At 46.2% G+C, this 57,671-nt stretch carries 48 protein-coding genes and 1 pseudogene (2 of these 49 cut by a window edge); 26 read left to right on the top strand and 23 right to left on the bottom strand.

The window, feature by feature from the left end; translation table 11 throughout:
* The 14 genes from IX31_RS03570 to IX31_RS03500 all read left to right on the top strand — a co-directional run.
* Nucleotides 1–1,550: the 3' portion of a hypothetical protein gene (locus IX31_RS03570; protein WP_034455780.1), read on the top strand. It extends 130 nt beyond the left edge of the window; the window shows 1,550 of its 1,680 coding nt (coding positions 131–1,680); the start codon falls outside the window, past its left edge; it ends in the stop codon at nucleotides 1,548–1,550.
* Nucleotides 1,551–1,599: 49 nt separating this feature from the next.
* Nucleotides 1,600–4,659: a tail fiber domain-containing protein gene (locus tag IX31_RS03565; protein WP_034455779.1), complete on the top strand. Its 3,060-nt coding sequence runs from the start codon at nucleotides 1,600–1,602 to the stop codon at nucleotides 4,657–4,659.
* A complete protein-coding gene (locus IX31_RS22170; protein WP_034455778.1) occupies nucleotides 4,659–5,504 on the top strand; it encodes a hypothetical protein in 846 nt (281 codons plus the stop codon). Before IX31_RS03565 ends, IX31_RS22170 begins: the two co-directional genes overlap by 1 nt.
* A gap of 69 nt (nucleotides 5,505–5,573) precedes the next feature.
* A complete protein-coding gene (locus IX31_RS03555) occupies nucleotides 5,574–6,056 on the top strand; it encodes a phage tail tube protein (RefSeq protein ID WP_034455777.1) in 483 nt (160 codons plus the stop codon).
* Nucleotides 6,057–6,105: 49 nt separating this feature from the next.
* Entirely contained in the window at nucleotides 6,106–6,426 is a 321-nt protein-coding gene (locus IX31_RS03550; RefSeq protein WP_034455776.1) for a hypothetical protein, read from the top strand.
* A 32-nt stretch (nucleotides 6,427–6,458) separates the two neighbouring features.
* Nucleotides 6,459–6,809, top strand: coding sequence for a hypothetical protein (locus IX31_RS03545; protein WP_034455775.1), 351 nt, complete (start codon nucleotides 6,459–6,461; stop codon nucleotides 6,807–6,809).
* Complete coding sequence (locus IX31_RS03540) at nucleotides 6,802–8,958, top strand: SHOCT domain-containing protein (protein WP_034455774.1); 2,157 nt, start codon at nucleotides 6,802–6,804, stop codon at nucleotides 8,956–8,958. The genes IX31_RS03545 and IX31_RS03540 overlap by 8 nt, the downstream gene beginning before the upstream one ends.
* Before the next feature lie 39 nt (nucleotides 8,959–8,997).
* Nucleotides 8,998–9,567, top strand: a complete 570-nt coding sequence (locus IX31_RS03535; protein WP_034455772.1) for a hypothetical protein — start codon at nucleotides 8,998–9,000, stop codon at nucleotides 9,565–9,567.
* Complete coding sequence (locus IX31_RS03530) at nucleotides 9,567–10,220, top strand: baseplate hub domain-containing protein (RefSeq protein ID WP_034455771.1); 654 nt, start codon at nucleotides 9,567–9,569, stop codon at nucleotides 10,218–10,220. Before IX31_RS03535 ends, IX31_RS03530 begins: the two co-directional genes overlap by 1 nt.
* Before the next feature lie 23 nt (nucleotides 10,221–10,243).
* Nucleotides 10,244–10,660 (top strand): DUF6950 family protein, encoded by a 417-nt coding sequence (locus tag IX31_RS03525; protein WP_034455770.1) that lies wholly within the window; start codon nucleotides 10,244–10,246, stop codon nucleotides 10,658–10,660.
* A gap of 4 nt (nucleotides 10,661–10,664) precedes the next feature.
* Nucleotides 10,665–14,420, top strand: coding sequence for a phage tail tip fiber protein (locus tag IX31_RS03520; protein ID WP_051880517.1), 3,756 nt, complete (start codon nucleotides 10,665–10,667; stop codon nucleotides 14,418–14,420).
* Nucleotides 14,421–14,471: 51 nt separating this feature from the next.
* A complete protein-coding gene (locus IX31_RS03515) occupies nucleotides 14,472–14,780 on the top strand; it encodes a hypothetical protein (RefSeq protein WP_034455769.1) in 309 nt (102 codons plus the stop codon).
* A 140-nt stretch (nucleotides 14,781–14,920) separates the two neighbouring features.
* Complete coding sequence (locus tag IX31_RS03510; protein WP_034455768.1) at nucleotides 14,921–15,490, top strand: hypothetical protein; 570 nt, start codon at nucleotides 14,921–14,923, stop codon at nucleotides 15,488–15,490.
* A gap of 359 nt (nucleotides 15,491–15,849) precedes the next feature.
* Nucleotides 15,850–16,233 carry a M15 family metallopeptidase gene (locus IX31_RS03500; protein ID WP_034455766.1) on the top strand — a complete coding sequence of 128 codons (384 nt, stop codon included), beginning with the start codon at nucleotides 15,850–15,852 and terminating at the stop codon, nucleotides 16,231–16,233.
* A 70-nt stretch (nucleotides 16,234–16,303) separates the two neighbouring features.
* On the opposite strand, the gene IX31_RS03495 is transcribed toward IX31_RS03500, so the two are convergent.
* The 7 genes and pseudogenes from IX31_RS03495 to malX all read right to left on the bottom strand — a co-directional run.
* On the bottom strand, nucleotides 16,304–17,041 hold the full coding sequence (locus tag IX31_RS03495; protein WP_051880514.1) for a hypothetical protein: 738 nt from the start codon (nucleotides 17,039–17,041) through the stop codon (nucleotides 16,304–16,306).
* A gap of 60 nt (nucleotides 17,042–17,101) precedes the next feature.
* Entirely contained in the window at nucleotides 17,102–18,982 is a 1,881-nt protein-coding gene (locus tag IX31_RS03490) for a recombinase family protein (RefSeq protein ID WP_051880512.1), read from the bottom strand.
* 407 nt (nucleotides 18,983–19,389) lie between these two features.
* A complete protein-coding gene (locus IX31_RS03480; RefSeq protein WP_034455765.1) occupies nucleotides 19,390–19,902 on the bottom strand; it encodes a hypothetical protein in 513 nt (170 codons plus the stop codon).
* Nucleotides 19,903–19,965: 63 nt separating this feature from the next.
* Entirely contained in the window at nucleotides 19,966–21,867 is a 1,902-nt protein-coding gene (locus IX31_RS22015) for a YadA-like family protein (protein ID WP_051880508.1), read from the bottom strand.
* A 191-nt stretch (nucleotides 21,868–22,058) separates the two neighbouring features.
* On the bottom strand, nucleotides 22,059–22,457 hold the full coding sequence (locus IX31_RS03470; protein WP_034455764.1) for a hypothetical protein: 399 nt from the start codon (nucleotides 22,455–22,457) through the stop codon (nucleotides 22,059–22,061).
* A 315-nt stretch (nucleotides 22,458–22,772) separates the two neighbouring features.
* A complete protein-coding gene (locus tag IX31_RS22010) occupies nucleotides 22,773–23,393 on the bottom strand; it encodes an LPD25 domain-containing protein (RefSeq protein ID WP_051880506.1) in 621 nt (206 codons plus the stop codon).
* Nucleotides 23,394–23,459: 66 nt separating this feature from the next.
* Nucleotides 23,460–24,599, bottom strand: a pseudogene (gene malX, locus IX31_RS03460) (PTS maltose transporter subunit IICB); the annotation flags it as partial.
* Between the two features lie 185 nt (nucleotides 24,600–24,784).
* On the opposite strand from malX, the gene IX31_RS03455 reads away from it, so the two are divergent.
* On the top strand, nucleotides 24,785–25,819 hold the full coding sequence (locus IX31_RS03455) for a Mal regulon transcriptional regulator MalI (RefSeq protein WP_034455763.1): 1,035 nt from the start codon (nucleotides 24,785–24,787) through the stop codon (nucleotides 25,817–25,819).
* A 54-nt stretch (nucleotides 25,820–25,873) separates the two neighbouring features.
* Here the strand turns inward: IX31_RS03455 and IX31_RS03450 are convergent, their stop codons facing one another.
* Both IX31_RS03450 and manA read right to left on the bottom strand, forming a co-directional pair.
* The gene (locus IX31_RS03450) at nucleotides 25,874–27,424 is read right to left on the bottom strand and encodes a YdgA family protein (RefSeq protein WP_034455762.1); all 1,551 of its coding nucleotides are present in this window, start codon (nucleotides 27,422–27,424) and stop codon (nucleotides 25,874–25,876) included.
* A 134-nt stretch (nucleotides 27,425–27,558) separates the two neighbouring features.
* Nucleotides 27,559–28,731: a mannose-6-phosphate isomerase gene (gene manA, locus IX31_RS03445; protein WP_034455761.1), complete on the bottom strand. Its 1,173-nt coding sequence runs from the start codon at nucleotides 28,729–28,731 to the stop codon at nucleotides 27,559–27,561.
* Between the two features lie 205 nt (nucleotides 28,732–28,936).
* Here manA and fumA point away from each other — a divergent pair, with 205 nt between their 5' ends.
* Nucleotides 28,937–30,583 carry a class I fumarate hydratase FumA gene (gene fumA, locus IX31_RS03440; RefSeq protein ID WP_034455760.1) on the top strand — a complete coding sequence of 549 codons (1,647 nt, stop codon included), beginning with the start codon at nucleotides 28,937–28,939 and terminating at the stop codon, nucleotides 30,581–30,583.
* A gap of 51 nt (nucleotides 30,584–30,634) precedes the next feature.
* Nucleotides 30,635–32,032: a class II fumarate hydratase gene (fumC, locus tag IX31_RS03435; RefSeq protein ID WP_034455759.1), complete on the top strand. Its 1,398-nt coding sequence runs from the start codon at nucleotides 30,635–30,637 to the stop codon at nucleotides 32,030–32,032.
* Nucleotides 32,033–32,049: 17 nt separating this feature from the next.
* Here fumC and tus read toward each other — a convergent pair whose 3' ends face one another.
* From tus to ydgH, 7 genes are all read right to left on the bottom strand, one after another.
* Nucleotides 32,050–32,979, bottom strand: coding sequence for a DNA replication terminus site-binding protein (gene tus / locus IX31_RS03430; RefSeq protein WP_034455758.1), 930 nt, complete (start codon nucleotides 32,977–32,979; stop codon nucleotides 32,050–32,052).
* A 103-nt stretch (nucleotides 32,980–33,082) separates the two neighbouring features.
* Nucleotides 33,083–34,399 (bottom strand): two-component system sensor histidine kinase RstB, encoded by a 1,317-nt coding sequence (gene rstB / locus IX31_RS03425; protein WP_034455757.1) that lies wholly within the window; start codon nucleotides 34,397–34,399, stop codon nucleotides 33,083–33,085.
* 181 nt (nucleotides 34,400–34,580) lie between these two features.
* Complete coding sequence (locus IX31_RS03420) at nucleotides 34,581–36,590, bottom strand: EAL domain-containing protein (protein ID WP_338390763.1); 2,010 nt, start codon at nucleotides 36,588–36,590, stop codon at nucleotides 34,581–34,583.
* 531 nt (nucleotides 36,591–37,121) lie between these two features.
* Nucleotides 37,122–37,850: a two-component system response regulator RstA gene (gene rstA, locus IX31_RS03415; RefSeq protein ID WP_034455755.1), complete on the bottom strand. Its 729-nt coding sequence runs from the start codon at nucleotides 37,848–37,850 to the stop codon at nucleotides 37,122–37,124.
* 75 nt (nucleotides 37,851–37,925) lie between these two features.
* On the bottom strand, nucleotides 37,926–38,636 hold the full coding sequence (gene folM / locus IX31_RS03410; protein ID WP_034455754.1) for a dihydromonapterin reductase: 711 nt from the start codon (nucleotides 38,634–38,636) through the stop codon (nucleotides 37,926–37,928).
* Between the two features lie 31 nt (nucleotides 38,637–38,667).
* Nucleotides 38,668–40,050 (bottom strand): amino acid permease, encoded by a 1,383-nt coding sequence (locus IX31_RS03405; protein WP_034455753.1) that lies wholly within the window; start codon nucleotides 40,048–40,050, stop codon nucleotides 38,668–38,670.
* Nucleotides 40,051–40,236: 186 nt separating this feature from the next.
* Entirely contained in the window at nucleotides 40,237–41,181 is a 945-nt protein-coding gene (ydgH, locus tag IX31_RS03400; RefSeq protein WP_034455752.1) for a DUF1471 family protein YdgH, read from the bottom strand.
* 520 nt (nucleotides 41,182–41,701) lie between these two features.
* Here ydgH and pntA point away from each other — a divergent pair.
* The 3 genes from pntA to IX31_RS03385 all read left to right on the top strand — a co-directional run bounded on the left by pntA (nucleotide 41,702) and on the right by IX31_RS03385 (nucleotide 45,108).
* The gene (gene pntA, locus IX31_RS03395; protein WP_034457117.1) at nucleotides 41,702–43,231 is read left to right on the top strand and encodes a Re/Si-specific NAD(P)(+) transhydrogenase subunit alpha; all 1,530 of its coding nucleotides are present in this window, start codon (nucleotides 41,702–41,704) and stop codon (nucleotides 43,229–43,231) included.
* 10 nt (nucleotides 43,232–43,241) lie between these two features.
* Complete coding sequence (gene pntB / locus IX31_RS03390) at nucleotides 43,242–44,630, top strand: Re/Si-specific NAD(P)(+) transhydrogenase subunit beta (RefSeq protein WP_034455751.1); 1,389 nt, start codon at nucleotides 43,242–43,244, stop codon at nucleotides 44,628–44,630.
* A gap of 175 nt (nucleotides 44,631–44,805) precedes the next feature.
* The gene (locus IX31_RS03385; protein WP_034455750.1) at nucleotides 44,806–45,108 is read left to right on the top strand and encodes a hypothetical protein; all 303 of its coding nucleotides are present in this window, start codon (nucleotides 44,806–44,808) and stop codon (nucleotides 45,106–45,108) included.
* A gap of 143 nt (nucleotides 45,109–45,251) precedes the next feature.
* Here the strand turns inward: IX31_RS03385 and uspE are convergent, their stop codons facing one another.
* The 6 genes from uspE to IX31_RS03355 form a co-directional block, all read right to left on the bottom strand.
* Nucleotides 45,252–46,202 (bottom strand): universal stress protein UspE, encoded by a 951-nt coding sequence (gene uspE, locus IX31_RS03380; RefSeq protein ID WP_034455749.1) that lies wholly within the window; start codon nucleotides 46,200–46,202, stop codon nucleotides 45,252–45,254.
* 136 nt (nucleotides 46,203–46,338) lie between these two features.
* Complete coding sequence (gene fnr / locus IX31_RS03375; protein ID WP_122974000.1) at nucleotides 46,339–47,091, bottom strand: fumarate/nitrate reduction transcriptional regulator Fnr; 753 nt, start codon at nucleotides 47,089–47,091, stop codon at nucleotides 46,339–46,341.
* 198 nt (nucleotides 47,092–47,289) lie between these two features.
* Complete coding sequence (ogt, locus tag IX31_RS03370; RefSeq protein ID WP_034455747.1) at nucleotides 47,290–47,805, bottom strand: methylated-DNA--[protein]-cysteine S-methyltransferase; 516 nt, start codon at nucleotides 47,803–47,805, stop codon at nucleotides 47,290–47,292.
* A 12-nt stretch (nucleotides 47,806–47,817) separates the two neighbouring features.
* Nucleotides 47,818–49,344, bottom strand: coding sequence for a p-aminobenzoyl-glutamate transporter (gene abgT, locus IX31_RS03365; RefSeq protein ID WP_034457115.1), 1,527 nt, complete (start codon nucleotides 49,342–49,344; stop codon nucleotides 47,818–47,820).
* A 149-nt stretch (nucleotides 49,345–49,493) separates the two neighbouring features.
* Complete coding sequence (locus tag IX31_RS03360) at nucleotides 49,494–50,939, bottom strand: M20 family metallopeptidase (RefSeq protein ID WP_034455746.1); 1,446 nt, start codon at nucleotides 50,937–50,939, stop codon at nucleotides 49,494–49,496.
* On the bottom strand, nucleotides 50,939–52,264 hold the full coding sequence (locus IX31_RS03355) for a M20 family metallo-hydrolase (protein ID WP_422110221.1): 1,326 nt from the start codon (nucleotides 52,262–52,264) through the stop codon (nucleotides 50,939–50,941). The genes IX31_RS03360 and IX31_RS03355 overlap by 1 nt, the downstream gene beginning before the upstream one ends.
* A 161-nt stretch (nucleotides 52,265–52,425) precedes the next feature.
* Here IX31_RS03355 and IX31_RS03350 point away from each other — a divergent pair, with 161 nt between their 5' ends.
* Entirely contained in the window at nucleotides 52,426–53,322 is an 897-nt protein-coding gene (locus IX31_RS03350; RefSeq protein ID WP_034455745.1) for a LysR family transcriptional regulator, read from the top strand.
* 67 nt (nucleotides 53,323–53,389) lie between these two features.
* Nucleotides 53,390–53,953 carry a DNA endonuclease SmrA gene (gene smrA / locus IX31_RS03345; RefSeq protein ID WP_034455744.1) on the top strand — a complete coding sequence of 188 codons (564 nt, stop codon included), beginning with the start codon at nucleotides 53,390–53,392 and terminating at the stop codon, nucleotides 53,951–53,953.
* 59 nt (nucleotides 53,954–54,012) lie between these two features.
* On the opposite strand, the gene IX31_RS03340 is transcribed toward smrA, so the two are convergent.
* Complete coding sequence (locus IX31_RS03340; RefSeq protein WP_034455743.1) at nucleotides 54,013–54,819, bottom strand: IclR family transcriptional regulator domain-containing protein; 807 nt, start codon at nucleotides 54,817–54,819, stop codon at nucleotides 54,013–54,015.
* Between the two features lie 170 nt (nucleotides 54,820–54,989).
* Between IX31_RS03340 and IX31_RS03335 the strand changes: the two genes are divergently transcribed.
* The 4 genes in view from IX31_RS03335 to IX31_RS03320 are tightly spaced (at most 10 nt apart) and all read left to right on the top strand, a layout consistent with a single transcriptional unit that may run on beyond the window.
* Nucleotides 54,990–55,673 carry a 3-oxoacid CoA-transferase subunit A gene (locus IX31_RS03335; protein ID WP_034455742.1) on the top strand — a complete coding sequence of 228 codons (684 nt, stop codon included), beginning with the start codon at nucleotides 54,990–54,992 and terminating at the stop codon, nucleotides 55,671–55,673.
* 10 nt (nucleotides 55,674–55,683) lie between these two features.
* A complete protein-coding gene (locus tag IX31_RS03330; RefSeq protein WP_034455741.1) occupies nucleotides 55,684–56,340 on the top strand; it encodes a 3-oxoacid CoA-transferase subunit B in 657 nt (218 codons plus the stop codon).
* Nucleotides 56,341–56,349: 9 nt separating this feature from the next.
* Nucleotides 56,350–57,552: a 3-oxoadipyl-CoA thiolase gene (gene pcaF, locus IX31_RS03325; RefSeq protein WP_034455740.1), complete on the top strand. Its 1,203-nt coding sequence runs from the start codon at nucleotides 56,350–56,352 to the stop codon at nucleotides 57,550–57,552.
* A 9-nt stretch (nucleotides 57,553–57,561) separates the two neighbouring features.
* Nucleotides 57,562–57,671 carry the 5' portion of a 3-carboxy-cis,cis-muconate cycloisomerase gene (locus tag IX31_RS03320; protein WP_034455739.1) on the top strand. Its footprint extends 1,246 nt past the window's final position, so the window shows 110 of its 1,356 coding nt (coding positions 1–110); its start codon is at nucleotides 57,562–57,564; its stop codon lies beyond the right edge, outside the window.

Raw genomic sequence — 57,671 nt, 5'->3', positions numbered from 1 at the left:
TAAACAACGTTGTTGCACCTCCAACTTTGGGCGTTTCTCGCTCGGTCACTGAGGTAGAAACTTATGATTCTGATGAGACTGACAAACTGATCGGTGAAATCTCGGTAGATGATATCGAATTGCTTGTTTATAAGGTGATTGGCGATGCTCAACAGCAAATTTTAGCTGATGCTATCGAGCACAAACAAACCTTACGTTTCCGTAACATGTATCACCTTGACCATGTTCAGGGTAATACAAGTTCAGTCGCGTACTATCAGGTTTTTGAAGGTATTCCCGTTGAGGAAATGCAAACAGGTGGTGACGATGCGCCTACCTTAATGACCTATCGAATCGCAGTAACTGATCGTGGGCTTGCTGGTGTGATGCGTGTTGGTAGCCCGGTGCTTACTGGTGATTTTGGTATTGGTGCTGGTACGGTTGATTTTCCAGGGGTACACGACACAACCCGGTTAACAGGAAACCGATTCTTGCAGTTTCCAGCGTCTGACAGTTCAAACCCCTTTGGCGGTGCTGATACTGCGGGTATTGCCCTTCAAGGCTCCGAAAACTCAGGATATCAACTGGTCGTTAACTCTAGCGGGTTGCTTTACATCCGTGTTCGTACTGTTCGTGGTGATGGTACGTTGGGTGATTGGGTAACGGTATATACATCGGCAGAGAAACCAACGGCAAAAGCGTTAGGCGTTGTTGCTCTCGATGGTTCTCTACCTATGACCGGAAAGCTCACAGCGCCTACGGTACAAGTTCAGGACGTTTTAACGAAGCGTGTACAAGCTGATGAGAAAATCGAAATTGGTGTTCCTGGTGCGCGTGATCAGTCTGCATCTTTATTGCTTCACGGATCTGATGATGCGATTAATACGAACAATTGGCAGGTAATCGCAGGTAACACCAAAGAAACCCACGTTAAGCGGGATGAACTTGGGTTCATCGGTAACAACGGGCTAACGCCAACGCTGAAATTATGCACCAACGGTAACGCCTACATTCTGCATGATGCCTTTATCGGTAATGATCTGCGGGTTACGGGTGCAACGTTCAATTTGGGTTCTGCTCATGCCGCACGTATCGACAGTGAAACGGTTGTTTACTCTGACTCTATACATGATGTTCAGATCAGAACGACCAGTTTTAGCGGCTGGAATGGATTAACCGTGTCAAATGATGAGGGGATGAGTACCGCTTTTATTCTGAATACTCGTAACTATCAGGAATATTTGAACAGTACATACCTTAGATTGTCGGGGGGAATCCTAACGGGGGAATTGTCGTTACCTCATCTGAATATTACCGCTGATAGTCTACCTGGTATTACGTTAAGGCGAACGGGTACAAGTACGCTTGCTAACACCAATGTTGCTGTTATCGAGCAAGATAACAACGGGCGCGTTTCATTTACATATCGAAATGCCTCGGGAAAAACTGACGGCGTGGTAACAATCGATTCTGGGAAATCTGGCGAGGTATATCACACAGGTAATAAACCTAGTGCGGCAGATATTGGCGCGATAGATATTCATGATGTAATCGATTTGGGCTACCTGTGACAGCTTCATAAATAACCGTATAGCCTTTTAACGTATACGGATAAAGCAAATGGCAAAATTACAGGTACGAAGAACTAAAACAGCGGGGGTGAAACCAACCCCCGCGCAAATCCTCGAAGGTGAATTAATTGTTAACCTAGCGGATAAGAAACTATACACAAAGAATGACTCGGGCGCGGTAATTCAAATCGCTAACCCTGAACAAGCTGATAAATTAGAAATTTCAACTGCTTTAACCGTTGGTGGTGTATCCACGCTGAATAATGGTGCTGTAGTAGCTAAAGCGGTTGACGTTACCGGAACTGATGCGGTTATCAATATTGGCTCTGGCACCGTTGCAACCCCTGGCGTGAACTTTAAAGTTAGCCCAACGAAAACACACACTATCAAGGCAACAGATCAAAACCTTGAAATAACGGCTGATCGCGTCGATATCAAAAGCGGGAAACTCTCACTTAATCCGCTTGGTGCTGGTGAAATCCAGGGGAAAGCCTCGAACAAAATTTTGTCTGATGATGGTCAGGGTAATGTAACGCTGTCAGGCTCGCGAGATGGTACTACACCGGGTTTTCTTATCTTAGGCGGGAAAACACAAGGGCATAACACACAGGCCGTTAAACTTAGTTCTGATCTTGTTAACAGCGCGGGTGATGTTCTTATCAACAGCACAACGGGTAAAATACGTACTGCAATGCTCGATACTGTTTTCTCAACTCCTAATGATGTAGCGGGAAACTATTACAACAAGGGTGAAACAGACGCAAAATATCAGACGATTGCTAACACCACGGCGAATTTTTATAACCGAACTCAGATCGCAACGGTACTAAACGACTATTACACCAAAACAGGCGCAAACGGTCTTTTTCAGACGATTGCAGGAATGGCAGATTATTACACTGCAACTGCTGCTGATGCCAAATTTCAGACTATCGCGGCAGATGCTACCCGTAATTACTCAAAGACTGAAACAGATACTAAGCTGGCATTGCTGGCTACCAAAACAGAGTTAACCACGCTCACGAATAACGTTTATTCGAAATCTGCTCTGGATACCATTTTGCTTGATGGGTACTTGAGTAAAACGCAGATTGCGGCGACATATCAGACCATCGCGGCAGATGCTGCCCGTAACTATTCAAAGACTGAATCAGATGCAAGGTACTACGACAAAACAACCGCTGATGGTCGTTACTTTGGCAAGCAAGCGGGTAACATCGAAATGGATAGCTACCTGTTGACTAAAGCGGTAGACGGTACACAAACAACAAATAATACTTCAATGGCTTATTCCGGTTTCTATCGAATGAATCAGGATCAAAACCAGTTGGGTGGAATGAATATTCATGTTGCACATCCTCTTTATGGTGCTGCACATGCTCGCGGTATTTCGTTTACATATGGCTCTAATAGTTATGCTCTGAATACATATCGCTATGATGCTAATGGTCAGTTTATAGGCTCGATGAAAATATATACCGCTGCTGATAAACCCACTGCGGGTGAATTGGGGGTGTTGCCTAGCTCTGGGGCTGCGAGTTTAAACGGTACATTGACCACAACGGGTAATATCACATCTAGTACAGGTGAATTTATTTCGGGTAATGGTAACGGTTTCCGCATAACACAGGGTGGTTATGGCTCATTTATGCGTAACGATGGTGTTAGCACGTATTTTATGAGTACCGCTTTAAATGATCCTAATGGTGGGTGGAGTGGTATTCGTCCGTTGCGTTGGAATAATTCAACTGGTTTGGTAAATGTTGGTAATGGTCTTGAAGTTAACGGTAGTTTTTATGTTAACGGTGGAACAATTACAACCGGGGATATTTCTACTTCTGGTAGTTTAACAATTGGTGGCGCTAATAATGTTTCGGCTATGGTCTTTTCCCCCGCTGGTGGTTCTGCAAGTAGATTCAGAATATATAATTGGGGGAGTGGAACCCGTGCGCAAGTTTTGGAATTAACTGATAACAGCGGATGGTTGTTTTATGCTCAACGATTAACTGCGGGAAATGTTGAGTTTTCTGTAAATGGTGCTCTGCAATCCACCAGTTTGCAATCTAACAGTGCGAGTATCTCAGGTCATGCTTCGGTATCTACTTTAAGCACAACCGGGCAAATTACGGCGGGTGTTAATAATGTTGGTGGAGGCTCTTATGCATCTCAACATACAGTAGGTGCGGGGTTATTCCAAAATATTACATCTACTGGAACTTCGGAATACTGGCCTATAGTTAAACAGCGATATACTCCGGGAAACTCCACATGGTCAATGGGTACTTTAATTAACTCAAATAACTTTATTGTTCATTTTATTAACTCAGCGGGAACACAACGCAACTTTGGATTTAATAGTAGCGGTGTATTTTCTTCTTCTGCTGGTATTCTTGTGAACGGTGCGTTAACTGGTGCCACAACGGGCGCGTTTAGTGGTGCTGTCACTGCTGGTAATATAACATCAAGTGGCAATACCATTATGATGCAATCAAATCAGCGTCGTCATATTGCTATGCACAATGGAACACAATATGACGGTTATATCTACAAAGATTCTAACGGTGCATGGCAGTTCAATAACGGCGCAAACGGTGGTACTTGGTCTATGAATACCAACGGTGCTTTTAATAGTTCTGGGGCTATTTCTTCCGGTGGTGGTGTTGCGGTCGGTGGTGCGTTAACTGGTGCGACTACAGGAGCGTTTAGTGGTGCTGTATCGGCTGCATCATTAAACTGTTTATCATATACGAATACAGGGCAACATACATTTGCTGGCCTTGTATATGGTAATGGCAATGGTAATTTTGCTGATGTTTATATTCGTTCTGATAAACGATTAAAAACAAATTTTGTTGAAGTTAAAAATGCAACGGATAAAGTTCAAAAGCTCACAGCATATCATTACGATAAAAAAGCTAATTTACAATCTGAAATTTATGACAGTAAAGAGGTCGGTATTATCGCGCAAGATTTAAAAGAAGTATTGCCAGAGGCAGTTGTTAAAGATTCAAACGGGTTGTTAACAATCTCTAATTCTGCTGTAAATGCTTTGCTGGTTCAGGCAGTAAAAGAATTGACTGAGCGAGTTAAAGAGTTGGAGGCTAAATAATGGCTGTTACAACTAGTCCTGGTTGGATCGGATCATCTTCTGTTACTGAAACGGGTCAACGGTGGATGAGTGCTGCAAGAACATCCCTTAGATTAACTAACCCCGGCTATATGTCGGGGCAAGCTGGAAAATCAGTTGAGCAAAACGTTGCATATTCAATTGGTGCAAACACTGCGTATACAAATGCAACATTAATTAGTTATGCAAATGGTTTAACAAATCGCTCGATTACAAATCTAACGATTACTATTACCGGAACCATTATTTCAAATACAACTGGTGCGCCTTGCCTTAATTTTAGCGCGGCACCATTCAACGAATTTAAATCGGTACATCTGATAATTAACTCAGGTGTTCGGGTCAGTGGGCGCGGTGGTAACGGGGCAAGTTTGACAATGACAAGCGGCATATGGAAAGCGTTTGTTGCTGCTACTGCTGGCGGTGCTGCAATTACAAACTCAATCGGTACGAAATTACGGATCACCAACAACGGAATCATTTCAGGTGGTGGCGGTGGTGGTGGTGGTGGTGCTTGCGTATATGACGAATCGGACGATGGTGCGGCTGGTGGTGGTGGTTGTCCTCTGGGCGCTGCTGGCGTTCGTGGTGCGACAAACAACGGTGGTGTTTCTGGTGCTGCTGGAACTGCAACGGGTGCTGGTGCGGGTGGATCTCAAGGGGGCGCGCGTGGTGGTAACGGAGGCGGGTTTGGTGCTGCTGGTGCTGCTGGTTCCGCTAGTGGGGGATCGCATAAAACATCGGCAGGTGCTGGTGCTGGCGCTGCTTTGAATGGTTCAGCCCCTACATGGGCGGCTCTCGGTACTATTCAAGGTTCACGACTTTAACCACTCTCTAAATAAACAATATAGGCTGTGATTCCATAGCCTGTAATTCTCATATATAAGGTTTATAAAATGGCTAATGAAGTTTTTATCGGCTCTAACGTCGATGTATATTTCAGTAAGAAAACGGATAACACTTCTATTCAAGGTGTCGATTTTGCTTTGGTTGATCAAGTTAGTGTATATCCAGAAACTGGCGGTTCACGTAATGTAATTGAAGTGGTGAACTACTCAAATCCAGAAACAGCAAAGCTAGTTGGTAAAAAATCAGTTCCTGATGTTACCTTGCAGTTAAACTATATTATTGGTGATCCACAACATGAAGCGTTGAAAGCCTTGTTTGAATCTGGTGAACGTGCTCAGTTTAAAATCATCTACTGGATGGATCAGGCTAAAACTATTGGTGTTGTAAAAATCTATAATGGCTTTATCGCGAGTATTTCACAAACTGGCGGGGATGATACCGCTACCCAACTGACTTTTGTTATTTCAGTGAATAAAACTATTCTGAATACCATTCTGGATAATACTATTAGTGATGGTTCAAATCCGTAATAACTTGCCCCCTTGTTGGGGGCGTTAACTTTCCTACAGGCGAATAAAAATGAATTTCGATGAGATGTTTAAAGATCTGATTTCCCCGCGCAAATCAGTAACTATTGGTAAGCACGTTTTTTATGCTCGACCAATGACAGTAAAAGAATATATTGACCACATCATGAATCCTGAAAAATCAGATCGTGATGAACTCACTATTTTACGCTGTATCCAGGATGAACAGGGTAAACCCATTTTTTCTGATATCGAGCAAGTTAAACAACTTTATACCGTGTCGCGTTCTGAATTAATCGGTTTGGTTTCTCAGGTATCTATTGTAATGGAGTTGCCTGAACTTGAAAAAAAGTCCGAAACAACCCCTTCTTAAAATTTAAACATCGAATGCTATTACGTAAGGGTATGAGTGAATCAGATATGTATGATTTGCCAATGCCGACGTTTTTCGAACTGTACATAATGGAGGAATTTTTAGAACCACAAAGCCCGCAAACAATGGATACGCATTTTGCATTATTACAAGATGCAATATACCGATCATCGGGTAACGTTTCTAAAATTGGATTGCAGAAGATGAAATTAAAAGATTTCAAACTTCTGAATGATGAAACCATTTTCTTATCAGAAGAAGAAAAAGCAGAAAAGAATAAGAAGCGGGAAAAAACAGTTATTGCTGGTGCTATAGCTGGATTACCAAAGCAAGAGCAAGAACGGCTTCAAAAATTAATGAATAAAGGGGCTACTAATGGCTAAAAAGAATAATCATGAAGTAGCGATCACAGGCAGCACAGCGGGGCTATCGACCGCGACTAAACAGGCAGAAAAGTTACTTGATGGTGTTTCAAAGCAAGCAATGTCTTTAAACGGCATCATGGGAACGCTTGGAAACGGTTTAAAAGGGGCTGGCGGGATATCACCGGCTTTCATGGCGTTGGGTGGTGCTATCGGTGTAGCAACGGCTGCGTTGGCCTTGTTTACGTCTGCGGCAGGTCAGGCAAATGAGATTGATCAGCTTGCTTTAAAATCCGGTTTAGCGTCTGACACTATTCAACAGCTTGCGCATGGTTTCGGTAATGCTGGTATCCAAATGGCAGACTTTGCCGCGATGAATAAAGATGCGGTTAAGAATCTTGGTGAGGCCGTCGCAACTGGTGGTGGTGTTGGTGAGGATCTTAAAAAGTACGGCTTAGACCTGAAAAACTTCACTCAGTACATAGGCGATTCAAACGGGGGCGTGAAAGCGTCTATCGGCCTGTTTTACCAGATGCGTGATGCAGGGGCTAGTATCCCTGAAATCACAGCTTCAATGGAAAAACTCGCGGGTGGTTCTTCTAACATGATCTCCGAACTACAAAAGCTGAATGATGAAGGTGAAGCCTGGAACATGATCAACAGTCAGAACGTTGACGTTAACAGTGATGCAATCGAATCATATCGCCAGTTTTCAAGCCGTATGGGTGATTTTACCGTAAAAATGCAAGGTGCATTGGCTAACGGATTAACACCACTGGTTAATAAAACCATTGAATTGTATGACTGGTTTGAAAAGGATTGGCACAAAACAACCCTCGGTACAGTTTTTGAAAACATGGGTAAATCCATTGATTCAGTTATGTCCGGCGGGGATTCAGTAGACAGTTCGCAAAAGAAAAACACCGCAAGAAAATCACCTGCACAACTGGAAGCGGAAGAAAACGAGCGCCGAATCAAGGAGCGTAAAAAGTTCATTGAAGAACAGGCAAAGTTAACCCAAACAGACATTAAAACCTCTATTGACCAACAAAAGGCGTTTGAGGTTAAGCAAGCTGCTGATAAGAAAATCAATGATCGGTTAGCTGCTGAAGCTCTGGCAGCAAAAGAAAAAGCTGATAAAGAAGCTGCACGTAATGCCGAACGTAACGCTAAAGAACTGGCACGAATTGCAGAAGCGACACGTAAAGAACAGGAACGATTAGCAAAAGAAGCTGAACAAACCAGGCTGAACAACATTACTTCTTTGGATGCGCTTAATCTTTCGGCTTTAAGCAGTGAAGCGGCAAGCATGGCGTCACAACGTAACCAGATGCAAACCAATCTGGACAAAGTGAAAGACCTCTACAATCAGGGTGTGATCAATGCTGATGAGTTTGAACGCCGCAAAGTTGATCTTTACGCTGCGTACAAGGAAAACTTTGGGGATAGCCTGAACGGTATCACCGATCCAGAACAGCTATACAAAGCGATGGAAGCAACACAAGTTGTGTACCAACAGGAGTTGTTAAACCTTCAATCACAGCTCGATGCGAAACTCATCACACAGCAAGAGTACCAGGATAAATTATCCATGCTTGAAGATGAAAACCGTGACCGGAAACAGATGCTTGATGAACAAGCGGATAAGGTACGGTTAAGCTCATTTCAAACAACTATGGATGGTATGGGTAACTTACTGAGTGCTTTTGGCGGTAAGAACTCCAAAGCGGCTCAGGCGGCGTTTGCTGTTTCTAAAGGGTTGGCACTGGCTCAAGGTATGATCGACGCACAGAAAGCGGCTAGTAACGCTCTGGCAAACAACCCTTACCCTTGGTCTATTGCTATGGCGGCTTCTGCTTATGGTCAAGTGGCGGCAAATATTGCCAGTATCAAAAGCACGAAAGGCCAGTTTCATGATGGTATCGACAACGTTCCTTCAACGGGTACATATCTGTTGGAAAAAGGGGAAAGGGTAGTAGATAAACGTCTGAACGATGATTTAAAAACTTACCTGAAAGGTGATGCAACAGAACAGCCAATCACGGTAAATGCACCACTGAATATCAACGGTAGCGTTAATTCTGCTGATAAAATGGTAATGGATGCGATTAACCGCCACGCTCAAAATATCGAACGTAAATTAGAAGATGCACGACGCCGTAAAATGTAACAGCTAAATATTGATATATTTCAATAAGAGGCTTTTACAATGGCTGTTGATCTTTTCAATACTCCTGAACTTAAAATTGGGGTTACTCTCAACACAGTAGCCCCATTTTATACAAATAAAACTCAATCTGGTAAAACCATCAAGCGTTTTAACGGGCTGCAATACTATGAAGCAAGTATTACCGTACAATACCAGGCAGAAAATCAATACTTACTTGATGAATGGTTAGCTGTTTACAAATACGGCAAACCTTGCGCTTTTCCTCTTGCTAAATCAGCGAATACAAAATATCGCGGTAAACAAACCGCAACAATAACAAGTGGTACGGCTGCTATCGCTGGTGCTGCACAAATTTCAATTAATGATTTTCTAGAACCTGGTACGAAATTTACTTTTGCGAATCATACCAAAGTATATGAAGTGCGTGAATATAACCCGAATAACAAACAGATGATCTTCTTTCCTGCATTACGTGAACCTGTTCAGCTTGGCGAGATTCTCAGATATTCAAACCCTGTTGTTATGCTCAGTCTTAATACCCCTAGGGTTGAACAGACTTTACAGCAAATCACAGGTGTAGAACTTGAGTTTACGGAGGATTTGCAATAATGACACCGATTCAGGCATTTGAACAATTATTGACGAATGACGATTTCAAAAAGATGTATGAATTACAAACAGGGCGAACTGTAGCGAAATTAACACAAGAGCAATTATTTTCTACTGGCTCTATGTATCACTGCGTAAAAATTACGTTTGCAGATAATACGGGTGAACTCAGGCTCACCGATTGTGGTCGAGATATCACATTCAACAATCAGGTATATCTCGCTACGGGTGATTTTATCGATATCCAGAATCCACAACGGTCAAAAGAGATCAACAATACGGGTATGAGTATCAAGGTTTCAAACGTCCGATCTGATTACATCACCTTGATTCAACAGGGCAAGTTTGAACGTGCAAACCTGGATATCAGGCTGGTATTCATCAACCCGCTTAAAGGCACAGTAGTTAACGATTTCGGTGTGTTTAACGGTGAATTTGATGCATCGATCATCACTATTGATAATTCATCACAAGAAGAATGCACAAACGAAAGTGAATTTAAAATAAATTCATTTTGGGCGGTATTGGATAAGTCAGCCCGCGCCCACTGTACCCCAGGGGTTCATAAATCCTACCCAGGAAATGAAACAGATACTTTCTTTGATCATGTTGGCAAGTGGAACAGTGAGGCTATTTGGACTTCCCGTAAATAAGGATATAACTGGAGAAACACAAAATGAATAAACGCGCTGAAATGACCGACTACATTAATTCGCTTGTTGGTCAAGAAATGATTTACGGTGAAAACGATTGTAATATGGTTTGTTTGAAAATCACCGATATTATCAAGGGTACAGATTATTACAATAAGATGCATCAAAAATACAATGATGTTAAAACAGGCTTTACCCAATCCAAAAAAATCATCAAATATAGTTCCGGTGAGCAATTATTTGCTGAACATTATACTGTAACTGATATCGTTGAGGATGGTTGTTTTGTTGTAATGGTACGCGAGGATGGAAAACGAAAAGTGTTTCATTGCTCGGTTGTTATTTCCGGTTATGCATTAACCGTAGGTGATGATAACAAATATAAAACAGTACCTGTTTGCTCTGTTCCCTTTAATAAATTATATAAAATTAAGGAATAATTAAATGCCGATTGTCGTCCCTATGGCGATTATTGCGGCTGCTTCTATGGCTGCGGCGTTATACGCTGCGGGTGTAGCTCTTACCATTGCTGTTGTTGCTGGCGTTGCCGTGGCTGCGGCAATGTGTTTAATGGCTCTATCAATGGAAACAGGGGTTCCCCGTTTTAATTCGCCCGATTCAGGTTCCGCGCTTGGAACCGTAACAGATCCAAAAACTGTATTGCCTGTTGTGTATGGTAATACTCGCGTTGGTGGCATCATTGCCAAAAAAGATATATATGCGCAAGATACAACATATCTTGTTCAGGTATTTGCAGTGTCAGAAGGCCCAATTGAATGTTTCACCCAAATCTATTTTGATAATAAAAAACTGTTGATTGATGGGAATGAACATCGGGACGGCGTGATCCCTAAATCGCGTATTCGTGGCAACTACGGCGATATCATCCAGATTGAAGTTTCAACGGGCAAAAATCCAGGGCATCACCTCGGGTTAGCTCATCAATACTTGGGTAAGGGTTGGGATACTACCGCAACGGGTAACGGTGTTGCATCGGTCTGCGTTGTCATGCGCAAGACTAACAAGGCACTTACTGACGGCATCGATATTTTACAGCCTAGTTCACAATTTGCGTGTGACCTGAAAGGGCGCTTGATTACCGATCTGACCACTGGACAGGTAACAGCTTCAAGCAATGGCCCGTCACAGGTTTTGGACTATCTGACCAATACCAAATACGGAATGGGTGTTCCTGTTGAACGTATAGACGTTGACTCGTTTAAAGCGGCTGCAACCCGCACAATTAGCTATTTTAGTGATGGTTCAGTAGATCCGAACGGCACTTTCAAAAAGAACCTTACCGACTTGTGCGCGTCCTTCGGTGGTGTTGTGTTTGATCAATTTGGTGTGGTCACGATGGCACTTGATGCCCCCGATGTTGTGAAGTACACGTTTGATGAAACTAATATTTCCGCTGGCAATATCACCCTGAAATCAGGTGAATCGGCAGAGTATTACAACACGCTTAATATTTCCTATAACGATCCAGATATGGACTACGCAAGCAATGTTTTACGTTATCCATCGGATATCACGAATGATCCGGTAATCGTTAAAGACAAGCGGGTTATTGCCAAAGACCTTACGTACCGTTTCGTTAAGAGCACAAGCCAGCTTGATAAGTTGGGTTCTGTTGAGCGCAACAAATGCAAGCTGTACAAGCAAATGTCCTTTGTGACGATGGACGCTTACACACTGTCAGTGTGGGATGTTATTAAGATCAGCTTTAACGAGTTGAAACTGAAAGACACGTTATGGCGCGTGATATCCATCGTTCCTAGTCTCGATGGTGGTATGGCTGGCACTATGTCGGTGCAATGCGTCGAGTACAACAGTGCCGTTTATACCGATATGGATTTTGCTGCGAAACCAGATTACACGCCTAGCCTTATCAGTGGCGATCTGGCGACTCCGACGAATTTACAGGCTCAAGGTACGGGTGAAACCGTTTATGGCCGTAACGTGCTATTGACGTGGGATTGTGCGGAAGATTTCAACCGTTATCGGTTCTTCGTTCAGTACAAAGAAGCTGGGGCGACAGATTGGATCGATATCGGGGCAACTTCTCAGTTGATGTACCAGATCCACGGCTTGAAAAATGGTGTTAATTACGATTTCCGTGTTTGTTCAACGGGCTTGGTGTATCGCTCTGCATGGGTGGAACTGCTGAACCAAACAACCGCAATTGTGTACGCTTTGCCAGCGCCTGTTGTCCGTTTACGTAACACCTCTGGAATCGTGAACGGTAAGTTCGAGACTAAACACGAAGATTTTCACATCGAGTGGGATGATCAAAGCACGTTAGATGTAACCATCAACGGACAGGTATCAAAGTTTGTAGACTTGCTTCAACACTATGAAATCAGGATAAACACGAAGAACCGCGATTACTTCTACGAGACAACAAACCTTCATTGGATATATACGCTTTCTCAGAATTTGCAGAATGGGGCAGCGCGTGATCTCACTGTAGGTGTTACCGCGATTGGTTACGGTGGCAGGAAGTCAACGGAAACGTTAATTCAGGTATTCAACGCGCAGTGTGGGGCGATAACAGGTTTCACCGCAAACGCTGGATTCGATACCATCTTTTGTACATGGGTTAAGCCAACAGATGAAGATCTGGCGGGTGTTGTTGTTCAGATTGCTACTGATGCGCAATTCACACAGAACGTGATTACTCATCAAGATACGTCACTTGGTTCAGTGATGAATATTGCGATTCCAAACGGTAAGTATTACGTAAAAGCGGCTGCTTTCGACGTGTTCGGAACAGATAGCCTAACGTATACCGCTGCGGTTTATGTTGATATTCAGTCACAAGTGAACTGGACGAACCAGGATGAACAGGCGTTAAAAGATTTTCTCGATCTGGAGCAAGCCTTAGATAGCACGATTGAAGCGGCTTTCGAGCGTTCAAAAGATGCATTGCAGATTGAGATCTCAAACCTGCATACGAACGTAACGAACGAAACGGATACAAAAATTGCGGGTACAGTTACTAACTTGAAACAGATTGTTCAGGACGGCGATAAGCTAATCACCGAACAACTGAACCAGGTTAAAACGACTATTGAAAAGGATATCCAGGCAGCGATCACCAGACTCGATACCACTAACGCAAATCAGGACACGGCAAACGCGCAAGCAATCCAAACCGTAAAATCTGAAATGCGGGATAACATTGCTCAGGTAACAATTAATTCACAAACTCAAGTGGATAACCTGAAAAATGCTATCAACGCACATCACGAAATCAAAGTGAATGCTAATGGTGTGATCGCAGGGATGGGGCTTTACGCTGATGATGTGACGAAATCCAGCGCGATTTATTTTGTCGCTGATGAACTGAAATTCATCACAGCAAAAACGGCGGGTAATGTTTCGAATCCTACGATCCCTTTTGCGATTCAGAACAATAAAGTTTTCCTGAATACTGCGGTTATCGCTAACGCAAGTATCGGATCAGCGATGATTGCTAATGCTGCTATTGGTTCGGCGCATATCGTAACTGGTTCCATCACGGAAGCGCATATTCAGAACGCGAGCATTACCAATGCAAAAATTGCTGGCGCTATTCAGTCCAATAATTATGTTGCTGGATCAAGTGGTTGGAAGATTGATAAATCTGGTTCTTCTGAGTTTTCAGGTGTGACTGTAAGAGGGCATATCGAAGCGGTATCCGGTAGTTTCTCAGGTAACATTTACGCTAACACTGGTGTTCTGAACGATGTAACGATTAATGGTAACTGTCGTATTCTGGGGAACCTGGACGCGAATCAGATTAACGGTCTACCGTCTTTTCGAGTGGCTGGAGCTGATGTTAACAAAACGGTATCAGGCGGGGAATTAGTCTGGATTGTTCCGCAATCATCACCGTTCGTTATTCCTTCTACCAACGGTAAAATGAATATGTGTGGCCTTATCAATGCACGTATGAATGTTATTGAACCGTCAGAAGGTCGCCCCGTAAGACCTGCCGTTTACAGAACGTACAAATATACTGATTCAGGGTGGCAGTTAGTAGCCGAAACATCGAATGGTTTCGCTCTGGTGGAAGTAGGTGCTTACGGTGGTTCTATCGCTGCGGCTGTATTTGTTCCATATCCAGAAGAAGATAATCAAGAAGGTGGTAGCTCTCTTTTAAGGGGCTACGTGAGAGCGTCAAACGTTCGCGGCGCTTACGCATTATATAACTAAAATAAACCCCTTAAATATAAGTGTTATCAACATTTAATTAAGGGGCTTTTTATGCCTATTCTCGAAATCACTATAGGTGCGGCAACCGCTGGCGCTGCATTAATTGGAACACTATGGAAAGTTCATTCCGGTGTTGTAAAGAAAACTACGGAGCATGAACAACGATTAGCGAATATCGAACACACGAACGATATTCAAGAAATAAAGATTACCAATATCGAAAAGAATCACGGCTCGTTAGATCAACGAATGGCAAATATTGAATCAACTGTAGTTGAGCTAAAAATACAAAATGCCGAAATCCTACAAATTTTAAAAGGTGGCTTATATGGCAAAGCAACTAAAAACGTGGATCGGTAAATCCAGGAAGTTATTACTAGTCCTGCTGATCCTCGCGGTTATCTATAATTTGTGCGCCGTTCCGTTTGGGCTTCCACCAATCCCGGTTGATTCTGTTTTTGGTTCTGTTCTTTCCGTATTAACTCTGATCGGGGGTTGATATGGCTAAACCGTCAATGAAGGACAGGAACGCCGCAAACCTTGCAAGGACAATGAAACAGATGGAGCGCTGGAGGATTGAGACTAGCGATACCGTCGAAGATGCCATGTTCAAAGCGGGTAAACTGGTATCCATCAACATGCAAAAAGAAATCGCGCGTAAGGTTGATGGGCCAATCAATTTTACCGCGAAAAATGCGCTGTACTACATCAAAGAGAAAAAAGGTATCTACGCAAGGGAATACCGGATCGGCATTAAAGACGCGCAAGATTTGTATTTGTCTGCAATCATCGACCGGAAAAAGCCAACCGATAAGCTGATACCTGTAAACCCTAAGTACACCGATAAAAACGGAAATATCAAAGGGCTTTCCCGTAATTTAAAAAATGGGGCATACGTTAAAGTTGTTCAGGCAACCGAAACAATATTGATAAATACGAAAGCAAAGAAGCGAGAAGATCGATTAATTGCAATTCGTAAATTATCCAAAAGGCCGCATAAAATTTCGTGGGATAAACTCGAAGAAAGCGCGGTAAAACAATTCAACCAGAAAATAAAAGACATACTATGACAATGCATAACTTTCCGACTTACCCGCACGATCAGTTACATGAAATTAAACTTAATGGTATTTCGCCCGAGTCTATTAATTATGCATTCGAGCGCAAGCACATTAAACAAAAACACTTTAAAAGTTATCTTGTCAATGATAACGATGTTTTCTTTGCGTCAACTCAGGTTAAAAAACCAGTGTTTAAATTCAAGGTAGGGCAGGAAGTAGATATTAATAGCCCGTATGATTTCAACACACGCGCTATCTGTTGCGGTCAACTTGAGTATATTCACAAAGGGTTCAGAATGCGCGGTTTTTTGTTCCAGTATATCTAGTCAGTAAATACCTGTAAGAAAATAAAACTTATAGGTATTACCATGAATAATTTCAAATTCAGTACACGCAGTAAAAACAATCTTTCCGGTATTCATCCTGATTTAATTCGAGTTGCGGAATTAGCACTTGAATTAACCGAACGTGATTTCGTCATTACCGAAGGTCTACGCACTATCGAGCGCCAACGTCAGCTAATCAAAGAAGGTAAGAGCAAGACAATGAACAGCGCCCACTTATCAGGCCACGCGCTTGATATGGTTCCTTGTTCGCCTGTTAGCTGGAACCGTAAGGATTTTGAACCCGTGGTAGCGGCGTTTCGACGTGCGGCTAACCATTTGGGAATCCTGATTGAATGCGGTCACGATTGGTCAAGTTTCCCCGACTCACCACACATACAGTTACATCGTAAAGAGTATGGGTATTAATAAAAAAGGTTGTTTTTTTTTAAATTTAAAACAACCTGAATTTTTATTCAATGTTATATTTGGAAAGCGGTTAGGGTGTTGTTAATGTTTTGTTGTTAGCATAGTGAGTTACTGCGTCTGATAGTTTTCTTGTGTATTCTTCTATCTCATTTACTGCTTGAGTTAAAAAACCAGCATCTAATATTAATTCACTAAGATCGTTAATTGAAACTCCCGTGCCTCCTTTAAGTGCTCGTTCTACGGCTAAGAATTTTCGCCTTTCTTTTCTTTTTCTGTCAATATCTGGCTTATTGGCAACGCTAACATATTCATAATATCTCCCATCATTATGGGCTAGAATGTTGCGAATAACAGTTAAATGATTTAAATCTGATATATCTTTACGCCCAATACCTTTTTTAAGTACCTCGTGGGTGTTTTCGATAACGCCTTCTGATAGCTTTTTTATATAATTTGATTCTGTAATCATAATGCTCAGACAATTCGACATATGATATTCAAAAAGCCCAAATATTGTTAAGAATGCAGATCTGCGCATTAGTTGTGCAATTAATATTACATACTCATCTTTGACATCATTCTGATCATAACCCACACATGAACCACATGAATATACTTTCTCGGTATAGGAGTATACCTCACCTTGTTCAGTCTCACGTTCATTTTCAAATTCACTTTCTTGTATTTGGGGATCTGTAATTGCTCTGAGTATAGAGCATTCAGTTTGTTCAGAAAGCATCCTCATCGCTGCTATTGAAGAAGTGGCTCCAAATAAACTCAAATTAAAATAGAAACGTGTTTGAGACACTTAAACTCCTTATAATATCCAATAAAAAAGCCTCTAAGTTTTTTCCCAGAGGCTTTGATTTTAACTTAACACACCTTTTTCTTTCAGCAATTCTTCAAGATGTTCCATTGAATCAACTTTGTACTGAATACCGTCAATAGTTGCGAATGACTCACCAACGCTAACGGGTTTAACAATTCCGGTGAAAGCGGGGCGTGGCTCTGGTTCGCCGTCCTCGTCCTCAAGTTCAGAAATGATCGTTCGCGTATTGCGTACACGCTCTTGCAGTTCCTCGCACTTACGGGCGAAACCTTCGGGATCGATCAGCACATCAATGAAACTGTGCATAATCAGCCCCCACGACTCCATAAACTGGCGGTCGTTAATCGTCGTTGCATCCACATAGACACAACCCGATTTGTAACTAGTGTTGGCCTTAATCACGATCCGTTGTGTTCTCTGGTCGCGATACAGGACGTTAAACAGAGTATGTTTCGGATCTGGTAAACGCTTGCACTCGATACGCTGAACAACGGTTTTGATACTGGCGCGAATCTTTAACCGCTCGATGTTGTAAATGTCTGATACGTCGAAATCGCGGAATTTGTCCCAACCTTCAAGATTCATTCTTACGATAGATTCATCATGAAGCCGTTTTTGCTTAACCAGTTCTGCTTTTTCGTTTTCCAACTTATCAATCAGCGCGGTCAGGTTATTGATCATCGCTGGTGATTTTGCTGTACCGATAGCAACTAGGTAGTTAGCGATCTGTTCGTCCAATTCGGATATCTGATTTTCAACCCCTGAGTGCTTGGGCTTATCATTCTGCACGAATACCCGATCCGCTATTAGCTGTAAAAGGGCGCTTTCCAACGTATCAGCCCTAAAGCCCCACTTTGAACAGTTCAGGTGGTAATCACGCGATCCGCAAACGTAACGGTATGCGTTGGGTTGTTTTGCAATCGATGATTTCATTTTGTACATATGTGTGCCGCAATGCCCACAGTACAAAATGCCGATACCAGACAACAACGGGATATCAGGATTTTTATCTTTAGTGAACCCACGATTACCAACCTGAACTGAAAGATCTTCATACTCAGCCTTGGTAATAATCGCGGGATAATAATCATCAAGTACAAATTCTTGCTCGTTCACACTGATTATTTTTTGCCCGTAGATGGCAGGGCTTAAAATCCGTGAACAATGCTGAATATTCCATTCGCCTTTTGATAGCTTTGTGAGCTTCTTCGGGGCGGGGTAGTTGTCTTTCAGATAGCGCAACATCATGCGGTTTGACCAACCATCGCGTTTCATTTGGATCATGTGTTGAGCAATGGGATAAAACACCGGATGAGGTTCAACATAACCAGAACTTGAATCAGTCCAAAATTTATCAGTACCCAATTCGGTGATTGCTACAACCGGATCGCCTGGCTTGCGTTTCTGGTGGCGCTTAATCTTTGCAAGGGCGCTCGATATGGTTCGCTTAGATTTGGTGGATGATTCCTCGTTAGCACGACTGAACAACATCACACTAAACATAAGCTGTTGCATAGTGTCGTTGTTAACTTCCGTTTGCTGGTACACCTGCTTATCAATACCAGTGACGACTACGATCCCCTTTAGCAACAGGCTAGTGAACAGGTTCACAGCTAACATAGCGTTAGCGCGGCTGAATCGGTCTAACGATTCAATCAGGAGAAAAGAACCTTTCGGAACCTTCCCTGAATCCACATGCTTTATAAACTCTGCAAGTGCTCCACCTTCGGAAATGTTTTTACCCTTGAATGCAGAAACCCCGAAATCTTCGTATTCTTCGAAAATTTCGAGGTCGTGATCTATTGCAACCTGCTTAACCATGTTTGCAATAGAATCTTTCTGACGTTCCAGGCTGTTTCCTGTCGCTTGGCGCTCGCTTGAAAAACGTACATACGAATACAAGCGCGGCTTTTCTTTCATAATTTTACCTCATAGCAAGTAACCATCGTGCGACAAACAATTGATCCCGCGCTCTGGTAGATGAATATTACCTCGAATCATTTTGCGGTCGTTATATAAATTTCCTTTATTGTCAATATACCCATGCAACTTAGTTAACGATGCGAGTTCCAGCGTTTGCTTGTTGCGGAATTGTTTTATGATTTTGTGATACGTGTTGCCCTTAACCAAAACAAATTCAATCCGGTGTTGAAACCCTTCAATACCTTTATTATGCATTTGTTTCAGGTGACGTAATAAAAAACGGGACTCATCTAAAATTAACGGAAAGTTATCAGGTTTTGATTGAACTCTAACTATCACTTGAAATTTCCTTTTCAATTCAACTTATCTAAAAGGGGGCTATTTCTAACCCCCTCTGATAAGTTTTATTGATTCACAACTTGATTTTTGAAATCAGCAATTATTTTTTCATGTGCTGCTTTTTCTGCAAGTGCTTCTTCTGCGGTTGCGTGGCTTGAAATAATTTTTGTTTCAGTAACGCCGTTGCGTTCAACAGTAATTAACAGTTCATTACTATCATTTACAGAGGCGGTTGAATTAGAAAATACAATAGCATCTTCAAGAGTCATTTGAATTTTGATTTTTTCGTTCATGTCTTTTTCCTGGGTGGTTAAAATATACTGGTGTGAATCTTCATTGCTCATTGTTGCGATACCTTCGCGATAGATTTTAAACGCTGATTCATATACACCTTTAGCGGTGTTTGCATCTTCTGCGTTTTCGTGGATTGAAATTAAAGTAGCTGCGGATACTTCGTTATCATCTTCAACCATCATTAATACAGCGTTTGTATCATTAACGTTAAATTCAACGGTAGAAGTAGGGCGCGTAAACATAGTGAAGAAATTTAAAACGTGTTCTGGTTTCATATAGTGCATTTTATATACCTTGTTGTGTTGCCCCCGTTATTGGGGGCGTGAATTAAAATGAGTGGTTATTAATTAAAATCCGAGTGCCACACCAGCACCGTAAGTAACTTCTGTACTAGTGGTAGTTGCTACATTCATTTTGAGAGCTACACGGCTGTTAACGTTGAACTGTGCGCCTACTGCGATTGCTTGAGCACCAGCGAAACCGCCAACGCCAGCACCTAAAGAGAATTTTTCACCTGCAATTGTTGGGATTGATGCCATTGCCGCAACACCTGCAACGCCGCCTTTCAGTTTCTTGTTGTCGCGTTCAACTTTCGCTTTCAGGTCGGTGAAGTTCTGATTCATGCTTTTAACATCAGATTCAACACTTGTGATTCGACCGTCGAACCCGCTTACAACCTGATTGGTTTGATCAATGCGGTCATGTGCTGAATAAGCAATGCTTGAAGCCGTCAACGCTACACCATGCGCCGTTTGTGCTGTGCTGTGTGCTGCATCAGCTTTATGGCTTGCGTCCTGTGCCTTAATCTGTGCTGCGGTTGCTGTGGCATGTGCTGTAGTCGCTTTGGAATCTGCAACAGTTGCTTTAACGTCTACTGCATCCACCTTAGTTACTGCGGTTGCTGCCTGATTTGCGGCTTCGTTAACAGAAGTCACAATGTTTGAAACTTGGTTAGAAACAACAGCAATATCTGTGCTGTTCTGATCAACCTTCGCAATCAGCCCGATATCGCCAGTGGAATCCGTTGCGAGGGTAGACGGTGAACCATGAAGAATCTGATTGATCTGATCTGCTTTTGAGTGAGCGGTATCAACATCCGCTTTATCCGCTTTATTCGCTACAGCGTTCGAAATTGTGCTAATGGCTGCGGTTGCTGCGGCTGCTTCACCTGCTGCGGCTGTAGCTGTTTGGTTTGCAGTAGTCGCCAGGTCGTGCGCCTCTGTTGCTGTCGTTTGTGCTGCATCTACTTTACCCGCTGTTGAGTTTGCCACGTCTAAAGCGCTTTGAGCTTTGTTGGCTGCAACATCAGCTTTAGTACCTGCGGCATCTGCTTTGATTGTTGCGTCTGCTACTGCTGCGGTATTAGCTGCAATCCCTTCGTTAACATCGGTCAGATCAACACCTGCTGTGGAAATACTATCTAAGCGGTTTTTGATATCCGTAATGCTAGATTCGGTAGCGTTCACACGGTCGCCTAACAACCCAGATTGATGAAGCGCTTGATCTGCTTTTGTATCTGCTGCTGTAGCGGTTTCACTCGCTGTACTGGCCTGATTCAATGCGTTATCTGCTTTGGTATCTGCCGCCTCTGCTGCGGCTACGGCTGCATCAGCTTTATTACCTGCTTCGGTCGCTTGGTTAACGGCGGTCTGTGATGCTTCCAACGCTGCATCAGCCTTGCTATCAACATCAGCAATCTTTGTTACGTTTTCCTGTGCAAGAGACAACCCTTGATCCGCTGTACTCAAAGCTAAATCAGCATTTGATGCAATTTCATTCACTTTCGAATCTATTGCATCAGCTTTATTACCTGCTGTAGTCGCTGCGGCTGCTGCGATACCAGCTAACTCGTTTGCTGTTTTTGCTTCAGAAGCGGCGTTAATCGCGCTGGTTTTTGCTGCTTCAATGTCTGCGGCTGCTGCGGCGGCTGCGTTCTTAGCTTCTTGAGCCATATCAACAGCACTTGAAGCATCCGCTTTAGCTGAGTTCGCGGTGTCCTGTGCTGCCGTTACTCCTGCTAAGGCATCAGTAAGATCATTAGTGACCTTAGTCATATCAACACGGTTATTAGTCTGTGCCCCCATGCAATTACCGTTGTAACATTCGCTACCATTAACAACCACGAACGATTCGTTATTCATGTTTTTTTCAGCAACATCAGCGGCAGAAATAAAATAATCATTCGCAAAAGCGTTAACAGATAAAGAAGAAAGAACAGCAACAGTAACCAGAGACTTAACAGCTTTCATTTCAAATATCCTATTTGACAAAATTTAAATGTGTTTGGTGTAGCCCCCATGCCAGGGGCTTAAAATTGCTACATGGTTAAATCAATAAATCAGGGTGAATCAGTTAACCAATTATTGCTGCGATAACTCCAAAGATAACACCAGATATCACGACAATATAAAAATCAGACATTGGGTATTTGCGCATTTCTTTACGCCTGTTTGATAAATTTAATCATTTCGGCGGTTTTAATTACGTCCAGTTGTGGCCCGTATAGGTTGTATGAAATGGTTGGTTCAATTTCACACGATTCTTTCGATGAAAATAGACGAATAGCGGAACCAGTTGCAACACCCATTTTATTAGGGTCAGCGTTATAAGTTTCAATCGCTGTATCAGTAACGATTTGTAGTTTCATTCCTGCATTACGGGTAATGAAATATTGGGTACGTTGCCACATTAAATCACATTGCTCTTTTGATGTTGCTTTAATTGGACTGTTAGCCACAATGTAATTACGCGCATCATTAGCGGCTTTCTGTTGTTCTGGTGATACACAACCAGTTAATGACAACACAGAAACCAATACAGCTAGTGTAAATTTATTCATAACTTAATTTCCTTTTTGGTTAGGTTTAACATGGTTTAAAAACGGCAATCCCTTAACCTTTAAATAAATGGTTACTATATTTCATAGCATCGCTAAGAGGTCGGGAATTATATATATCAATATTATTGAAATAGTGTTTTAGATCACGTTTTTCCGATGATATTGATCTGATATTTCGAGTATTAATTTCAGCTAATTATCACTGGTACAACCAGTTTGGTGATTAAATAATCTCAATACAGCACACAAGCACCAACAAGATAAAAATCAACCAGTGGTAGCGGGGCATCAACCCCGCACGGCGTTTAGCTTGCATCACACCCCCCAGTTAATCGTTTTGAGGAACTCGACGTGTGATACCAACCCGATAGCTTTGTGATACGCCGCCCCCTCTGCGGTTTCGTGGTAGCGGATCATTTGCTGTGCGTGGTCGCGGAATCCAACAACATCACCCAAAGCCAGATCCAGGCGGCAACCGTAGCTTTCAGTACATCCGGTGATATCGTTCACCAAAGCAACGGTAACTTTCGTTTTTGAATAACCGTTGTCGATTACGTTGCCGTTACAAATCGCGGCATCTTTCGCGAGGCGTTCAAAATCGGCGAAGGTGTAAACCTGTTCCTCATCTTTGAACACTGACGATTCAGACCAGTGAACCAGAACGGAAACAGGGGAGCGCGTAACTTTTACTTCGGGGGTGACTACTTCACCGTTTACCGCGTTCACATCGTGCATAACGTCGGTCAGTTCGGTTTTGATTTTCTCGATGATCTGAGAAACAGCGGCGATGAAGTCAGTACGCAGACGGCACACGATACCCAGTACCGCTTTGAACTGTTTCATCGGTTTTCCCTTAGAAACTTCGTTCAGTGCGTGCTGTGCAACTTCGAGAAGGGAGGAGAGTTCGTTTTTGCGGATGATTGCGTTAGTAGCCATTTTTAACCCCTTGATTCTATTCAGATTCAGGAGGTTGTTTTCTTACCTCCCGTTCAATGAGGGGTAATTTACTGTAGGGTTCCCGATAGTGACACCTAATACCGCCATGATGGTAAAACCAAGGCCGGTTAACAGGGCATGAATGAGATACAGAACAGGAGCCACAAACAGGAACAGGAATTCCAGTGGTTCAGTCGTGCCACCGATGACACAAGCAATAACGCCGGAAATCAACAGGCCTTTAATTTTGTGGCGGTTTTCAGGACGAGCACAGTGGTACATGGCTAAAGCGGCACCCGGTAAACCGCCCAGAAAGGCAGGCATCTTACCTTGTGACAAGAAGCGAGTAGCACTTTCGGAGAAACCATGAACGCTCGGGCAGCTTAGCTGAGCCTGGAAGATGGTTAATGCACCGCTGACACTGTGGCCGCAAACATCCATAGTGCCGCCAGCTTCAGTAAAGCGGATCAGAGCAACCAGAATGTGGTGCAACCCAAATGGCAGTAACAGACGTTCGCCGGTACCGAAGATCATTGGCCCAAATATACCCGCGCTGTTGATCATATTGCCCAGCGCGTTGATCCCTGCGGCAAATACAGGCCAAATCAGCGGGATCACCAGGCCAACAATACCCATGACCAGCGTCGTTATAATCGGTACAAAGCGCGTACCTCCGAAGAATGCCAGCGCATCAGGCAAGCGTACATTATGGAAACGCTCATGCAGCAGGAATACAATCACACCGACAATCACTGCACCCAAAATACCGGTATCAATAGATTGAATACCAAGAATATTTTGGATGTTGTTTGCTTTCAGGATGGCGGCATCTGTTGTCGGTAAAATGCCTTTAGCCGTCAGCCAGAAATTCACTGCAAGGTTCATTACCGCGTAACCGACAAAACCGGAAAATGCCGCTACACCTTTGTTTTCACGCGCAAGCCCAAGCGGGATTGCGATACAGAACATAATTGGCAGGAAGCTAAAAGCAAATGAGCCAACTTTCCCCATCCAGGTGAAAATTAGCTGTAAAACAGGATTACCTAATGCTGGAAGCAGAGTTACGACATCGTGGCTACTGAGCGAACTCCCGATGCCGAGCATGATGCCGCAGAACGACAAAAGCGCCACGGGCAACATAAAGGTTTTGCCAAGGTTTTGAAAAAACTCCCAAAGCGTAATTTTTTGTGGTGTATTAGCCGCCATAACGACTCCTTAAACCCTGGTTGATAGATGAGTGGTGGTACAGAACGAAGCGGATGATAAAACGTTTTACCAACCTTTATTGCGCTGTAGTTCACAGATCTAAAGCTCACCAGAGTGCTTAATACTTCATATCAGGTTAAACGTTTTATCCCTAAATTTTGTTTCATGGAGGGTCCGTCGGCCTAATGACGACTCAGGAAAAGAAAATAACAATTAATGAAGTCGCTGAAGCAGCTGGGGTTTCTGTTACGACAGTTTCTCTGGTTCTCAGTGGCAAAGGGCGCATTTCACCAGCGACCGGATTGCGCGTGAATGAAGCCATAGAAAAATTAGGATTCGTGCGTAATCGTCAAGCCGTTTCATTACGTGGTGGCCAGAGCGGGGTTATTGGGTTGATCGTGCGTGATCTATGCAATCCTTTTTATGCCGAGCTCACTGCAGGTTTAACGGATGAACTTGAAAAGCAGAGCAAGCTACTCTTCCTGACCCAAAGTGGCGCGCAGGGGCAGCATATGCAGCGTTGCTTTGACATGTTAGTTGCACAAGGAGTGGATGGCATTATTGTCGCCGGTGCGGCGGGACAGGGGGCGGATATGCGTACCATTGCGCAACAGAAAAATTTACCCCTGGTATTTGCCTCTCGCGCGAGCTATCTCGATGAGGCCGATATTATCAGGCCTGATAATATGCAGGCCGCTCAGCTTGTCACCGAACATTTGATCAAGCGGGGGCACCAACGCATTGCCTGGCTCGGTGGCGATGGTGCCTCTTTGACTCGCGCCGAGCGCGTCGGTGGTTATTGTTCCACGCTTCTGCAATACGGCTTGCCATTCCACAGTGAGTGGATAATCGAATGCGAGCCGAGTCAGAAAAAAGCGGCGGATGCTATCACCACACTTCTACAGCACAACCCAACAATTACAGCTGTGCTCTGCCATAACAGCACTGTGGCGATGGGGGCATGGTTTGGTTTACTGCGCGCAGGACGACAAAGCGGTGAGGGGAGTATTGACAGCTACTATGATCGCCATGTGGCACTGGCAGCTTTCGCTGAAGTGATGGACGATGAACTCGATGACTTGCCATTAACCTGGGTTTCAACACCTGCTCGTGAGATAGGCCGTATGGCCGGGCAGCGTATCCTGCAACGTACGCAACAAGGTGATATCAGTGCACTCAGTCAGATTATGCCGGCACGATTAGTGGTGAGAAAAAGTTAAAAAGCCTCCCTAAAGGGAGGCTTCAGACGGATGACAAACTTCATGCGCTCACAATTACTGTTGAGGAACCGCAGGCGCTTCTGGCACAGCAGGTGTTTCTGGTTCTGGTACCGGGGCTGCTTCTGGCTCACCAATAGTTGGCATACCAAACATTCCTAACAGATCGCCCAGTGCCATTTTCTGGCCGTTCAGCGTGACCTGACCGTTGGAGTACTGCAGGCTGGAAACCACATTATTGTCTTCCATAGTGGTCACGCGGAACATTTGGCCCATTGCGGCCAGGCCTTTGATTTGCTGCTCGGCAAGTTTAGCTGCTTCGGCAGGCTGGTAGCCTTCAAGCTGTGCAACTTGCGTCATCAATTCGGTCGCCATATCTACCGGGATAACCAGTTTGCTATCGAGAGATTTCACCACGCGGTTGAGCTGTTCTTCCGGAGTTTTTGGTTCACCCGTTGATTGCGCCGGGTCTTTCAGGAACAAAGAGAGATTAAAGCTGCTTTCGCCTTTGGCATTTTTCCAGCTTAACGGTGCAACGGTAATCACTGGATCACCTTTTAACAGCAACGGCAGGTTGGCGGCAAAGAGCTCAACAATTTGCTGCTGATAAGCTTCTGGATTCTGTGAAAATGCAGGATCTGCCAGCAGTTTTTGCGACTCAGCATTATATTTCTGGCTAAACTCGCGTACTGCTGCCCCGTCAAGATTACCGACTTTGAGCGTTAGCTTGCCGCTACCCATATCTTTATTCTGTACTTTCAGAGAATTAAGTGCGTAATCGATTTGGCCAGAAAGATGTTTTTTATCTTCCTGAAGTTCAGATTTGGCGTTGATGTTAAAACCTTCCACAACGGCCATTTCTTTGCCTTCGATGGAAATAGCTAACTTGTCGATAGAGGCTTTCTGGCTACCAATACGCTCGATAAATTCACTACGAGTACTGTTACCTTCGGTTTTGATACCGTTGAAAGTTATCTGTACGTGCTGACCGTATTCATTGACGGTATTGACCAGGCCGCTTTGTGCTTCACCACTCACGGCGATTTTATCACCCTGACCATCGACATCAGCCTTGAACTCACCACCGCTAAAGGCAACTTTTTGCTCGCCATTTTCATAATTCAGTGGCTGCAAGTTGATATCAGAAGAGGTGTCACCGCTATAGCCAATACGCGTTTGGGCATCAATAAAGGACTGACCTTTAGCAATATCAAACAATGGCTTAGTGGTTGGATTATTCATCAAAGTGGTATGAACTGACGCCATGGAAGGCAACAGATTGAATTTTTTCAGTTGTGCGAACGGGAATGGGCCATGATCAATGGTTTCGTTAAATACGATAGTTTGGTCAGGCTTAAGGATCGCGCTTGTCATTCCTGCGGTTGGTTTGATGACTAACTGCATGGTGCTGCTGAACAGACCACGATGATAATCCTGGTAGCCCAGCGTCAAGCCAGCTTCGGGCGAGGCTTTATTCAACTCGGTATTAGCATTGCTGATCATCTCCGCCATACGGCCTTCGAGCTGTTTACCGGTGTACCAGGCTGCACCCGTCCACACCACACCCAAAGCAACAATAACACCTACTGCAACCAGTGATTTTTTCATTCTGTCGTAGTCCATATTAAGTGCATCTGCCGGTAGTCCTCCGGCAGATGATTGAAATGCCCATGGGCATTGAAGAAACTGATTCTACACAGCTTAGCAATCCTACCCAAAAAGATCAGTAAGTTGCTTTAAACTCAGATTTTAGAGAACACGCGTGCAACACGACCTACACCGCTGATTGATACCGGCGACTCAGCCGCAGAAATAAATGCAGATTCACCGGGTTTAAGAGTCAGTTGCTGCTGGTCTTTGCTTAAAATCGCTTCACCTTCAGTGCAGAACACAATGGCCGCACTTGGCTGGGCAAGCTCAACCTGCTGAGTGCTGAGATCGTGCAACGAGAAGGCGAAGTCATCAACCGGAATAGGGAAGTCCAGTTCATTGCCATTCTTCTCAGGCTGAGTCAGCAATTGAGCTGCAGGTTTTGGCTCAAACTTAACGTTTGCGACCAGTTCAGGAATGTCGATGTATTTTGGCGTGAGTCCTGCGCGCAGAACGTTATCCGAGTTCGCCATCACCTCAAGAGCCACACCTTTAAGGTAAGCGTGCGGGGTTTCTGCAAACAGGAACATTGCTTCGCCCGGTTGTAATTTCACCACGTTCAACAGCAGTGGCGAGAATAAGCCACTGTCGTCGGGGTAAAACTCAGAAATCACGCGAATGGTTTCCCACGGCTCGCCTTGTTGATTATTCAAAGCCGCTTTCAACACGCCGAGGGCCAGAGATTTCTCATCGCCTTTCATATTCAGGAGGCTTGCGAAAAGCTGTGATAAACGTTCGGCATTTGGCTCTTGTAAGAAATGAGCAATGGCAGGGTGTGCGCCAGAAACTGGCTGGAGCAAAGAGACGATATCGCTAAATTCACGGAACGCGTTCATTGCCAGGAAGGGGGTAAGTGCGAACACCAGTTCTGGTTTGTGGTTTGGATCTTTGTAGTTACGTTCGGCGGCATCTAATGGAATGCCTGCTGCGTTCTCTTTAGCGAACCCCAATTCAGAAGCTTTTTTATTTGGATGGACCTGAATGGAAAGAGGTTGATCGGCACACAGCACTTTGAAGAGAAAAGGTAGCTCACCAAAACGCTCTGCAACGGCCTTACCCAACAACGCAGGCTTGTTTGCATCAATCACGTCACGCAATGAATGCTGCTGGCCATTATCAAGAATTTTCGAACTGCTTTTAGGGTGAGCACCCATCCATAACTCTGCCATTGGCAAGTTATCTGGATTTTTCACGCCGTAAAGTTCTGTTAACGCAGTCTTACTTCCCCAAGCATAGTTTTGTACTGAGTTAATGAGTTTTTGCATTATTAGACCCTGTTGTAATCTAGACAAAGTTGAGACTATTAAACCAATTATCTGAGATGAAGTAACCAGGGGAGTAAAAAGTCGTACTAGTCTCAGTTTTTGTTAAAAAATTGTGTAGCATATTGTGGTCTGTATTGTTAACGCAGCAACTGGTCTTGCGCTAAAAGATAAAACTAACGTAGCTGATGTCGTAAGTGAGAGAACAATGTCGAATAAAGCCTTTCATTATCAAGAGCCGTTCCCGTTAAAAAAAGATGAAACTGAGTATTACCTGCTAAGCAGCGATTATGTTTCAGTATCCGAGTTCGAAGGGCAGGAAGTCCTGAAAGTAGATCCTAAAGCCCTCACGTTACTTGCCAAACACGCCTTCCACGATGCCTCGTTTATGTTACGCCCGGCGCACCAGCAACAAGTCGCCGATATCCTCAATGATCCTGAAGCCAGCGAAAATGATAAGTATGTCGCGCTGCAATTCCTGCGTAACTCTGAAATCGCTGCAAAAGGTATTTTGCCAACCTGCCAGGATACCGGCACGGCAATTATCATGGGTAAAAAAGGCCAGCGCGTCTGGACCGGCGGTGGTGATGAAGAAGCGCTGTCACGAGGCGTCTATAACACCTTTATTGAAGATAACCTGCGCTACTCGCAAAACGCAGCGCTGGATATGTACAAAGAGGTCAATACCGGCACTAACCTGCCTGCGCAAATCGACCTTTACAGTGTTGATGGCGCTGAATACAAATTCCTCTGTATCGCCAAAGGTGGCGGTTCAGCGAACAAAACCTATCTGTATCAGGAAACGAAGGCACTGCTGAGTCCGGGCCGTCTTAAAGATTACCTTGTCGATAAAATGCGTAGCCTCGGTACTGCCGCGTGCCCACCGTATCATGTGGCGTTTGTGATTGGCGGTACATCGGCTGAAGCGACGCTTAAAACCGTAAAACTCGCTTCAACCAAATATTACGACGGGCTGCCAACCGAAGGTAACGAACATGGCCAGGCATTCCGCGATGTACAACTTGAAGAAGAGTTGTTGAAAGAGGCTCAGAATCTTGGCCTTGGCGCACAGTTTGGCGGTAAGTACTTCGCTCACGATATTCGCGTTGTGCGCTTGCCGCGTCACGGTGCTTCATGCCCGATTGGCATGGGTGTTTCATGTTCTGCGGATCGCAATATCAAAGCGAAGATCAACCGTGACGGCATCTGGATCGAAAAGCTCGAACACAACCCTGGGAAATTTATCCCGCAAGAGTTGCGTCAGGCGGGTGAAGGTGAGGCAGTTAAAGTCGATCTGAATCGCCCGATGAGTGAGATCCTGAAACAACTGTCGCAGTACCCTGTTTCAACTCGCCTTTCTTTAAGCGGCACGATAATTGTGGCGCGTGACATCGCCCACGCTAAACTCAAAGAACGTATCGATAACGGTGAAGGTTTGCCGCAATACATCAAAGATCACCCGGTATATTACGCGGGGCCAGCTAAAACGCCAGATGGTTATGCATCAGGTTCGCTTGGGCCAACGACTGCCGGGCGTATGGACTCCTATGTTGACTTATTACAAGCCAACGGGGGCAGCATGGTGATGTTGGCAAAAGGCAACCGTAGCCAGCAAGTGACGGATGCCTGCCATAAACATGGCGGTTTCTATCTTGGTAGTATCGGCGGCCCAGCGGCGGTTCTGGCGCAGCAGAGCATCAAGAGCCTTGATTGCGTCGAATATGCGGAATTAGGTATGGAAGCCATCTGGAAGATCGAAGTTGAAGACTTCCCGGCCTTTATTCTGGTGGATGATAAGGGCAACGACTTCTTCCAGAAAATACACGCCTCACAATGTACACGATGCGTGAAGTAAGACACTCAAGCCGCCCACCTGGGCGGTTTTTTTAGCTCAAAGGAGAATGAAATGGCATCCAGTCGTAGTGAAAAAGACTCAATGGGCCCGATCGACGTCCCGGCAGATAAACTGTGGGGCGCGCAAACTCAGCGTTCACTTGAGCACTTCCGTATTTCCACCGAAAAAATGCCCACGGCGCTGATTCACGCGCTGGCATTAACTAAGCGAGCTGCCGCAAAGGTCAATATGGATTTGGGTTTGCTGGCATCAGAGCGCGGAACGGCTATTATTCAGGCGGCTGATGAAGTGCTGGAAGGCAAACATCCCGACGAGTTCCCGCTGGCTATCTGGCAAACCGGCTCAGGTACACAGAGCAATATGAATATGAACGAAGTGTTGGCAAACCGGGCGAGTGAAATCCTCGGCGGCGTGCGCGGCATGGAACGAAAAGTTCATCCAAACGACGATGTAAATAAGAGCCAAAGTTCGAATGACGTTTTCCCAACGGCGATGCACGTTGCTGCTGTCATTGCGGTTCGCGAACAACTTATCCCGCAGCTAAACGTATTAAGAGAGACATTGCAGGGTAAAGCGGAAGCCTTCCGTGACATCGTTAAAATTGGCCGTACCCACTTACAAGACGCAACCCCACTTACCCTGGGCCAGGAGATTTCCGGTTGGGTGGCAATGCTGGAACATAATCTCAGGCATGTTGAAAACAGCCTGCAACATATTGCGGAACTGGCATTAGGCGGTACGGCTGTTGGAACCGGGCTGAATACCCACCCGGAATACGCAGTGCGCGTCGCTAAAGAACTGGCTGAAATTACCGGGCAGCCGTTTATCACTGCGCCGAATAAATTCGAAGCGCTGGCGACCTGTGATGCGCTGGTTCATTCGCATGGTGCCCTAAAAGGGCTTGCGGCGTCGTTAATGAAAATCGCCAATGATGTGCGCTGGTTATCTTCCGGCCCGCGCTGCGGGATTGGTGAAATAGCCATTCCTGAGAACGAACCCGGTAGCTCAATCATGCCTGGAAAGGTCAATCCAACCCAGTGCGAAGCCATGACGATGCTGTGCTGTCAGGTGATGGGCAATGATGTCGCGGTGAATATGGGGGGCGCATCCGGCAACTTTGAGCTGAACGTATATCGTCCGATGGTGATTCATAACTTCCTGCAATCAGTGCGTTTGCTGGCCGATGGCATGGAAAGTTTCAACGAACATTGTGCCGTGGGTATTGAGCCGAATCGCGACCGCATTACGCAATTACTGAATGAATCACTGATGCTGGTTACGGCACTCAATACGCATATTGGTTATGACAAAGCAGCAGAAATTGCCAAGAAAGCCCATAAAGAAGGGCTGACTTTGAAGGCTTCGGCGCTGAAACTCGGCTATCTAAGCGAAGACGAGTTTGATGCCTGGGTGCGGCCAGAAGAGATGGTTGGTAGTATGAAACAGTAAGTTCGACGCGCCTGCATTTACTCCTCGCAGTACAAATGCAGGCGCGGAATGACCAGCCGTAGCGGTTGCGCATCCGGCTTATAGCGATGGCGAATATTCTCCGCATCATAATTTAATAACTCACCCATCTCCGGTGGTATTTCGCCATTGTCACGATTACACAGCACCACCAGAGGGGACGGGCAGGCATGTTGTACCTGTTTTTTATGCTCCTGATACCAGGCGCGGGCGACTGGTTGTACTTTTACCGGGCGTTTAATCTTCAGGCGTACGTTATCTGAAAGGCTTGAAATGGAATTGAGCTCGCGGGTAATTTGCTCTGCCCATTGTTCACGGGTATAGGGCGGTACAGCACGGTTCGCTTTGAGGCTCTTTTCAAGTATTTCAATAACTTCTCTACGTGAATAATTCTTGATGATTTGTTTATTTGCCCAACCAAAATTCAACGTAGTAGGGTTTTCCAACAGTGTAATAGAGCGGTAAGCATTTAGGGTGATAAGCCCTGGAAGCTGGCGGTGAACCCACTCAAAGCGCTGCACACTGGGCAGTCCCGACTCCACGCTGATAATGTTTTCAAGCTCCTGCTTACGTTGGTTAATGCGTTCAACCAGGATTTGAGTCTGGTGACGGGCGGTTTCGTCAACCTGATAGCAAACGGCACCAGGCAGGCGCACCGCGGCTTTGCTACTGGTTTTCTCGGATTGCTGCTGGATAAACAAATGAGTGAAGTGGGAGAGGGTGTACTGATGTGCTTCTCTACCAAGTCGCTGTGTCACCTCGATTTTGCTTATCGCATCATGTTCATTACCTTTATAAACCGTAGGCAATTGAAAGACACGGCCAACTAATAATCTGTAGCTGTCGAGTTGTTCACTGAACAGATGCAGATCTCGCTCGAGCTCACGAAATGTACTGTTAAGGCGCTCAATCAAATCATATTTTGTCATTTCGCCATCACTTTAGTTACAACATACTATTATGTGTTTATAACACAAGGAGATGAGCCTGACCACCAGTGCTGTCATAGTCAGGCAGGAGACAATGTGGTTTTTAGCGGCTTGGCCTGATAGAGGCTAGCGACATTGCGGATTCAGTTTTAATTGGCCAGCTAAATCGAAAACGAGCACCGCCCAGGGCACCGCTATCAACGACCACAGAACCTTCCATGGCGGTTGCGACAGAATGCACAATCGCCAGCCCAAGACCACAGCCACCGGTAGCGCGGTCGCGACTCGGGTCCAGGCGAACAAATGGTTCAAATACCCGCTCACGTTCTTCTGCTGGTATACCGGGGCCGTCGTCTTCCACCTGCAAAATCGCGGTTTGTCCATCAAGCCACAGGCTAATACGTAAGTTCTCTTTGCTGTAACGCAGTGCGTTGTTGACCAGGTTATCTGTCACACGTTCCATCAGGCGCAGGTCAATCAATCCAAAATTGCCGCCAGGTGGGGTATCCAACAAGATATCGAGATGCGAGTGAATAATTCGGACGTCAGCAATGTGCTCATCAAGCCAGCGAGGAACGTTCACACTCGCCAGTTGTAACTCAGTTTGCGGGCGATCCAGACGCGCGTAGGTTAACAACTCCTCAATTAATGCTTCCAGTTGCCCAATGTCGCGGTTTAGCGCCAGTGATTCCGCTTCCGTAAGATTATCACTCATCTCAAGACGATAACGTAAGCGGACTAATGGTGTACGCAGTTCATGAGCAATTCCGTCAATCAGGAGCTTCTTACTCGCAATTTGCGCATTAATGCTATCGGCCATCTGGTTAAACGCGACGCCCAGACGCTCAAAACTTGAGGCACTGTCGAAATGAATACGCTCATCAAGATGACCTTGCCCTAATCTTTGCGCCGCCGTTTCCAGTTTGAGCATGTCCTTCCAGTGCGGTCGCATCCAGATAAATACCGGGAAGGCGAGGGAAATCGCAATAAACGCCATCAGTGCGACGTCCAGTAAGCGCATTTGGTGTAAGAAAAAGAGATAGGGGATTGGCCCGACTGCCAGAACATAGTGGCTGCGAGGAATGCGTTGGATAAACGTGTATTCATCATCGAGGGCGACAATTTCACCTGCGCGTAGGTGATGCATGTTCATCTCATCAAGCTTGAATTTATCCATTGGCTCAATGTGCAGCTTAAAAGATAAATTCAGGTCGAGATCTTTAATGGTGCGGTTCCAGTCGCGGGGAGGAATTTCTCGCAACTCGCTACGCATTAAATACAGCGAGCTTTTCATCAAATCATCCAGCGACTGGCGGCCTGCTCGTTCGGCGGTGAATTTGTACACCAGGCCAACCAGCATGGTCATCACCAAAAAGCAGACGAACAGCAAAAGATAGAATTGAATAAATAACTTTTTCAATGAAGATCACCGGATTATTGCGTATCTGGATACTGGCTCCTGCTGTACAGGAGCGCTATGGGGATATGAGTGATGTCATTTCAGAATTTTCATACCCCATCTGGCAGGGTATGAAAGCAGGGTTTGCCCCTGCTGACAATATCTGGCGTGTATAAGTGCGGTATTTAATGATAATGGTGGCTTAAACTATCGCTTCAACCTCAGGCAGAAAATGACCTGGCTGCATTTCCATCTTGTGCTGCTCCGCCAGAAGTTGGCACACAACTTTTCCCGGTAAAGGGCGGTGGAACAAGAAACCCTGGCACAACTCAATGCCAGCCATCTTCACTAATTCTAGTTCCTGCTCGGTTTCAACACCTTCGATGAGGATTTCACACTGAACAACCATGCATAATTTAACTACCTGTTGCAAGAAGCTAAACCCATCCGGCTTGGCCAGGCCGAGAACCATCGATCTATCGAGCTTTATCTTATCCAGTGGATAGCGTGTCAAATAATGCAGCGTCGAATATCCCGAACCAAAATCATCAAGGGCGATTTTGATACCGAGGTTGCGCAACTTTTCCATCACTTCTGCGACACGTACGGGTTCCTGAACCTTCTGTGATTCTGTTATCTCAAACTCAAGACTCCAGCCAGCAGGTAATGGTTTGGCCAGCACCTTGTTCACAATATGCAGGAGTCGATAGTCGACTAATGTCTGTGGAGAAATATTGACCGAAAGAGTCATCCCCTCTGTTTCAGACATATTTTCTCTGACGTAGTCCAGTGCGTTTTCCATTACCCAAAAATCTACCTCCGGCATCAGACCGGCTCGCTCATAATATTTCAGGAATGTTGGCGGCGTGATCTTTCCGTTGTCGTCCTGATGGCGAATTAAAACCTCGACGGCGAAGATTTTATTGTCAGATAACCGTACCTGCGGCTGGAAAAATAGGATGAATTGGCCGCTGGTTTGCAGTTTCTCTATTTGTCTCTGCGCTTCAAGGTGGCTGTATTCTTCTACAACATGATTGTAGTTAGGCACCATCTCAATGTTAGTCGGTTGGCTGATTTTCACCTCACCAGTGAGTAAGTCCATGTCATTATTTACAGTGTTTTTTTGTTTTAATGTACTTTTGACAAACGGGTAATAAATGGCCACGCCCAAAGCAACAAGAGCAATGTATAACATTACGGCGGCGCTGGATTCCCCGCTGGCCAACCACACCTTGATAGGCCCTGGTGTAGACCAACTGACGATTGCGGTAATCCGCGGAATAAAACTATAGTAAGTCGCGCCGTACGCCACGACATAAGAGACTAACGGCGTCAGAACGAACGGAATAATCATTACCGGGTTGAGAACAATCGGAAAACCAAAAATTAGCGGTTCGTTGATGTTAAACAATGCCATTGGCCCGGCAATGGTCAGCAGGCGGCGGTGTGGGCTATTTTTCTGCATTAAAATACAGATTACCAAACTCAGTGTATTTCCTGTGCCACCGGAATTACACCACATGTCATAGAAGACAGGGCTGAGAATGTTGAGTGCGCCGCGTCCTGAATACCAATCGTTAATATTTAATTTTGCTGCAGCAGTAAAGGCAACATCAATGTCCATAAATAGATAATAGCCGTGTAGACCAAAGAACCATGGAACACTGCGCAATAGGACGTATGAAATGCCATTCAGGAAATTAGTGGGGTAAAAATAAAGAGACAGTTGCTCAAAGAAACTCATTGCATGATGTAAGCCAGCTTCAGCCACTAATTTTATAATGCTACTGAATATGGCGATTATCATTAACGTAACAAAAAATGATACAATCGTAACGTTATTGCTATCTTTCCATTGGCGAACTTTTAACATGTTCTTACTGACGATTTCCTGCAACACATTACCAATTATTCCAGAGGCCAAAGCCATAGGAATACTGATATCCAGGAAAAATTGTGCGTTGTCGTCCAGTATTCGCCGGAAAATCATTAATGTACTGATGCTTAACGCAATACAGTATATTTGCGACAGACGGTTTCTGACGGCCCAGTGAACCGCAACATAGATATTCATCACCAGCGGTGCGAGCGCTAAAAAACCAATCTGTAACTGCATAAACCACAGTGCTGCATGGTTAAAACCTGCGGTTTCACAAAGTACCGATGCGGTGATAACCAGGCCACGAACAATCGATAAGGGAACTATAGCCATGGTGCTGGCAATAACGGCATGGGCATAGCGATTGTTTAATAACTTGATTTGACTGTTATTCAAACGGTGCAAAATATTGTTTTGTAGCCACGCTTTTATCACAAAATTACCTGAAGCAATTACGCTCATAATGGTGTTTTTAAACAGATAACTAAATTTCAAATTGAGTTATCCGGTGTTAAGGGTAAGGTGAAATAGCTATTTTTCTACATTTATGGGGTTGTTCCCCACAAGTCATGTTGAAATATTATTTTTGTGAATTCACATAAGTAACAAAACGAATACATGGTGATAATAAAAATAGTGCTTTTGCGAAATATTAATCTGATTTATTACTGAAAGAGAAGTATAGAAAGAAATCTACCATATTAGTTATGTACATTTCTATACATAAGTGTACAGAGTTAAAACGAACGCAGTGAGGCAATGAAATATATTCGGAGGGATTTTGCAGGGAAGTACTTTAATCAGCATAACCGTTCATGCGATGAACGGTTATTTATAGCGTTAAGTAAGTTAAATACTCGGCATCTAAACTTCGCTTTCCCAGGCATGTGGGGCGAACAAATAGCCTTTATTACGCACTGTTTTGATACGAAACGGTTCAGTAGCACTGTCGTAGAGTTTCTTTCTCAGGCGTGAAATAGCGACGTCGACGCTACGATCCAGGCCGTCGTAAGTCACCCCACGCAAGTTTTTAAGCAACGCATCGCGATCCATAATTTGCCCTGCGTGAGTTGCCAGTTCCCAAAGCAGATCGAAATCAGCAGTGGAAAGTGTGATGTTCTCTGAACCTAGCGTGACCTGACGGTTGACAGGGTCAATGCACAGCGCACCAAAGCGCATAGCTTTGTGTGGTTTAAGCGCTGTAGGGCTGCTTTCAACAGTATGTTGTGCAGAAACGCGTTGGCGTAAATGCAAGCGTAAGCGTGCCAGAAGAACAGCTGGAGGCGTAGTTTTGAGGATATAGTCGTTAGCGCCCATCTCCAGTGACAATATGTGGTTCATATCGCTATCCAGGGAGGTAAGTAGCACAATCGGGCCATCCCACTGAGGGCGCAAGTCACGGCACAATGTCATACCATCTTTGCCAGGGAGCATGACATCGAGCAAGACAAGGTCAGGGCGCTGCTGATGAATGGTTGCTTCAGCACAATCACCACGGCTTTCAACAATAACGTCAATGTCATGTTTACCGAGGTAAGCTGCAATTAACGCTCCTACTTCAGGATCGTCTTCTACATATACGATTTTGTTCATAGCCCGATACTTTGGATCAAAAAGAAAACATACACTGCAAAAGGTTTTAATGCCATAAATCGAGGGTAAACAAAATTATCTAAGCGGCCTGCCGCCATCGACGCAATGGGTGCGCCCTGTGACGTAACTGCTGTTTAACAGGTAAGTGACTAACCCAACTATTTCTTGTTCGCCCGGCACTATTTTCATCAATGATTTATTCAATGCTTCTTTCCGATACTCGATATCATCGTGCTCATTGAACATGATCATTGCCGGAGCAATAGCATTCACTTTGATTTCAGGTGCCAGTTTGCGGGCAAACGAACGAGTCATATTATCAAGTGCAGCTTTACTGGCGGCATAGGCAATATGCTTATCGCTTCCACGTTCTACAACGTAATCTGTGAAATGAATAATATCGGCACCGGAATGCCCACCTCCACGCAATAACGGCTCAAGAAGATGATTGAGAAGGTAGGGGGTATTAACGTGGATTTGTAGCATTTCAGCCAGCGTTTGCGCCGGTGATGAGTGAGGAGATTCCGCAAGCCAGGCACTGGCATTGTGCAAAATGGCACGCAGGCCTTTGCAATGCTGTGTTACGTTCAAGGCAAATTGCTCAATGCCCTGATTAGTTGAAAAATCTGCGAACAGGCAAGTTGCCCCAGCCTGTTCCAGTTCATCAACCGCTGGATAACGGGTACGGTAACTGATGATGACGGATTGCTCCTGGGCCAGAAAGTGCCGTGCCAGTGCCAGGCCAATTCGTTTACCTGCACCAGTAATCAAAATGGGACGATCCATCAACGACTCCTTGCTATTGTTCTCTGGAGATTTACTTTACCAGTACCCATGTTGCAGGAAACGCAGCCACTAGCATCAGGAAAATGACTGATCTTTCCTTGAAGTTAAGTTTGATGTCATGCGTATGCGTACTGCGCGTATACATAAAGACTAATAATCCTGGCGCATACAGTACCACCGAAAGCAATAAATGCATGGGACCTGATGCATATAGCAACCATAAGCCATAAATGCATGCACCAAGGCCAATTGCTTTATGTACAGGCCGCGTCGAGACTTTTAGTAAAAAGGCACCAACCAGGAAGTAGGGAACCAGAATCATCTCTGAAGCGATTGTCAGCAGCGTGTTGTAATCTGAACCCGTCAACCAAATCAGCACAAGGCAAATCTGCACACTAATATTAGTAAGCCACAAAGAAGCAGACGGTGCGTTATTCTTGTTTTGACGAGCAAAAATTTTCGGGAAGGCCTTATGGGTGGCTGCAAGATAGGGTACTTCTGCAGCCATGATAGTCCAGCTCAGATAGGCACCACACACTGAAACAATGAGTCCAGCAGCAATAATGACTTCACCCCAAGGGCCTATCATTTCGACCATCAATCCAGCCATTGAAGGATTGCGCATTCCGGCGAGTTCCGGGCGGGCAATCACCCCCAGCGAAAGCAATGTTACGAGCAGATACACGCCTAATGCCGCAATAACAGCAAGAAGTGTTGCTCGCCCGACATCATTTTTATTACGCGCACGAGCAGAAACCACCACCGCACCCTCAACACCAATAAATACCCACAGGGTAATCAGCATGGTGTTCTTCACCTGCTCCCAAACGGGAACACCCAGCGCAATACCGCTAAAATCAAGGGTGAAGGTATGAAGTTTAAAGGCCAAAGCGGCGAGAACGATAAACAGACCTAACGGTAATAACTTCGCAAGTGTGGCAACCAGATTGATACTTGCCGCTGTCTGTACTCCACGAAGTACCAGGAAGTGGACCATCCACAGTAGTACCGAAGCCCCAATAATTGATTGCCAGGTATTCCCATCACCAAACAGGCGTAGTTCTGGTGTATCAGTGAAGAAACTCAGTGCGGAGAAAACAATGACCAGGTAGGAGACATTAGCGATCACGGCGCAAAGCCAGTAGCCCCATGCGGAGAAAAATCCGATCAGTTCGCCAAAACCTTCTCGTGCATAAGTGAATATTCCACCGTCCAGATCGGGCCGTAGGCGGGTTAGCACCAACATTGCCAGCGCCAGCAATAAAATCCCTGCACCTGTAATAGCCCAGCCAATCAGTAATGCTGAGGGACTGGCCACACTCGCCATGTTTTGCGGCAGGCTAAATACACCAGCACCGAGCATCGAACTCAATACCAATGCAGTTAATGCGGCGAGGCCAAGCTTCTTTTCCATAGCAGTCCCGTGATAATCAAATAAGACCCAGAATAATTATCATGCTTTTATGCATAAAAATGGTGGGTAACACTAAGGCGCGGAATTTTACGGAGTGTAGACGCTGCTTGCAATGACATGAGCCATAAAATGCTCGGGAAATAAAAAAAGGGTGGCAGATCCACCCTTTTGCTACAAAAGCTGCGCTTATTTATACAAATCAGCGCTAATTGTCATGTTGCCGCCACGTTCGTCCCATTGACGGGTGATGTGGTAGTACTTAGCACCTTTCTTGGCCGCACGTTTGGCAACCTGGTAAGAAATTTCAGTACCGCTGCCATAGTGGCCAGTGAATTTCACGCTATCAAATGGAACCATTTGAGCGGCAGTCACTTTATTCAGTTCCTGAATTTTAGTGCCATCTGGCAGCGTTACGGTGTAACGCCCGCCTTGGGTTGTTTGTGTTTCAAAGAAGCGACCAACATCAGAACTTGGCGTACTGGAGCTTGCTACACCTGGAATCTCAACTTTTGCAGCGGCAGTACCACCAGCAGCCAGCGCTGCTTTACCTGCTTCTGAGTCAGCAGGAATCGCGTCCGCGCTTTGCAGAACACGTTTTTTCGCATCTTTTTTATAAATGAAAGCGGTAATACGTTGGTTACCACCGGAGTTCGCATCAACCTGGCGCACAATAAAGAACGAATCCGCACCTTTTTGTTTAGCGGCACGGGTGATCGCATCGTTAACTTCAGGTTGGCTGCGATAAAAGCCCTGGATGGTCACGGTATCGTATGGTTCAAGAGCATATGCTTGATCTTTCGGTAACTCAGTGACGCCATTGATCACTCGATTAGACACTTTATCAGCTTTAGGGGCATCAGCACGATATACATCAGCAACTACGCGCCAGTTACCGCTGCCGCTGGCATCGTTGGTGTCCAGAACATAAAAAGAGGCAGCGCCCATTTTATCGGCACGACGCGAAACGGCATCGACCGCATCACCAATGGCGTTAAAACGCCCGGTGATAGTAATGCGTTCGAACGGTTTAAGAGCCGCAGCTTGATCCGGTGTCAGTTCCGTTGCTGCCTGAGCAGACAGCGTCGTTAAGGAAATCAGTGCTGACGCCAGAAGGGTGTTCTTGAGCTTCATAAAAATAATCCTTCGCCTTGCGCAAAATGAATACAAATACCGCATTCTCTGAGGGTTACCTGTTAGCCGCCGATTATTACATTGAAACCTGAAACTGTCTGCGGCATTTTTCACTCAGCAGTTGTTGGTTGCAGATATTTTGCATAACTAAAATTTATACTTTCGTAAAAGAGCACTTTGACCAGTAAAAGTGGTAAAGCTTACAACTTAATTGGTTAATGTAATGTTAAATATGCAGTTTGCAGCGGCGCAGAATCGTGAATTGCCGCGATGATGAAGCGTATTATCAGGTGTTGTAGATGAAAATTAGTCGAAAAGAGCTGTCTTAAAGCCCTTGAGCTAAATTTTTACGATAATGATACAAATACTGAGATCCTGATCTAGATCACAGGCGTTATTTTCAGTAGGTTATAAATAGTTTGTTACAGATGTATTTTTAATTGAACTGGTAACGGAACTGACGATTGCCATGGCAATGTCTGACAAACCATCAACAAAAAATCAGATGGAAGGGAATACTATGCGTATTGGGGTACCAAAAGAGCGGTGGGCGGGCGAATCCCGCGTGGCAGCCACGCCTAAAACAGTGGAGCAATTGCTGAAACTGGGCTTCACCGTCACAGTCGAAAGCGGCGCGGGCAAACTGGCGAGCTTTGATGACGAAGCATTTGTACACGCTGGCGCGACCATTTCAGATACCGCTGAAGTCTGGCAATCTGACATCATTCTGAAAGTGAATGCACCGCAGGATAGCGAAATTGAGCTTTTGCGTGAAGGTTCCACATTAGTGAGCTTCATCTGGCCTGCTCAGAATCCTGAGTTGCTCGAAAAGCTCGCCGCTAAAAATGTCACCGTAATGGCGATGGATTCCGTGCCACGTATTTCACGTGCGCAATCGCTCGATGCCCTAAGTTCAATGGCTAACATTGCGGGTTATCGCGCAATTGTTGAAGCCGCTCATGAATTTGGTCGCTTCTTTACCGGGCAAATTACCGCTGCGGGTAAAGTGCCTCCGGCGAAAGTGATGGTCATCGGCGCGGGTGTTGCAGGCCTTGCAGCGATTGGTGCGGCAAATAGCCTTGGCGCTATTGTGCGAGCCTTCGATACCCGTCCTGAAGTGAAAGAACAAGTGCAAAGTATGGGCGCTGAGTTCCTTGAGCTGGACTTTAAAGAAGAAGCTGGCAGTGGTGATGGTTACGCCAAAGTAATGTCCGAAGCCTTCATCAAAGCTGAAATGGAACTGTTTGCAGCCCAGGCCAAAGAAGTCGACATCATCGTGACTACGGCGTTGATTCCAGGCAAACCTGCTCCAAAACTTATCACCCGTGAAATGGTTGATTCCATGCAAGCGGGCAGTGTGATTGTCGATCTTGCAGCACAAAACGGTGGCAACTGTGAATATACTGTTGCAGACCAGGTCACTGTAACGCCAAACGGTGTGAAAGTTATTGGTTACACCGATTTGCCTGGTCGCCTTCCAACACAATCCTCTCAACTTTACGGTACTAACCTCGTTAATTTGCTGAAACTGCTCTGCAAAGAGAAAGATGGCAATACCGTGATTGATTTTGAAGATGTGGTTATTCGTGGTGTGACGGTTATTCGTGATGGTGAAGTCACCTGGCCGGCACCGCCAATTCAGGTTTCTGCACAGCCCCAGGCTGCGGCGAAGAAAGCTGCTGTTCCTGTCGAAGATAAAAAGCCGTCTTCACCGTGGCGCAAATATGCGTTTATGGCGTTGGCGATCATTCTGTTCGGCTGGCTTGCTGATGTGGCACCAAAAGAGTTCCTCGGCCACTTCACCGTATTCGCACTGGCTTGTGTCGTCGGTTACTACGTCGTCTGGAATGTTTCTCATGCACTTCATACCCCATTGATGTCGGTCACTAACGCCATTTCAGGGATTATCGTAGTTGGTGCATTGCTGCAAATTGGTCATGGCGGCTGGGTTAGCTTCCTGAGCTTTGTTGCCGTACTGATTGCCAGTATCAATATTTTTGGTGGTTTCACCGTCACTCAGCGCATGCTGAAAATGTTCCGGAAGAACTAAGGGGTAACACATGTCTGGTGGATTAGTTACAGCAGCATACATTGTTGCCGCTATTCTGTTTATTTTCAGCCTGGCGGGGCTGTCAAAACACGAAACGTCCAAGCAAGGTAATTTGTTCGGTATGGCCGGTATGGGTATCGCCCTGGTGGCAACCATCTTTGGGCCTGAAACCGGCAACGTAGTGTGGATTATCGTAGCAATGGTTATTGGTGGTGCCATCGGTATCCATCTTGCTAAGAAAGTAGAAATGACTGAGATGCCGGAGTTGGTGGCAATTTTGCACAGCTTCGTGGGTCTGGCAGCGGTTCTGGTGGGCTTCAACAGCTATCTGGATCACGCGCCAGGTCTTGAGCCGATTATGGAAAACATCCATTTGACGGAAGTCTTCCTCGGTATCTTTATTGGTGCGGTGACCTTCACGGGTTCTATTGTGGCGTTTGGAAAACTGCGCGGCAAAATTTCTTCTAAACCGCTAATGTTGCCACATCGTCACAAACTGAACCTCGCGGCGCTGGTTGTTTCCTTTGCCATGCTAATCATCTTTGTGCGTACTGAAAGCGTTGGCTTGCAAGTATTAGCATTGCTGGTGATGACAATCATTGCATTGATTGTTGGCTGGCACCTGGTTGCGTCAATTGGTGGCGCGGATATGCCAGTTGTCGTCTCAATGCTGAACTCCTACTCTGGTTGGGCGGCAGCGGCAGCGGGCTTCATGCTCAGCAATGACTTGCTGATTGTTACCGGCGCCTTGGTTGGTTCTTCCGGTGCGATTCTGTCTTACATTATGTGTAAGGCAATGAACCGTTCCTTTATCAGCGTCATCGCCGGTGGTTTTGGTACTGACGGTTCTTCTACTGGTGAAGATGACGAAGTCGGTGAGCACCGTGAAATCACGGCGGAAGAGACAGCAGATATGCTGAAAAACTCTACGTCTGTGATCATCACTCCAGGGTACGGCATGGCTGTTGCGCAGGCGCAATATCCGGTCGCGGAGATTACTGAGAAACTGCGTGCGCGTGGCATCAAAGTACGCTTTGGTATTCACCCGGTCGCTGGACGTTTGCCCGGCCACATGAACGTTCTCCTGGCGGAAGCCCGCGTTCCGTATGATGTGGTTCTGGAAATGGATGAAATCAACGATGATTTCAGTGATACCGACACCGTTCTGGTTATCGGCGCAAACGATACAGTTAACCCTGCGGCACTTGAAGATCCACGCAGCCCAATCGCAGGTATGCCTGTGCTGGAAGTGTGGAAAGCGCAGAATGTTATCGTGTTTAAGCGTTCGATGAACACCGGTTATGCAGGTGTGCAGAACCCGCTGTTCTTTAAAGAAAACACTCAAATGCTATTTGGCGATGCCAAAGCCAGCGTCGAAGCGATTCTGAAAGCGCTTTAATTTTATTAGAACATCAGTTATTTCTTAAACCGCCTTTCGGGGCGGTTTTTTTGTATTATTTAAAAACAACACTATCAATACGAAGGAAGATCAATTCAGATGGGAGTAGTAATATTGTGATGATGCAAGCCGCACGATACAATTAATAAAAATACAGTTATCACGGTTGTTGTTTATGAAAAGAGTTATCATTTTTAGTGCCGCATTAATTCTCTCAGGCTGCGTTACCCACCGTTGGGTAAAAGAGGGTGCAACCGAACAGGACAAGAATATGGCAGAAACGGCCTGTAAAGCGGAAGCGTTGAGGGGCCTGCCTCCCGACTATGTGGTTAACAGCAAAACCACAACAAAAGATAAAAAACACAATTCAAGCAGTACAAACTACTCGTCTATAGATGCCAATGAAATTAAACGTGGAATTCTTGAAAAAGATTGCATGTATCAGAAAGGGTGGTCGCAAATAGACGTTCAGAATTAATCTAGCGAAGGTTGTAATATTAATAATTATTATTTGTTAAATTTATTGTTTTTCTTGTTCTAATTATTTTAAATAGATCAGGATATTAAAAATGCCGCTGTTGAGCGGCATTTTGCTTTTACTGTACAGTTAAACTCTGGCGGCTAATCATCTTCGTCGTCATCCATTTCTACCGGCGTTTGGTAATCATCAGGTTTGATGACCAGTAAATCGCAACGCAAATGGTCGATAACTTGTTCCGCAGTATTGCCAAGGAATGCTGCAGAAAGCCCGGTGCGGCCTACCGTACCGAGCACTACGATACCAGCTTGCAAATGTTCCGCGAGATCAGGAATCACTTCTTCCGGCAATCCTTTCTCAACGTGAGTCATTTTTTCATCGATTCCGAATTTTTGGCGTAACGCTTTCATCGCAACTAAATGCTGGCCGCGAATGGCATCGTTATAAACGCTGGGGTCAAAATCAGGGAGTTCGATGGCAATATTAATTGGGGTTATTGGGTAGGCACCCACAAGGTGAACTTCAGTGTGGTTAACATCCTCGGCTAAGCGAATGGTTTCTTTAACCAGCTTTTCATTGAGTGCATTGTGGTACTGCTCTTCACTGGCGAGGTTTACCGCAACGACAGCTCGGCCACCTTCAGGCCACGGTTTTTCATTAACCATCCATACCGGGCTTGGGCACTTACGCAACAAATGCCAGTCGGTTGGTGTGAAAATTACCGCTTCCAGTTTATCGTGCTGATGCGTCATTTTGAGCACCAGATCATGACCACCGCTGATCACTTCCTGAATAATTGCCTCGAAGGGACGATTATGCCAAACCACTTTAATCTCAATTGGTACACCCGAATCGATGTAGTACTGGGCTTGTTCTTTTATCCAGGCCGCACGTTGGCTAATGACGCCTTTGCGCATAGCTGTGCGTTCATCCGGTGACAGAAGGGTGGTCATTTCGTAGGAAAAATCATAGATAGGCAGAAATGCTTTGATCCTGCCACCAATCCGTTGATGCAAATAAACCGCACGCCGCAGGGCGGGTTGATCGTCCTGATTAGGATCTATAGCGACTAGCATGTTTTGATACTTTGCCATACAGGTCTCCTTACAACTGCTTAACCACAGTCTGTAAATTAAGATTAACCCATATGCGATGAATGAAACAGGTGATAAGTCTATGTGGGATCAATAAATCAGGAAAATTTACTTATCCCACATAGGAAAGGAGATACTACGCGACGTTACGCGATTGACCAGCGAGTTGCGCAAGAAGATCGGTATTTTCGATGGTAATGTACTTTCCTTTCACGGCCAGCATGCCACTTTTCTGGAAACGGCCTAACAGGCGACTGATGGTTTCCACCGTCAATCCAAGGTAGTTACCGATATCGCCACGCGTCATGGTCAAACGGAATTCCCGAGGGGAGAAACCGCGCTGGGCAAAGCGACGTGAAAGATTGTAGATAAATGCGGCCAGACGCTCTTCTGCATTCTTTTTGGAAAGCAGCAGAATCATATCCTGGTCACCCTTAATTTCGCCGCTCATCAAACGCATCATCTGCTGGCGCAGATTGGGCATTTTACCCGACAAATCATCAAGGGTTTCGAATGGAATTTCGCAAACCATTGAGGTTTCCAGTGCTTGTGCAAAGCTTGGATGCATACCCGTGCCAATAGCGTCAAAGCCCACAAGATCGCCTGCTAAATGGAAGCCGGTAATTTGCTCGTCACCTTGTTCAGTGATGGTGTAGCTCTTGATGGTCCCTGAACGAATTGCGTACAGCGACTTCAGCTCATCACCGGCCTTAAACAGGGTTTGTCCCTTCTGAATAGGCTTCTTACGCTCGATGATATTATCAAGCTGATCAAGCTCATGTTCATTGAGCGTGAAGGGGATGCATAATTGGCTGATGCTGCAATCCTGGCAATGGATAGCACAACCGCCAGACTGAATGCGTCGAATAATTCGCTTTTCAGGGATCATAGATATGCTCGGGCCGTTATTGATATTGGTCAATTTTAACATCTTTTTCTTGAGCACGTAAGTATGATGAAAGCGCATTCAGAATATATCAGCCAATAACCCTGTGGTTATAGAGCTATCCTATTGAAATTAATGGAACTGTACATTTATCCGCATTATTATTATGTGAATAAAGAACATTCCTCTGTACATGATACGTTAGAGCAACAAATATCCTTCATGTCGCAACAACCACTCTTTTCGACTCACACCTCCGGCATAGCCCGTCATTGTGCCATTACGGCCAATCACACGATGACATGGCACCACTACGCTTACTGGGTTTGAACCATTTGCAGCGCCCACCGCTCGTGCAGCACCGGGTCTGCCTAGTTGGTCTGCTAGCTGCCCGTAATGCATGATTTGCCCGCAAGGAATGGTGCGTAATGTTTGCCAGACCTCACGTTGAAAGGCGGTTCCCGCAGTAGCGGTAGGTAGCGTTTCAATTACCGCCAAATCACCTTCGAAATAGTCGCGCATTTTATCGCTCAACCCGTCTGGATTTTTGCACGCCACGCGCTGATAGCCGCTGACACCATAATGAATACCGAGCAATTGCACCATTCTGTCGCTATGTTCTTCCCATTCCACTGCACGCAGGTGGTATTGCTCGTCGCAAATGACCCATAAAGGTCCTAGCGGTGTTTCAATCTTGTCTTCTAACAGTGTCAGCATTTCATTCTCCGGTTACTTGAGATGCGGATAAATCCCAGGCCCAATAGGCAAGCAGACAAGATACCACGCCACCAGTAGTAGCAACCAGACACCCAAAAAGATGATGGGGTAAGGTAATACTAAAGAGTAATAAGTCCCCAATTTAGCCTCTGGCTTATAACGTTGCAGGAACCCCAGGAATAATGGAATAAACGGCGAAACGGGAGCTAATGGGATAACTGATGAATCTGCCACGCGGAACAGAATTTGCGCAAAAGCGGGATGGAAGCCCAGCAACATAAACATTGGGACGAAGATAGGTGCCAGAATAGACCAGATAGCCGAACCGCTGGCAATAAACAGACACAGGAATGAAGAGAGCACAGCAAGGCCAAGAAATGCCGGAATACCATTGAGCCCTGAACCTTCCAGCACATCAGTCAAGCCGATCGCCATAAATTTGCCCATGTTGCTCCAGTTGAACATGGCAACAAATTGCGCCAACGGGAACACCATCACGATAAAACCGGCCATCTCCTTCATGGGTTCAATCATTAGCTGCGGTAAATCTGCTTGCTTACTTATTTTTTTAGTCGCGATGCCATACGCCAGTGAAACGACGAAAAAGAACATGATAATCAATGGCACAATGCCACTAATAAAAGGCGAAGGGATGATGGTGCCTTTCACCGGGTCGCGCAACAAACTATGCTCTGGCACCAGCAGCAGGGCGACAATCGCGATAAATAACAGCGCAACAATACCCGTGACACGTAAACCAAAGCGCTGGACATCATCGAGTTGTTGAAGTTTCTCGGTATGTTTGCCTTGCCAGGCACCTAAACGTGGCTCCACGATTTTATCGGTAATCAGCCCGCCGGTAATCGACAACACAAGCACTGACGTTGCCATAAAATACCAGTTATCAATCACGCTGACGTGCATTAATGGGTCAATAATATGAGCCGCTTCTGTACTGATACCCGATAGCAACACATCGGTGGTGACAATCAACAAATTCGCTGTAAACCCACAGCCGACGCCAGCAATCGCAGCCAATAGCCCCGCTACCGGGTGGCGACCTACGGCAAGAAAAATCAACGCGCCCATCGGCGGCATAATGACAACTGCTGCATCAGAAGCAACATGGCTAAAGAAGGCGATAAACAAAACCATGTAGCTGGCATAACGCGCGCTGACGTGTGATGCCATTTTCACCATCAGACTCGGTAACAGCCCAACGCGTTCTGCCAGGCCTGCACCCAGTACCAGCGCCAGAATTGACCCAAGCGGCCCAAATCCACTGAAATTCTTAATCACGTTCGGCAAAAACCAGTGAACGCCTTCAGCACTCAGCAGGTTATTCACATGAACAAGACTCCCGTCAGCGGGGTTACGAACACTCACGTTCAACACTGAAAGTACGGCTGTACTCACTGACAAAATGACAATCAAATAAACGAACAGCAAAAAAGGATGGGGCACTTTGTTGCCAATTTTTTCTACCAGGCCGTACAGCTTGCCAGAGCCGGAGTGCGTGGGTATGGAGGAAAGACTCATAGATGGGCCTCTATCGATTGCGATGTTTTTATTTATGGTTTTGTTGTGTGTCAGGTGGATAAGCAAAACGCCATCCACCATTTACCCCGATTAAAGCGGGTGGCGCTGCACATATCCGCCCTAAAAAACGATCAATCTATGGTTTGTGATTATTTTAAAGGTGACGGTGTAACATTTTTTGGAATCGGACACTGATAAGGGCGCTCGGCGAGTTGTGCGTGCAACTCACTTTGGCAAACTTCCAGTGTTTTTGGGTTGGTGAAGAGTTCCAGCGCGGTTGCCGCCATAACTTTACCCGCATGCAGCATACCTTTATGGGCGATGGAGGTACGCCCCTGGCTCACCAGTTGCCAAGTGTGCAACGGAGTGCCGACGGTAAAGCACGGGCTAAAACATTGGGCAACCGGCACTTTCCAGCTGACATCACCGACATCCGTTGAGCCAGGAAGAATTTTGTCATTTACGGCATACGGCGCAATTTCGTTAATTAACAAGGTCTCACGATGGCGACGAGCAAACGCTTTGCCCTCATCATTAGAGGTATTAGCGATGTTATTTAAGCTGTTTTGCAGATCATTGTCGGTCAATGTTGCCCGAATCTGTTTGGCAAAAGCCAGTTCCTCATCGCTCCATTGCGGCAGACCAATTGCCTGCAAAGCCTGATACATCACACCTTCAAGCTCGCGGTTAGGCAGGTAATTAGAACAGGCTTTATCAAAACGCACATTCACAGTGGTTTCAGTCATAAGCGCAGCCCCTTCGGCAACTTTATTGATGCGCTCATAAATATGCTGTGCCTGAGCCATTTCAGGAGCGCGAATCAAATAGAGTACTTCGGCCTGCGCTTGTACGACGTTTGGAGAAATACCTCCGGCATTGGTGATGGCGTAATGTACGCGCGCTTTTTCGATAATGTGTTCGTTAAGGAAGTTCGTGCCAGTCGTCATCAGCGTAACGGCATCGAGTGCACTGCGCCCAAGATGCGGCGAGTTTGCCGCGTGCGCCGCAATACCATTGAAGCGATATGCCACCTGGATATTTGCCAATGAACTGGTGCTGAAGATTCCGGCATACGCTTCCGGATGCCATGTCACCGCAGCATCAACGTCGTCAAATAAGCCTTCGCGCACCATAAAGGTTTTGCCAGAGCCGCCTTCTTCACCGGGGCAGCCGTAAAAGCGCACCGTTCCTTTGCCACCGTATTGCTCAAGCCAGTTTTTTACCGCCACCGCACCGGCAAATGCTGCCGTGCCGAGTAAATTGTGACCACATCCGTGGCCGTTCGCACCCTCAACCAATGGATTGGGTGAAACCTCCGCTGAACATTGGCTTAGTCCCGCCAGCGCATCATATTCACCCAGCAGAGCGATAACAGGATGGCCCGAGCCAAAACTTGCTACAAAAGCCGTTTCGATATTCCCGGCATTGCGTGTAACGCTGAAACCCTCCACCTCTAAAGCGCAAGCCAGGCGTTCAGCAGACCAGCGTTCTTCAAAACGAGTTTCCGGGTGATCCCAGATATCATCGGCAATGGCGGTAAACTCGCCACGTTTGGCTTCAATTGCATCATCAACAAACTGATAAATCGAACTCATCACACACCTCGCTGCCAGGGGAAATTAAGGGCGAGGCGGGCCATGGTATTCACGGCAACTTCCATCACCTTCTCATCGAAATCAAATTTCTCGTTATGGTGGCCGGCACTCAATTGCGTACCGAAAACCATATAAGAGGCTTTGCCACCTTGTTCCTGAACGCGAGCCATCATCAAGGTAGCATCCTCAGAGCCGGTGGCACCTTTCACGGTATCGACAACTTGCGTAACACCGCTGACTTCACCGGCCTGTTGGCGAATAAACGCCACCCATTCTGGTGATGGTTCACTGTTGGTCGCAGCGCCCATCAATTTCACTTCTGCTTCAATGCCATACATCGTGGCAATACCACGAATAATCTCTTGAGCACGTTCAAAAACGTAGTCGTTGATAACGTTGGTTTCACCGCGGGTTTCTACTTTCAATAACGCCTGAGCTGGCACCACATTGCGACCGCTACCGGCTTGAAGAACACCCACATTGACGCGAGATGCGCCAGCGCTATGAGGGGCAATGCTGTGCAGGGCTAATGCAGTTTGAGCCGCGGCAAGCAGGGCATTACGGCCTTCTTCTGGTTTGCCGCCCGCATGCGCTGCAACCCCGGTAAATTGCACATCAAACTTAGTGGTCGCCATAAAATTATCGCTGCCACACACCACGGTGCCGGAAGGGATGCCGGTACCGATGTGAATCGCCGTAAAGTAATCGATATTGTCGAGCGCACCGGCTGCGACCATGGCACGCGCACCGCGTGTCCCTTCTTCAGCAGGCTGGAAAATCAGTTTAATGGTGCCGTTTAGCTGGTCTGAAAACTGTTGCAAAACGGTGGCGAGTCCAAGTCCAATAGCCGTATGCCCATCGTGTCCGCAGGCATGCATCATTCCAGCATTACAGGATGCAAAACCTTCCGCAAAAGGGCGATGCGAAGGCTGTTGCATCTCGCCCAAGTCCAGGGCATCCATATCTACGCGAAAAGCGATAGTTGGGCCTGGGCGGCCAGTTTCAAGCGTGGCGACAATCCCTGTGAAGCCGCCGGAAAAATGCTCTATCCACTGCGGCAAAGCCCCTTGTTCCAGCGCTCGTTGTTCTTCTCGTGCCAGTACTTCAGCCGATGGCAACCCCATACGGGCGGCGTCATCAACCACATCGCGGCCTAAAGCCAGCTGATAACCTAATTGATGAAGTGTTTCGGCAACGTGAGTGGCAGTACGAAATTCCAGCCAGCCGGACTCGGCAAAGTGGTGAAAATCGCGCCGCCAGTGCTGCATGCGTGGAGCCAGTTCATGTACTGCCAGTTCTGGTTGCTTCATATCCCATCCCGTCATAAGCATCTTCTGTGATCAAGTTCACGCTGTGATAGTTTTTACTTATCACCCAGCGATTTTTGGAAGTTTTCGCCGTACCTGGATTACCCTGGCATAAGAGATTGAATTACAGTAGATGACAAAATCTTTCAGCTGATAGCTATTGGTTATCAGGAGGCCATGTGACTTTTCAGGTTAAGCTCCATCAGATCCGCGCATTCGTGGCTGTCACGCAAAATGGCAGTATTCGCGGAGCCAGTCGGGCGTTAAATCTTTCGCAGCCCGCGCTCACAAAATCGATTAAAGAATTAGAAGAGGGAATGTCCGCACGTTTGTTTATCCGACGTAGCCAGGGCGTGGCGTTAACCGAATGCGGTGAAAGTTTTTACCAGCACGCGCGTTTGATTCTGGAAGAGTTAAGAGCTGCCCAGGAAGATATCTTGCAACGCCAGGGGCAACTGGCTGGGCAAATTAATATTGGTCTTGGGGCCAGTGTTTCGCGCACCTTAATGCCGCCCGTCATCACCGCGTTTCATCAAAAACACCCACAAGTTAAAGTCCGTATTATGGAAGGACAGCTGGTGTCGATGATTAACTCGCTGCGGCAAGGGGAGCTGGATTTCACTATCAATACTTATTATCAGGGGCCTTATGATCAGGAATTTACCTTTGAACGGTTGTTTGAAAAACCGTTTGCGGTATTTGCCCGAGAGGACCATCCAGCAACCAATGCCACAACCTTAAAAGAGTTACTGCACTACAACTGGACGTTGCCAACGCCACGCGGCAGCTACTACAAACAACTGGAAGAGCTATTTCAAAAGCGTTCAGAAATTCCTAATATCAGTGTGTTCTGCGAAACCTTTTCAGCCTGTATTAGCCTGGTAGCGCAGAGTGATTTTCTGAGTATTTTACCTGCTGAATTAGGACACGACCCGCTGTTAGCCCATAGGTTGAAGCAAATTAACATCATCGAAACACTGCCTAATGCCACCTATTATCTGATTCAACGGCGAGATGTGACCCAGGCGCCACTCACTACTGCGCTTATCAACCAATTTCGTCGCGAATGCCGATAATAGGGCATTGAGCCTCGGTTCATCGGCGGCTATAGTGACTTCAGAATTAAGACTGGAGGATTTGCACATGAACCTTGACGAAAAATCGCTGTTTCTGGACGCCATGGATGACGTCAAGCCGCTGAAAAACTGTAACAGCAGCCAGTGGTTGAAACCGGTGAAGGAGAAGGTGGTGCAAAAGCTCGATACTGTTCAGTTAGATAACTTTCTGACCACCGGTTTTCTGGAAATTATTCCGCTCGACACGTTGCTTGAATTTAAGCGTGAGGGGCTGCAAACCGGGGTGCTCGATAAGCTGCGACAAGGGAAATACAAACAGGAAGCAAGTCTTAACCTCATCCGCCAACCCGTTGAACAATGCCGCCAGATGCTTTTCGCCTACATCCCGGAAGCCAAAAAAGATGGCCTGCGTAATTTGCTGATCGTTCATGGCAAAGGGCGTGAAGATAAATCACATGCCAATGTTGTGCGCAGTTATGTCGCTCGTTGGCTGGCGGAATTTGACGAGGTACAGGCGTTTTGCAGCGCGATGCCGCACCACGGCGGCAGTGGGGCTTGCTACGTGGCGCTCAAAAAATCCGACCAGGCGAAAGTGGAAAACTGGGAACGCCACGCAAAACACAGCCGCTAACCCACACGTCAGCCGCGTAGGTCGGATAAGCGCAGCGCCATCCGACGTTTCCGACCTGCCTATTTCAACAACAGCGACAACTCCTGCGCCGCTTCCTGCAACTTAGGCAGTACACGGTTAAGCAATTCTTGTGCGGAAACCTGCCCGGCATGAACACCAACGTTAAGTGCTGCAACCACCGTTCCTTCTGGGTTGACCAGGGGAACGGCTATCGAACGCAACCCCATCTCCAGTTCCTGATCGTTAAGCGCGTAACCTTGCTGGCGCACACGTTTTAACTCTTCGCGTAGTTTGCTCACCGAATCCACAGTCTGCGGTGTGTAACGAATCATAGTGATGCGACCTAAGAAATCGTTGAGCTGTTCTTCTGGCAAATAACTCAGTAATACGCGGCCCATGGATGTTGACCACGCGGGCAGGCGGCTGCCGATATCCAAATCAATGGTCATGATGCGCGAGCTGGAAGCGCGGGCGATATACAGAATATCGTCGCCATCTAACGTGGCGATTGAACAGGACTCGTTGAGCATTTCACTCAGATGCTTGAGCACCGGTTGCGTGGATTTCGCCAGTGGCGTAGAGGCCAGATAAGCATGGCCCAGCGATAAAATCCGCGGGCGCAATTGGTAGTATTTACCATCTTCGGCGTAGACAAAACCAAGCTTGCCCAGAGTGTACAAACAGCGTCGCACCGCCGCGCGGGGAATCCCGGTCTTCTGGCTAATTTGTGAAATAGACATTTGTCGCCGCTGTGGGGTGAATGCCTGAATCACTTCTAATCCGCGAGCCAGAGATGCCATAAAATTCGGGTCGCCTTTAAAGGGATCGACTTCCCCCGTCGTTACTTCATCACGTTCAATTTCCATTCTGTTCTCCTCAAATTTCGCCGCTGATCACACTCTGAAAACAAAGATACATGATGTTCGATAATCGCACCATATTTCGATTATCGCCCTTGACCAGCTTCGTTAACGGGGTCACATTTTGTTCGAACAACGCAAACTTGTGCGAATGACGCACACCAAGGAGCAGAGTGATGATCAACAAAAGTGTGGCTTCGCTTGAAGAAGCGGTTGCCGGAATTTTCGACGGAGCCACCATTATGATTGGTGGCTTCGGAACCGCAGGGCAACCCACCCATCTTATTGATGCCTTGATTGAACAGGGCGCTTGTGACCTGACCATTATCAATAACAACGCAGGAAACGGGGAAGTGGGGCTAGCGGCACTTTTGAAAGCCGGACGCGTGCGCAAAATGGTCTGCTCATTCCCACGCCAGGTGGATTCACAAATTTTTGATGACCTGTATCGCCGCGGTAAAGTCGAGCTGGAACTGGTGCCACAAGGCAACCTTGCAGCCCGCATTCAGGCTGCGGGTTCAGGTTTAGGGGCGGTATTCACGCCCACCGGTTTCGGTACGCCACTGGCAGACGGCAAAGAAACACGCGAAATCGATGGCCGCCAGTACGTGCTGGAATATCCGCTAAAAGCTGATTTTGCATTAATCAAAGCGTATGAAGGTGACCGCTGGGGAAACCTGGTGTACCGCAAAGCGGCACGTAACTTTGGGCCAATCATGGCGACCGCCGCGACCGTAACCATCGCCGAAGTCAGCCGCGTGGTGCCATTAGGTGAGCTCGACCCAGAGAATATCGTCACGCCGGGCATTTTTGTTCAGCGTCTGGTCGCAGTCGAAAACTCACTGGCGCAAAGTGCATAAGGAGCCCAAAGTGAAAAAATTAACCCGTGATGAAATGGCACAACGTGTCGCTCGTGATATCCCCGAAGGCGCTTACGTCAATCTTGGCATCGGTTTGCCAACGCGCATCGCTAACTACCTTCCGGTGGATAAAGAGATCTTCCTGCATAGCGAAAACGGCTTGTTGGGCATGGGGCCAAAACCCGCAGAAGGCGAAGAAGACCCTGAGCTAATAAATGCCGGAAAAGAGTTTGTCACCTTGCTGACCGGTGGCTGCTTTTTCCACCACGGCGACTCTTTTGCCATGATGCGTGGCGGCCATCTTGATATCTGCGTTTTGGGTGCTTATCAGGTTTCCGCAATGGGTGATCTCGCTAACTGGAGCACTGGCGCACCGGACTCCATCCCGGCTGTGGGTGGAGCAATGGACTTAGCCATCGGCGCTCGGCAGGTCTTTGTGATGATGGACCACCTGACGCGTGACGGCGAATGCAAGCTGGTGGAAACCTGTACCTATCCGCTAACTGGAATCGGCTGCGTCAGCCGCATCTACACCGACCTCGCGGTGATTGATATCACTGAAAAAGGCCCGGTAGTGCGCGAAATCTTTAATGGCCTCTCTTTTGAAGAACTACAACGTATTACCCCGGTCACACTTGGCTTCGAACAACTGGCAGAAAGCGCGTAAGGAACTATGATGAATCAAGCATTTATCTGTGATGGAGTGCGTACTCCGTTCGGTCGTTTTGGTGGCACACTGTCCACTGTTCGTAGCGATGATTTAGCCGCACTGCCGCTGAAAGCCCTCATCGCACGCCACCCAAATCTCGACTGGTCGGCGATTGATGATGTGATTTACGGCTGTGCAAACCAGGCGGGGGAAGATAACCGCAACGTAGCGCGTATGGCGCTGTTGCTGGCAGGAATGCCGGAAACTGTTCCGGGCAGCACCATCAACCGTTTGTGTGGTTCAAGCCTTGATGCGCTGGGTGTTGCGGCAAGGGCTATCAAAAGCGGTGAAACGCAGCTGATGATTGCCGGTGGCGTAGAAAGCATGTCGCGTGCACCGTTTGTGATGGGCAAAGCGGAAAGTGCCTTTAGCCGCAATATGAAAATGGAAGACACCACCATTGGCTGGCGTTTTATCAACCCGCTAATGAAAGCGCAGTATGGCGTGGATGCAATGCCAGAAACGGCAGAAAACGTGGCGACTGACTTTAATATTAACCGTGAGGATCAGGACGGCTTTGCCTTACGTAGTCAGTTACGCACCGCTCGAGCCCAGGAAATGGGTATTTTTGATGATGAACTCATTCCCGTTTCCATCGCCCAGCGCAAAGGCGAAGCGCTCCTGTTTACCCGCGACGAACATCCGCGTTCTACGTCCATTGAGTCGTTGGCAAAGCTTAAAGGCGTGGTGCGTGCAGAGGGCACCGTTACAGCCGGGAACGCATCGGGTGTTAATGACGGTGCATGCGCTTTGCTGCTCGCCAGCGAACAGGCACTCAACACTCACGGTTTGCAGCCGCTGGCGCGTGTCGTCGGCGTGGCAACCGCAGGCGTTGCGCCACGGATTATGGGCTTTGGCCCGGCTCCGGCAGTGCGCAAAGTGCTGGCGCAAACTGGGTTAACGCTCGCACAGATGGATGTGATTGAATTAAATGAAGCCTTTGCCGCACAGGCACTGGCGGTGATGCGCGACCTTGGCCTGCCGGATGACGCAGAGCATGTGAATCCTAACGGCGGCGCCATTGCGCTTGGGCATCCGCTTGGAGCATCCGGTGGGCGTCTGGCTATGACTGCCGCGTATCAACTCAAGCGCAGCGGCGGGCGTTACGCGCTTTGTACCATGTGTATTGGTGTTGGTCAGGGGATTGCACTGATTATTGAACGCGTTTAAGGAGCTGGCATGACACTGTTTACCCCAATGTTGCGTGCATCACCGCTAACTGAAATTTTCAGCGATGAAAACACGTTACAAGGGATGTTGGATTTTGAAGCAGCACTGGCACAGGCCTG

The organism is Buttiauxella noackiae (assembly GCF_000737905.1).
GTDB classification, from domain to species: Bacteria; Pseudomonadota; Gammaproteobacteria; order Enterobacterales; family Enterobacteriaceae; genus Buttiauxella; species Buttiauxella noackiae.
This window is presented reverse-complemented; position numbering and strand designations above follow the sequence as displayed.

What these genes read in the sequence shown, in the direction of transcription:
- ydgH (WP_034455752.1), bottom strand. Translation starts at nt 41,181, where the DNA reads ATGAAGCTCAAGAACACCCTTCTGGCGTCAGCACTGATTTCCTTAACG.
- IX31_RS22170 (WP_034455778.1), top strand. Translation starts at nt 4,659, where the DNA reads ATGGCTGTTACAACTAGTCCTGGTTGGATCGGATCATCTTCTGTTACT.
- ogt (WP_034455747.1), bottom strand. Translation starts at nt 47,805, where the DNA reads ATGCTGACACTGTTAGAAGACAAGATTGAAACACCGCTAGGACCTTTA.
- IX31_RS03550 (WP_034455776.1), top strand. Translation starts at nt 6,106, where the DNA reads ATGAATTTCGATGAGATGTTTAAAGATCTGATTTCCCCGCGCAAATCA.
- IX31_RS03360 (WP_034455746.1), bottom strand. Translation starts at nt 50,939, where the DNA reads ATGAGTTCGATTTATCAGTTTGTTGATGATGCAATTGAAGCCAAACGT.
- IX31_RS03450 (WP_034455762.1), bottom strand. Translation starts at nt 27,424, where the DNA reads ATGAAAAAATCACTGGTTGCAGTAGGTGTTATTGTTGCTTTGGGTGTG.
- IX31_RS03520 (WP_051880517.1), top strand. Translation starts at nt 10,665, where the DNA reads ATGCCGATTGTCGTCCCTATGGCGATTATTGCGGCTGCTTCTATGGCT.
- abgT (WP_034457115.1), bottom strand. Translation starts at nt 49,344, where the DNA reads ATGAGTCTTTCCTCCATACCCACGCACTCCGGCTCTGGCAAGCTGTAC.
- pcaF (WP_034455740.1), top strand. Translation starts at nt 56,350, where the DNA reads ATGAATCAAGCATTTATCTGTGATGGAGTGCGTACTCCGTTCGGTCGT.
- IX31_RS03565 (WP_034455779.1), top strand. Translation starts at nt 1,600, where the DNA reads ATGGCAAAATTACAGGTACGAAGAACTAAAACAGCGGGGGTGAAACCA.
- IX31_RS03515 (WP_034455769.1), top strand. Translation starts at nt 14,472, where the DNA reads ATGCCTATTCTCGAAATCACTATAGGTGCGGCAACCGCTGGCGCTGCA.
- IX31_RS03470 (WP_034455764.1), bottom strand. Translation starts at nt 22,457, where the DNA reads ATGAATAAATTTACACTAGCTGTATTGGTTTCTGTGTTGTCATTAACT.
- IX31_RS03500 (WP_034455766.1), top strand. Translation starts at nt 15,850, where the DNA reads ATGAATAATTTCAAATTCAGTACACGCAGTAAAAACAATCTTTCCGGT.
- IX31_RS03335 (WP_034455742.1), top strand. Translation starts at nt 54,990, where the DNA reads ATGATCAACAAAAGTGTGGCTTCGCTTGAAGAAGCGGTTGCCGGAATT.
- IX31_RS03405 (WP_034455753.1), bottom strand. Translation starts at nt 40,050, where the DNA reads ATGGAAAAGAAGCTTGGCCTCGCCGCATTAACTGCATTGGTATTGAGT.
- IX31_RS03540 (WP_034455774.1), top strand. Translation starts at nt 6,802, where the DNA reads ATGGCTAAAAAGAATAATCATGAAGTAGCGATCACAGGCAGCACAGCG.
- IX31_RS22015 (WP_051880508.1), bottom strand. Translation starts at nt 21,867, where the DNA reads ATGAAAGCTGTTAAGTCTCTGGTTACTGTTGCTGTTCTTTCTTCTTTA.
- IX31_RS03555 (WP_034455777.1), top strand. Translation starts at nt 5,574, where the DNA reads ATGGCTAATGAAGTTTTTATCGGCTCTAACGTCGATGTATATTTCAGT.
- smrA (WP_034455744.1), top strand. Translation starts at nt 53,390, where the DNA reads ATGAACCTTGACGAAAAATCGCTGTTTCTGGACGCCATGGATGACGTC.
- uspE (WP_034455749.1), bottom strand. Translation starts at nt 46,202, where the DNA reads ATGGCAAAGTATCAAAACATGCTAGTCGCTATAGATCCTAATCAGGAC.
- IX31_RS22010 (WP_051880506.1), bottom strand. Translation starts at nt 23,393, where the DNA reads ATGGCTACTAACGCAATCATCCGCAAAAACGAACTCTCCTCCCTTCTC.
- IX31_RS03420 (WP_338390763.1), bottom strand. Translation starts at nt 36,590, where the DNA reads ATGGCTATAGTTCCCTTATCGATTGTTCGTGGCCTGGTTATCACCGCA.
- IX31_RS03340 (WP_034455743.1), bottom strand. Translation starts at nt 54,819, where the DNA reads ATGGAAATTGAACGTGATGAAGTAACGACGGGGGAAGTCGATCCCTTT.
- fumA (WP_034455760.1), top strand. Translation starts at nt 28,937, where the DNA reads ATGTCGAATAAAGCCTTTCATTATCAAGAGCCGTTCCCGTTAAAAAAA.
- folM (WP_034455754.1), bottom strand. Translation starts at nt 38,636, where the DNA reads ATGGATCGTCCCATTTTGATTACTGGTGCAGGTAAACGAATTGGCCTG.
- fnr (WP_122974000.1), bottom strand. Translation starts at nt 47,091, where the DNA reads ATGATCCCTGAAAAGCGAATTATTCGACGCATTCAGTCTGGCGGTTGT.
- IX31_RS03455 (WP_034455763.1), top strand. Translation starts at nt 24,785, where the DNA reads ATGACGACTCAGGAAAAGAAAATAACAATTAATGAAGTCGCTGAAGCA.
- IX31_RS03385 (WP_034455750.1), top strand. Translation starts at nt 44,806, where the DNA reads ATGAAAAGAGTTATCATTTTTAGTGCCGCATTAATTCTCTCAGGCTGC.
- tus (WP_034455758.1), bottom strand. Translation starts at nt 32,979, where the DNA reads ATGACAAAATATGATTTGATTGAGCGCCTTAACAGTACATTTCGTGAG.
- IX31_RS03530 (WP_034455771.1), top strand. Translation starts at nt 9,567, where the DNA reads ATGACACCGATTCAGGCATTTGAACAATTATTGACGAATGACGATTTC.
- pntA (WP_034457117.1), top strand. Translation starts at nt 41,702, where the DNA reads ATGCGTATTGGGGTACCAAAAGAGCGGTGGGCGGGCGAATCCCGCGTG.
- IX31_RS03490 (WP_051880512.1), bottom strand. Translation starts at nt 18,982, where the DNA reads ATGAAAGAAAAGCCGCGCTTGTATTCGTATGTACGTTTTTCAAGCGAG.
- pntB (WP_034455751.1), top strand. Translation starts at nt 43,242, where the DNA reads ATGTCTGGTGGATTAGTTACAGCAGCATACATTGTTGCCGCTATTCTG.
- manA (WP_034455761.1), bottom strand. Translation starts at nt 28,731, where the DNA reads ATGCAAAAACTCATTAACTCAGTACAAAACTATGCTTGGGGAAGTAAG.
- IX31_RS03480 (WP_034455765.1), bottom strand. Translation starts at nt 19,902, where the DNA reads ATGCACTATATGAAACCAGAACACGTTTTAAATTTCTTCACTATGTTT.
- IX31_RS03525 (WP_034455770.1), top strand. Translation starts at nt 10,244, where the DNA reads ATGAATAAACGCGCTGAAATGACCGACTACATTAATTCGCTTGTTGGT.
- fumC (WP_034455759.1), top strand. Translation starts at nt 30,635, where the DNA reads ATGGCATCCAGTCGTAGTGAAAAAGACTCAATGGGCCCGATCGACGTC.
- IX31_RS03535 (WP_034455772.1), top strand. Translation starts at nt 8,998, where the DNA reads ATGGCTGTTGATCTTTTCAATACTCCTGAACTTAAAATTGGGGTTACT.
- IX31_RS03355 (WP_422110221.1), bottom strand. Translation starts at nt 52,264, where the DNA reads ATGACGGGATGGGATATGAAGCAACCAGAACTGGCAGTACATGAACTG.
- IX31_RS03545 (WP_034455775.1), top strand. Translation starts at nt 6,459, where the DNA reads ATGAGTGAATCAGATATGTATGATTTGCCAATGCCGACGTTTTTCGAA.
- rstA (WP_034455755.1), bottom strand. Translation starts at nt 37,850, where the DNA reads ATGAACAAAATCGTATATGTAGAAGACGATCCTGAAGTAGGAGCGTTA.
- IX31_RS03510 (WP_034455768.1), top strand. Translation starts at nt 14,921, where the DNA reads ATGGCTAAACCGTCAATGAAGGACAGGAACGCCGCAAACCTTGCAAGG.